The organism is Saccharopolyspora indica, assembly GCF_027853965.1.
Classification (GTDB): Bacteria; Actinomycetota; Actinomycetes; order Mycobacteriales; family Pseudonocardiaceae; genus Saccharopolyspora; species Saccharopolyspora indica.
Map to the genome: position 1 here is coordinate 1 of NZ_JAQGLB010000014.1, position 55404 is coordinate 55404.

Sequence of the window (55404 nt, forward strand, 5' to 3'; positions counted from 1 at the left end):
TGGTCGCGGCGGGGCTGCGGGCGGTGGTCCCGCCGGAGCGCGTGGGTCTGCTGGCGATCCGCAGCCGGGTGGTGGACGTCCTGCTCTACAGCGGTTTCGGGGTGGCGATCCTCGCGGTGGCGCTGACCATCGAGTGGCCGCGATGACGGTCGAGAGCGGCGTCCCCGGCTGAGGTTTCCGTTGGAACCGGCTCGTTTTCACGCTGTGCGGAGCCGGTTCCGGGCGCGCAGTAGGGTTGTGCGTTGTGCGCATCGACCACCGCGCGGATCAGCCGGTTCGCGCCGGTATTCCCGAACACGGCCGGATTCCGCGCTACTACGCGGTGAAGATCGAGCTGCTCGACCTGGTCGAGGAGCTCGGCGAGGGTTCGGCCCTGCCCAGCGAGCGGGAGCTGGCCGAGCGGTTCGAGGTGTCCCGGGTGACGCTGCGGCAGGCGGTCACCGAGCTGATGCTCGAAGGCCGCCTGATGCGCAGGCAGGGGAGCCGCACCGTCGTCGCCCCGCCGAAACTGGTGCAGCCGCTGCAACTGGCGAGCTACACCGAAGGCGTCCGGTCGCAGGGCTTGGAACCCGGCCGGACGGTGATCGACGTCGAAGCCCGGTCGGCCGACGCGCAGCTGGCGGCGGATCTCGACCTGGCCCCGGGCGGCGAGGTGGTGCACGTCGAGCGCGTGCTGCTCGCCGGCGGTGAGCGCGTCGGCCTGGAGTCCAGCTACCTGTCGAAGGACCGCTTCCCGGAGCTGCTGGGCGAGTTCGACCCGACCGCCTCGCTGTACTCGTTCTTGCAGGACGAGCTGGGTGTGCGCTTCGGCGAGGCGGAGGAGCGCATCGAGACGGTGCTGGCGACGCCGCGCGAGGCGCTGCTGATCGGCACCAACCCGGCGACGCCGATGATCCTGCTGCACCGGCGCTCCTGGACGCCGGAGGGCGAACCGATCGAGCGCGTCCGCTCCCTCTTCCGCGGCGACCGCTTCAGCTTCATCACCCACCTCCGCGACTGACCCGGCCGGGGCGGCTGGTCAATTTCGTACGAAATTGACGGTGCCCTGCGCCGTGGCAGGCCGAGAGGGACACGAAAAGTCACGAACAGATAACTGATCTAGTCCTTCGGTCGGTGTTCACCTGGGGTTCGGTCGGTTTCCACTGGGGATTCGCGGGCGGCGGCGAGCGTGTGCGGCGTGCGAGTTCTGATTGTTGGCGGCGGCGTGCTCGGCACCATGCACGCGCTGCGGGCCCTGGAGCGGGGCCACGAAGTGGTGCACCTGGAGCGGGAAGCGGAGGCTCGCGGGGCTTCGGTCCGCAACTTCGGGCTGATCTGGGTCAGCGGCCGGGAACCCGGGCCGGACCTGGAGGTGGCCATGCGCGCCCGCCGGGACTGGGAGCGCATCGCCGCGGACGTGCCGGACCTCGGTTTCCGCGGCAACGGCTCGCTGACAGTGCTCCGCACTCCCGGCGAGATGGCGGTCGCGGAGGAGTTCGTCAGCCGTCCGGACGCCGCTGAGCGCGGCACCAAGCTGCTCGCCGCGGCCGAAGCCCGAGCGGTGAATCCCGCGCTGCGCGGCGAAATGCTCGGCGCGCTCTGGTGCGAGCAGGACGGCGCCGTCGAGTCGCGGACCGCGCAGCCCGCGCTGCGCGCGCACTTGGCGAAGACCGGCCGCTACACCTGGCTGCCCGGCCGCGAGGTCCGCGACGTCGGCGAGGGCTGGGTGCGCGACGACACCGGGCAGCGCCACGAGGGCGATCTGGTGGTCCTCTGCACCGGCGCGGCGCTCGGTGGACTGGTGAAGGAGCTCCGCCCGGAGCTCCCGGTGCGCAAGGTGCGGCTGCAGATGATGCAGACCGACCCGCTCGACGAGCGGCTGACGACGTCGCTGGCCGACGGCGACAGCATGCGCTACTACCGCGGCTACCAGGGCGAGAAGCTCGACGAGCTCAACGCCGCCGAGCCGCAGCCGCCGGTGGCCGCCGACAACGGCATGCAGCTCCTGCTGGTCCAGCGGCTGCACGGCGGGCTGACCATCGGCGACACCCACGAGTACGACGAGCCCTTCTCCTTCGACGTGCACGAGGACCCCTACGAGCACCTGCGGCAGCGCGCCGAGGAACTGCTCGGCCGCCCGCTGCCGCGGATCGTGCGCCGCTGGGCCGGGGTTTACGCGCAGACGGCGGACAAGTCGCTGGTCGTGCACCGCGAGCGGGTGCTGCCCGGCGTCTGGCTGGTGACCGGCCCCGGCGGCCGCGGCATGACCTGCTCGCCCGCCATCGCCGCCGACACCTGGCAGGAGGTCGAGGGATGATCGAGTTGGCAGTGCTGGACATGGCGGGCACCACGGTCGCCGACGACGGTCTCGTGGAGCGGGCCTTCACCCGGGCCATCGCCGACATCGGCGTCGCCGAGCGACCGTCCATGCTGGACCACGTCCGCCGCACCATGGGCGAATCCAAGATCACCGTCTTCCGGCACCTCTTCGACGGCGACGAAACCCTTGCGCAGCAGGCGAACCAGGCCTTCGAGCACGCCTACGCGGAGCTGGTCTCCGACGGCGAGTGCCACCCGGTCGACGGTGCGGAGGCCGCCATCCGGCAGCTCCGCGACAACGGCGTGAAGGTCGCGCTGACCACGGGCTTCTCCGAGACCACGCAGCGCCAGATCCTGGCCGCGCTGGGCTGGGAGGACCTGGCCGATCTCACCCTCACCCCGGCCCAGGCGGGCCGCGGCCGCCCCCACCCGGACATGGTGCTCACCGCGCTGCTGCGGCTGGGCATCGACGACGTGCGCTCCGTCGCCACCGCCGGCGACACCGCCTACGACGTCCGATCAGGACTCCGCGCCGGCGCGTCCGTCGTCGCCGGCGTCCTCACCGGCGCGCACTCGCGCGACGCGCTCACCGGCGCCGGTGCCACCCACGTCCTCGAATCCGTCCGGGATCTCCCGGAACTCCTGCTGGCAAAGGATGAACAGTCGTGAAACGGATCAGTCGAGTCCTCGTCGGGCTGGCCGCGCTCGGCCTGCTCGCGGGGTGCGGCCCGAGCGCCGCGCAGCAGGGCGGTGACTCCGACGAGCTCGTGTTCGCCGCCATCCCGTCGGAGGAATCCGCCAGCCTGCAGCAGGACTACCAGCCGGTGCTGGACCTGCTGGCGAAGGAGACCGGGAAGAAGATCACCTTCCAGAAGGCCACCGACTACGCCGCGATCATCGAGGGCCAGCGCGCGGGCAAGATCGACATCGCCAAGTACGGGCCGTTCTCCTACGTGCTGGCCAAGCAGCAGGGCGTGGCGGCCACCGCGGTCGCCGGTCAGGTCGAGGAGAAGGGCGCCGAGCCCGGCTACACCTCCTACGCCATCACCCGCCCGGACACCGGCATCCGCTCGCTGGCCGACTTCCGCGGCAAGAAGGTCTGCTTCGTCGATCCCACCTCGACCTCCGGCTACCTGTACCCGAAGGCGGGCCTGCTGGCGGCGGGCATCAACCCGGACACCGACGTGCAGGCGATCTTCGCCGGCGGCCACGACGCCTCCGCGATCGCCGTCGCGAAGGGCGACTGCGACGCCGGTTTCGCCTACGACAGCATGGTCGACCGGCAGCTGATCGAGAAGGGCCAGTTGCAGCCCGGACAGCTCAGCACGGTGTGGAAGTCGGCGGTGATCCCCGGCGACCCGGTCGCCATCTCCGACAGCCTCGACCCGGCGGTGAAGGACAAGATCACCGCGGCGCTGCGGGACGAGGCCAACAGCGATGCCCTGCGGGAGAGCGGGTTCTGCACCGGCGAGTGCAAGATCGGCGACATCGGCGGCTACGGCTTCGCCCCGGTCGACGACGCCTTCTACAACGGCATCCGCGAGGTCTGCGCGACGACCAAGGACGAGCAATGCCAGTGATCAGCTTCGACCGGGTCGGCAAGTCCTTCGGCGATGTGCGGGCGCTCGACGAGGTCTCCCTCGACGTGCAGCCCGGTGAGATGGCCGTGCTGCTCGGCCTGTCCGGCTCGGGCAAGTCGACGCTGCTGCGGCACGTGGACGGCCTGCAGCGCGCCACCTCCGGAACCGTGCAGGTGCTCGGCGAGGACGTCGGCGCGCTGCGCGGGTCGGGCCTGCGCGCGCTGCGGCGCCGGGTCGGGTTCGTGTTCCAGCAGTTCCACCTGGTCGGCTCGCTGACCGTGCTGGAGAACGTGTGCACGGGCGCGCTCGGAAGCCTGCGCGGCCCGCGGCTCGGGCTGTTCACCTACCCCAAGCGGGTGCGGTTCGCCGCGATGGAGCAGCTGGAGCGCGTCGGCCTGACCGACCAGGCGCTGCAGCGCGCGGACACGCTCTCGGGCGGTCAGCAGCAGCGCGTCGCGGTGGCCAGGGCGCTGCTGCAGAAGCCGGAGATCCTGCTCGCCGACGAGCCGGTCGCCTCGCTCGACCCCGACTCGGCGGCGCAGGTGATGAACCTGATCGCGGAGATCGGCCGGGAGGACGGGCTGACCGTGCTGTGCAGCCTGCACCAGGTGGACCTGGCGCTGAGCTGGGGGCACCGGATCATCGGGCTGCGGTCCGGGCAGGTCGTGCTGGACACCCCGGTGGAGGGCCTGGACCGCGACGCGGCCATGTCGATCTACGCCAAGGTCGGCTCGGCCGACCTCGCCGCGGTGGGGTGACACCCTTGACCACCACCGCAGAAGCGCCGCGCCGCACGCTGGCCCGCCCGACGCCGACCGGCACCGCGGCGGCCGTGGTCGTGCTGGCGCTGCTGGGCGCGGCGATCTGGGCGTTCAGCTCGCTGCGCCTGAACATCGCGACGTTCGTGGACGGCGCGGCCAACGCGGTCGACTTCGCCGGCCGCACCCTGCCGCTGGACTTCCCGCCGCTCGGCGAACTGCTGGCGCTGTGCGGGCAGACGCTGGCGATCGTGGTCTGCGCGACCCTGCTGGCCTCGCTGATCAGCGTGCCCGTCGCGGTCCTCGCGGCGAGCAACACCGCCCTGGGCGGCACCAGCCGGTTCGGCGCGCGCGTGATCATCGTGGTGGCGCGGGCGATCCCGGACGTCGTGCTGGCCATCGTGTTCTTCCGGATGTTCGGCTTCGGCGGCCTGACCGGCGTGCTGGCGATGGGCCTGCACTCCATCGGCATGATCGGCAAGCTCTACGCCGACGCGATCGAGCAGATCGACGAAGGCCCGCGCACCGCCATCCGCGCGGCGGGCGGAACCAGGCTGCAACAGCTGGTCACCGGAGTCCTGCCGCAGGTGATGCCGTCGTTCGTGGCGACGTCGCTGCACCGCCTGGACATCAACCTGCGGGTCTCGGTGGTGCTCGGGTTCGTCGGCGTCGGCGGTCTGGGCCAGGCGATCTCCGACTCCCTGCGCACCCTCGACTACCAGCGCGGAATGGCGCTGGCATCGGTGGTGTTCGGGCTCTGCGTGCTGGTGGAGGTCGTCTCCGGCGCGATCCGCCGCGGCCTGCCCGGCGTCCAGGAGGAACGCCGCGGCCCGCTCGCCGCGGTCCGGCGCCGGGTGCAGATCCCGGCCCCGCGGCGCGAGGCCGGGAGCGTCGCCACCCGGCCTCCGTCCCCGCCACCGATCAGTCCACCGTGGACGGCCGGACGAGTGCGCCGCACCGGGTACTGGCTGCTGACGGCCCTGGTCGTCGTCGCCTCGATCTGGGGCGCGGACATCTCGCTGGACCAGTTCCAGCGCGCGATCACCGACTTCGGCCCGACCCTGGCCCTGTTCTGGCCACCGGAAACCGGCGGCATCCTCCCGGAGCTGCTCTCCGAACTCCTGGTCACCGTCCAGATCGCCCTGGCGGCCACCTTGATCGGCGCGATCCTCGCGCTGCCGGTGGGAGCCCTGGCGGCGAACAACGTGGCCCCGAACCCGGCGGTGGCGAAGTTCTTCCGCGGCGTGGTGCTGGCGGTCCGAGGCGTCCCGGAACTGGTGCTGGCGATCGTGTTCGTGGTGATCACCGGCCTGGGCGCGGTAGCGGGAGCCCTCGCCCTCGGCGTCGGCTCGGTGGGCCTGCTCGGCAAGCTGGTGGCGGACTCCCTGGAAGAGGTGGACCGGGGCAAGGAACGAGCCCTGCGCGCCACCGGCGCGAGCCGCCTCCAGGTGTTCTTCGCGGCGACGCTCCCCCAAGCGGCCCCGGCCTTCGTGGCCCACGTCCTCTACCAACTGGACACGAACCTCCGCTCGGCAACCCTCCTGGGCCTGGTCGGAGCTGGCGGAATCGGCTACTACCTCCTCAACGCCTCCCGAGTCCTGGAATTCGGAGTGGTGACGACGGTCCTGATCCTCACCTTCGCAGTGGTGATGCTGGTGGAACTCCTCGCCCTCTGGCTCCGAAAACTCGTCAGCTGACGAGGTGAAGGGCACCTTTCACCAAGTAACTGGGCGAAAGGTGCCCTTCGCGCCACCGGGACATGCAGCGATGGGCGGGCAGCTGCCCGAGCTCGCTCATGGCGGCCTGCTCGCGCACACCGACCTCCACGGCGACCAGTTCCGCATCGGGACGCACGGCACAGCACACGTGATCGACTGGGGTTGCCCCGGAGCTGCGGCTCCGTGGATCGACGGCGCATTTCTCGTGCTGCGCTTGCTGGAGGCGGGGCACGAGCCGGGCGCGGCGGAATCCTGGGCGGTCACCAACCTCGCCGGGTTCGGAGACATCACCGATGAGCACCTGACCGCGTTCGCGGCATACCTGGCGGGCATGTGGACGCACTGGGCAGTCACGAAGGACAAGCCTGGGATGCACCACCGCGCACGGCTCGCTCGCGACTACGCGGCATGGCGTCTCACGTTCGCCAAACGCCCGGTCGATGCCCGGTGAAGGGCACCTTTTAGCAAGTATGTTGCTAAAAGGTGCCCTTCACCGGGGTGTTCGCGCGGGTTCAGGTGAGGGTGAGGAGGCTGATGGCTGCGGCTGCTGTGCCTAGGCCGAGGAGTTGGCTGCGGTGGATCTGCTCGGCGAGGAGGCCTCGGGCGAGCAGGACCGTGGTTGCTGGGTAGAGGGCGACGATCACCGCTACTACGGCGAGGTTTCCGCTGCGGGCTGCTAGGAGGAACAGCAGGTTCGCCACCGAGTCCAGGGCTCCTGCGGTCGCCGAGATCGCGTACGCCGGGCGCTCGGGGCCCAGTCTTCGGTGCAGCAGTGCCGCCGCCGTCAAGGTGATGGCGGAGGAGACGGCGCGGCCGATGATCAGCGGGGCCACTCCGCTGTCGGCGGGGGCTTGGTGCAGGAAGATCAGTTGCAGGGCGATGGCGGCGCCCGCGCCGAAGGCCAGCAGCAGGGCCGTGCGCGACGGGCGAGCCGAGCCCGCGCCGGGTCCGGCGCTGACCAGGACCACCGCAGCCAGCGCGAGCGGTAGGCCCACCAGTCCGGCGGCGGACAGGTGTTCGCCCTGCAGCAGTCCCACGCCGACGGGCAGCACCGCGGAGACCAGCGCGGTCACCGGGGACAGGACGTTCATCGGGCCGATCGCCAGCGTGCGGTAGAGCAGGACGAACGCGGCGGCCGATGCGACGCCCGATGCGGCTCCCCAGCCGAGGGCGGCCGTGCTGAAGGAGGCGCCGAGCAGCGGCCACAGCAGCAGTTCGACCACGAGGCTGGCAGGCGCGGCGATCATCACGGTGCGCAGCACGTGGGCCTTGCGCGCGCCGACGCCGCCGAGGAAGTCGGCGCACCCGTAGGCGAGCGAGCTGCCGAGGGCCAGCAGCAGAGCGATCACGGAAAATCCCCTAGTATCAGTGGAACGACCCAACGGTACATCGAATTGACCGAATGGGGCAACCAACCGACCGGGCGGTGCAATCGAATGGTCGGCTGCGGGGAGGGTGATCAGATGGCCGAAACGGCCGAAGCGCTGCGAACGGTCGCGCACAACGTCCGGGCGGCCCGGGTGCGCGCGGGCCTGTCCCTGGAAGAGCTCGGCCGCCGCGCCCAGGTCAGCAAGGGTGCGCTGGTGGGCCTGGAGAAGGCGCAGGGCAACCCCAACCTGGCCACCCTGGTCCGGCTGGCCGACACGCTCGGCATCTCGGTGTCCGCCCTGATGCAGGGGCCGTCCGAAGGGCGGGTCCGCGTCGTGGCCGCCGCCGACGTCGCGCCGCTGTGGACCGGGGAGCGGGGCGGCGAGGGCCGGCTCGTGCTGACGACCTCGGGCCGGGCCCCGGTCGAGGTCTGGCGCTGGCAGCTGGAACCCGGCGAGGAGTACTCCAGCCATCCGCACCAGGCCGGCGTCGTGGAGACCGTCAACGTCACCTCGGGCCGGATGGTCCTGATCGTCGACGGGGTCGAGCACGCCGTCGAAGCCGGGCAGACGGCCACCTTCGACGGCGACACCGAGCACGCCTACCGGGGTTCCGGCACCGGAACCTGCCACCTGATCATGACGGTCCAGCTGCCGCCCGCCGCCACGGCCTGACCGGCGCGCGAAAGAGCCCGCAGGAGCGTCATTCCCACCAGAAGGACCAGGTCCGGCGCCCTCGGATCTCCTGGGCGTAGGCCTCGATCGTGCCCGTTTCCTGGAGGATCCGGTCCGGGCAGAAGGTCCAGTGCTCCGCCGCCACCGCTGCCGCGTGGTCCGGGTCCTGGGGCGGGGCCGCGACGCTGAGGTCGAGGCGGTCCGGCCCGAGGCGGAGGAGGCGGGCGCCGAAGCGCTCCTCCCAGCTCCGCGCCATCGCCGACAGGCCCGCCGTGCGGGACACGTGGTTGGCCGCGCCCGACCAGCCCAGGGCCGTCAGGACGTCGGCTCCTCGGCGCACCGGGATCAGGGCCAGGCGGATGTCCTCGCCGATGAACTTCGGGAGCTGCTGGTTGGCCAGGATGTCCGGGTCCGCCAGCAGGTTCCCGGCCGGGGCCGGGCCCGGGCAGTGGTAGTCGAACGGGGCGAGGACCTCCAGGTCGTAGGCCGGGCCGAGGTCGTCGTCCGCCTGCACCAGGCCGTCCCAGATCCGGGCCATCACGTCGACCACCCGCCAGCGGTCGATGTGGTCCAGCGGTTCCGGCGGCACGACGCCGACCGTGCAGCGCTCGCCGTAGACCTCGTCGTTGTCGCACAGCAGCAGCGGCCACAAGCCGCTCTGCCGGTGCTCGGCGCGCAGCGCGGCGACCAGCTGCGGAGCCGGAGGCTCATCGCTGATCCAGCACAGCGGCGCCGGGTCGCCGCCCATCATCGTCTGCTCGGTGAGGATCTCGCCGGGCGGCAGCGGTACCGACACCCCGGTGCCGAAAACCGCGGACAGATCGGCCGGAGCCCCCGCCTCCCGGTCGTCTCGCAACACTTCACCGCCTCCTAGCGACGCCCTCATCGCGGACCACCTTAGAGCCTGCGGGTGGTTGCGTTGCGTGCGTGGTTGCTTAGCAGAACCCGAGTACTTCCCCGGACCGCGCGCTATTCGGCGGAAAGGCCCGGCACCAGCACGATCCGCCCGGTTTCCCGGCCGGAGATGTGCAGGTCCAGCGCCTGCGCGGCGGATTCCAGCGGGAACCGGCCCGCGATCCGCGGCCGCAACTGTCCACTGGCGACCATTCGGAGCAGCTGCTCCAGGTCCGCGCGGAACCGGTCGTTGGACCTGATGGCGTACAGGCGGCATCGCCGGTCGCCGGTGCTGCCGAGCAGCCGCAGCACTTCCCACTTGGCGATCCGCCCGGCCGTCTTCAGGTAGGGCACCCACCAGGGGCCGGAGTCGTGCAGGGTCCGCGCGCTGCCGTAGGAGACCAGGGTGCCGCCGGGGGCGAGCATCGGCCACGACTCGTCCAGGCTCGTCGGGCCGAACGGGTCGAAGATCGCGTCCACTCCGCCGGGCGCGAGCTCGGCGACCCGGCTGCGGACGTCCGACGTGCGGTGGTCGATCAGCTCGACGCCCAGGTCGGCGAGCGCTTCGTGCCTGCGGGCGGAGGCCGTTCCGATCACCCGCAGCCCGGCGTTCACCGCGAGCTGCGCGAGCAGGATCCCGACCCCGCCGCCGATCCCGTGCACCAGGACCGTCTGTCCACTGCGGACGTTCGCGGCGCGCAGCAGCTGCTGGGCGGTGACCCCGTTGAGCACCACCGCGACCGCGTCCGCGGCCGCCAGCTCGTCGGGAACGGCGACCAGATCCCGGGCGCGGAGCTCGACGTGCTCGGCCCACGCGCCGGTGACCGGCAGCGCCGCCACCCGCTGGCCGACGCGCCACCCGGTCACCTCCGGGCCGACCGCCACGATCTCGCCGACCAGGTCGTAGCCGGGCACGAACGGGTTCGCCGGCTGCGCCGGGTAGCGCCCGTGCAGCATCTGGACCTCGGCGAAGGCGACTCCGGCGGCTTCGGTGCGCACCAGCACCCGGTGCGGGCCGGGCGGGCGGACCGGGCTGGTGCGGGTGCTGACGACCTCCGTGCCGCCCAGTCCCGTGAACACGACCTCGATGCCGCTGGTGGGCACCGCCATGACGACCTCCGCTGGCAGACGCTCGGTGCCCACGAGCGGTCGCGCGGGCATCACGAAGCCCGCACTGTACCGGGAAGATCATCGGCCGGGGTGCGCAATCGGCGGACCCGGCCGGAAGGGACGGCGGCCGGTCCGGGCGGTTCCGGTACCGGCCGCTGCGGGTCAGCGCCCCTGGTGGGGCACGTGGGCTTCGATCTCGCAGTCGCCGCCCGGGTACACCAGGCTTTCGTGCCCGTCCTTGTAGCGCACCAAGTACGGTGGCGCCCCGTCCGGGCCGCGGACCTCCAGGATCTCGGCGAACTGCTCGGCCTCGTCGACGTGCTTGCTGTGCACGTGCAGTTGGTCACCCACGGCTGCTTTCATGCCCATCACCTCCGCGGCCCCAGACTAAGTGACCGGGGCCACACCTCGCAGGGTGCGGAGGGCGCTCAGCCGCCGACCTTCGAGCAGGTCGTGGCGACCTCCTGGTACTTCTCCAGCTGGGCGGTGGCCCAGTCGGCGCTGGCGTCCAGGTCGATCTGGCCCTCGGCGACCTGCTGCACCGACTGCTGCACGTCGAGCAGGTTCTGCCGCAGCGTCTGGTCGGCGGTCTTCTCCGCCAGCTGGCCGAGCTCGTCGACCTTGGCCTGGGCGTCGGCCTTGGCCTGCTCCGGGTCGGCGAAGTTGGGCATGAAGCTCGCGACGTTGAGCGCTTGCAGGCAGGCGCCCGCGGTGTCGAGGCTCTCCTGCGCGTTCTGGAGCTGCTCGTTGGCGTTCTCCAGGCCCTGCTGTGCTTCCTGCACCTGACCGCACGCGGCCAGGCCGACCAGCACCGGCAGCGACAACGCCACTGCCACGAACTTCTTTCGAGCTCGCATCTTCCCTCCGGGGCTCCGAGGGGCACCGGTGAGCGGCGCCTCCCTTGTACCCTATCGGCCCTCGCTCACCTGATGGGCGAAATGTCGTATACAGCGGAGAATTCGCTGATCACAGGTTGATCCACGCCATGATTTCCGGCGGCAGGTCGAGCTGGGCGAGCCAGGGCGCCGCGCCGATCCGGTAGAGCACCACCGAGCTCAGCACCACTGCCGCGATGGTCAGGCCCGGGCCGATCAGGGCCATCTCCACCTTGCCGCCGGTGCGCATCCGCATCGGCTTCGGCGGGGCCACCGGGTACCAGGTCTTGCCGCCCAGCGGCACCGGCCACAGCATCGGGCAGCCCTGCTCGGTGATCGCGTCGCCGATGAAGTGCGCGATGCAGCCGATCATCACCGCGACGCCGAACGCCGCCGGGTTGGTCGGCTGGTCGCCCGCCCACGCCCAGCAGGCCACCGTGAGCAGCAGCGATGCCACCGTGATCAGGATCGCGTCCGAGCTCGACGACCAGGTGTGCATGATGCCGCGGACCGCGAGGCCGGCGAAGAAGAACATCAGGATGGCCACCGCGGCGCTCTCGCTGGTCTGCACGATGGCGGTGGTGATCAGCCCGGCGAGCACCGCGAAGACCACGGTGTGCGTGAAGCCGCGGTGGGTGCCCTCGCGGTCGCTGTCGCGCTTGGTGCGGGTGAGGCGGTAGAGGAATCCGCTGAAGCCGCTGATCCCGGCCGAGGCGCCGCGCGAGATGGCGCCGAAGGTGCTGGCCACGGTCGACTTCGGGTGGTCGATGTCGGGCAGCAGGGCCGCGCCGGAGGCCAGCGTGGCCCCGACCACCCAGGTCTTCGGGGATAATTGCCCGAGCGCGTGCGTATCGGCCAGGGCGGTCACGGCCGCCCATGCGGCCAAGCCGCTCATCGCGTGCGTCGGTCCGGTCGCCACGCCGCCCCCTCCTTGATCGCCTGCGTCGGTGGTCGAGCCTAGAAGAAGATCACGACACGAGGACGACGCGCCGAACAGTGGCGCATCGCGCGCGGGTACGGGTGGTGGTCGGTGCAGGGTGGAGGGCACAATCGAACCCGATAGCAGTACGCTCGTACCGCTTGCATTCTCGCGAGAGGAGCACCCCGCCACATGAGCAAGATCAAGGTTCAGGGCACCGTAGCCGAGCTCGACGGCGACGAGATGACCAGGATCATCTGGTCCTTCATCAAGGACAAGCTGGTCCACCCCTACCTGGACATCAACCTCGACTACTACGACCTCGGCATCGAGCACCGGGACGCCACCGACGACCAGGTCACGGTCGACGCGGCGAACGCGATCGCCAAGCACGGCGTCGGCGTCAAGTGCGCCACCATCACCCCGGACGAGGCCCGGGTTGAGGAGTTCGGCCTGAAGAAGATGTGGCGGAGCCCGAACGGGACGATCCGCAACATCCTCGGCGGCGTCATCTTCCGCGAGCCGATCGTCATCTCCAACATCCCGCGCTACGTGCCGACCTGGACCAAGCCGATCGTCATCGGCCGTCACGCGCACGGTGACCAGTACAAGGCCAGCGACTTCAAGGTCCCCGGCCCGGGCACCGTCACGATGACGTACACGCCGGAGGACGGCAGCGAGCCGATCGAGTTCGAGGTCGCCAAGTTCGGCGAAGACGGCGGCGTCGCGATGGGCATGTACAACTACCGCAAGTCGATCGAGGAGTTCGCGCGCGCGTCGTTCCGCTACGGCCTGGAGCGCAACTTCCCGGTCTACATGTCGACCAAGAACACGATCCTGAAGGCCTACGACGGCATGTTCAAGGACGTGTTCCAGGAGATCTTCGACGCCGAGTACAAGGCCGAGTTCGACGCCAAGGGCATCACCTACGAGCACCGGCTGATCGACGACATGGTCGCCAGCGCCCTGAAGTGGGAGGGCGGCTACGTCTGGGCCTGCAAGAACTACGACGGTGACGTCCAGTCCGACACCGTGGCGCAGGGCTTCGGCTCGCTGGGCCTGATGACCTCGGTGCTGATGACCGCGGACGGCAAGGTGGAGGCCGAGGCCGCGCACGGCACGGTCACCCGCCACTACCGCCAGCACCAGCAGGGCAAGCCGACCTCGACGAACCCGATCGCGTCGATCTTCGCGTGGACCCGGGGCCTGCAGCACCGCGGCAAGCTGGACTCCACCCCCGAGGTCGTCGGCTTCGCCAACACCCTGGAGCAGGTCGTCATCGAGACCGTCGAGAGCGGCAAGATGACCAAGGACCTGGCGCTGCTCGTCGGCGGTGACCAGCAGTTCCAGACCACCGAGGAGTTCCTCGCGACGCTGGACGAGAACCTGCAGAAGAAGATGGCCAACGGCTGACCTTCGGCTGCGAACCGCGAACGCCGCTCCCGCCAGGGGGCGGCGTTCTGGTCTTCCGGGACTACTGCCCGCGCACGGGTGACACCCGGGCTGTTGAACGGGGCGCGCTGATGGGGTGCTCCGGGTTCCGCCGGGCCGGGTCGGCGCTGAAGCTGGGGAGGTAGTGCCCGACCGGGAGGTTCGCCGTGTTCTTCGTGCCCCGCTCACTGCTGCTCGTCGGCGCCGGTGCGATCGGCGCGATCTACCTGATGAGCGCGAACCAGGCCGGCAGCGCCCCCGGCGTCGCCGAGCCCTGCGCCTTCCACGTCGCCGCCGACGTGCTCAACGTGCGCTCCGGGCCCAACGCCGCGGACGGCAAGGTCGGCGCCCTGCGGCACGGCGAGCAGGTGGCCGCGCTGCCGAACGTCGTGGACGGCTTCCGGGACCTCGGCGGCGGCCGCTGGGCCGCGCAGCAGTTCCTGCTGCCGGCGCCGGGAAGCAGCTGCGCACCGTGATTGCCCGGGGTGGTGCGAAGCCGCGATCGGGGCTCCGTTAAGCTCTAGGGCACGCGGTCAACACCGCCCCGCGCGATTAGCTCAGCGGGAGAGCACTACCTTGACACGGTAGGGGTCACTGGTTCAATCCCAGTATCGCGCACCAACCCGAAGTCCCCGTCGATGCTGTTGATCGACGGGGACTTCGTCGTTGCGGCTGGTCCACCGGCGACTTGGTTGTCCACAGTGGAGGAACGTGGTGATCGGCGCCGGATCTTGGCCGGGAAGGTTCGGGGACTTAGAATCCCGGCTCTCGGCATTCTCGGGTTCTAAGGGGGCGGCGGATGGCGGGCAACCGCAGGCGGTCGACCGCAGCGGCGGACGGCGCGGTGCGCCGCCTGGACGTCCTGGGTCGCGACCTCGCCGCGGCCACGGTCGCGTTCCACACCGAGGTCGCCGAGCGGCTCGGGCTGTCGGTCACCGACCACAAGTGCCTCGACCTGATCCAGCGCAGCGAGGGCGAGATGACCGCGGGGCGGCTCGCCGAGCTGTCCGGCCTGTCCACCGGGACGGTCACCGGTGTGATCGACCGGCTCGAACGTGCCGGGTACGTGGTGCGGGTCCGGGACGAGCGCGATCGGCGGAAGGTCCTGGTGGAGCTGGTCGACGGTGACGCCGACGAGCTCACCGAGCTCTTCGCCGGCCTGCACCGGCGGGTGGTCAAGACCGTGCGCAAGCTCGGGCCCGCCGAGCGGGAGGTCGTCGAGTCCTACCTGAGCGAGATGATCGACGCACTGCGCGCCGAGACCGCCGAGCTCCGCGGCTGATCCCCGCCAGGCGTCAGCGCTCGAGCGGAACTCGTAACTCGCTCAAGGACTTTCGCGCTGGGCCTCGAATGTGCCTACCCTGCACGAGGCGGTGCTGGACGTCGAGGTGGTGGGGTGTGTCCGGGAACAGCTCCGGTGCTGCGGACGGATCGCAGGAGATGGCGGCGGTGAGCCGGGACTTCAGCGCGGCGCAGATCCTCTTCCACTCCGCCGTCGCCGACGTGGTCGGTCTCTCGGCGGGGGACTACAAGTGCCTGGACCTGGCGCTGCGGGCCGGACGTCCGCTCACCGCGGGCCAGCTCGCCGAGCTGTCCGGGCTGAGCACCGGGACGGTGACCGGGGTGGTGGACCGGCTGGAGAGCGCCGGTCTGGTGCTGCGGGTCCGGGATTCGGAGGATCGCCGCCGCGTCCTGATCGAAGTGACTCCGGAGGTCGAAACGCGCTTCGGCGGAATCTTCGATTCCTTGCATCGCGCGGTGCAACAGCTGGAATCGGAATTCACGCCGGATGATCTTCGCGTCGTCCACGTGTACATGAAGCGTTCAATCGAGATGTTCCGGCAGCAGATCCTCCGCTTGCGCGATCACGCCGCGAGCGGGCGTCGAGGTACTACCGAAGAGTAAGCGGTGCGCCGCGCTGGAATATTCCACGGCTGGGCCGCTGAGGTGTGCCGTGCTGCTCCGATACCTCGGTTTTGCTGGTGCGACCGCCGGATTCCGGGTTCCGGCAGATGCAGGTCGAGCATCTCTTGAGCGTGATCCGAGCGGATGCAAAGAGTCTCCGCATATCCAGATTCTTTGTCGTAGAGTGAACCAGCCGGATCCGCCTGGGGGACTGACGTGGTCCGGATGAATGGTCGGTCGACCGCGACGTCGCGGATGTGACCGTGAGTGATGGCGCAACGCAACACGATCAGCTCAACGTCTGGGCTGTTCTGGAGGGAGTGTCATACTGATGCAGTTTCGATTACTGGGGCCGTTCGAAGTGGTGGACGAAGGGTGCGTCGTTACTCCGACCGCACCGAAACTGCGTCAGGTCCTGGCCCTTCTCGCGCTCCGCGCCAACTCCGTGGTCCGGGTGGACCAGCTGATCGAGGAACTCTGGGAGGACCGGCCGCCGGCCAGCGCGACGACCACCCTGCAAACCTATGTATACCAGCTCCGCAAGATGCTGGGCCTGGCCGAACCCGCGGCCGGCGCCCAGGAAGTGGTGCTGACCACGCGCTCCGGCGGATATTCGTTGCGCATCCCGGAGAAGTCCGTCGACGTGCACTGCTTCGAAGAGCTCGCCGAGCAGGGCCGCCGCGAGGTTGACAGCGGTGCCGTCGAGAGCGGTGCCGAGCTGCTGCGGTCGGCGCTGCGCTTGTGGCGCGGTCCGGCGTTCAACGACGTGGCGGCCGGGCCGGTGCTGCACGCCGACCTGGTGCGCCTGGAGGAGACCCGGCGCAGCATCGTCGAGCAGCGGTTGGAGGCGGAGCTCTTCCTCGGCCAGCACCACCAGCTGATCGGGGAGCTCAGCGGGCTGTCCGCGCAGATGCCCACGCACGAGGGCTTCCACGCCAAGCTCATGATCGCGCTCTACCGCGCGGGTCGCCGGTCCGAGGCGTTGCAGGCCTACCGCAGGCTGCGCGATGCGCTGGCCGACGAGCTCGGGCTGGAGCCGTCACCGGATCTTCAGAAGCTGCACCGGCAGCTGCTCGCCTCGGACTCGGAGCTGGCCACGCCTGCCGGGAGCCAGCGCAACACGCGGCTGTCGGCTCTGGTGGAGGCGCCCGTGCAGCTCCCGGCGGAGGTCCCGCGCCTCTTCGGTCGCACGGCCGAGGTGGAGAAGGTCAGCTACCTGCTGCGGGAGCCGGTGGGGGCGGTGTCCCCGGTGGTCTCCGTGGTTGGTGCACCGGGTTCGGGGAAGTCGGCGTTCAGCGTCAAGGTGGCGCACCAGCTGCGCAGCGCGTTCCCGGACGGCCCGCTGTACGCCAGCCTGGCGGGGTTGCCGGACGACCCGGCGGCGGTCGGTGACGTGCTGGCCAACTTCCTGCGCGCGGCCGGGATCCGGGCCGAGCAGCTGCCGCCGGGCGTGGCGGAGCGCAGCCAGCTGTTCCGCAGCTGGAGCGCGCAGTCCAAGCTGCTGGTGGTGCTCGACGACGTGGTCAGCGCGAGCCAGGTCGCGCCGCTGCTGCCCAGCGGCCGGGGCTCGGCCGCGCTGATCTCCGCCCGGCGCAGGCTGAGCGGATCCACGGTGGGCAGCGGGGTGGAACTGGGGCCGCTCGGGCACGAGAACTCGTTGAGCCTGCTCGCGTCGGTGCTCGGTGCGCAGCGCGTGGAGCAGGACCTGGACGGGGCCAGCCGGCTGGCCCGGCTCTGCGGTGGCCTGCCCATGGCGCTGCAGGCCGCAGCCGGGCGGCTCGTGCTCCGGCCGCACTGGTCGTTGACGCGGTTGGCGAAGCGGCTCCGCTCCTCGCACCACGTGCTCGACGAGCTCAACGACGGTCAGCACGACATGCGGCGCAGCATCGAGGTCAGCTGGCGGCTGCTCTCCAGCGCGCACCGCGCCGCGTTCGTCCGGATCGGCGCGCACGTGAAGGGCAACGTGTCGGTGCGGTGCACCGCCGAGGTGCTCGGGGTGGACGAGAACGAAGCCGAATCGCTGCTGGAGAACCTCGTCGAGCTCCGCCTGGTGGACGCCGAGCCCAGCGTCGCCGACGACTTCGTCTACAACTTCCCGCCGCTGGTCCGGCTGGCCGCCAGGGCGCTGGCGGAGGCCGAACCGCCCGCGGTCCCCCAGACGGTCGCCGAACTTCCGTTCACCGCCAGGGGCACTGCGCGCTACGTCGCCGGAGCTCCGGCGTGACGGCCTGACGCCGAGCGCGGCGGTCTCGTCGAGTCATTCCCCAACCCTCCCCGAGCCGGTCCTGGAACAGTCCCGAACGGCAAGGGAGATCTCGCCGCACGTCCAGTGTGGAGGGTTCCCGATCGGGCGGTGTCTCCTTCCGGGAGGGTGGGAATGACCTCGACGACTGCCGCGTCGTCCCGCGAGCGCGGGCACGGCCGGTTCCTCTTCGGCCAGCCGCGCTGGTTCACCACGATCTTCGTGGTCGACATGTGGGAGCGGTTCAGCTTCTACGGCATGCTCGCGATCCTGTACCTCTACCTGGTCGCGAGTCCTGCGGACGGCGGTTTCGGGATGGATCCGACCACCGCCGCCGCGGTGTTCGGCATCTACATGTCGATGGTGTTCGTCACCGCGCTGCCCGGGGGCTGGATCGCCGACCGGGTGTGGGGGCCGCGCCGTTCGCTGCTGTTCGGAGGGGTGCTGATCGCCCTCGGGCACATCTCGCTGGCCACCCCGGTGCAGGGCTCGTTGTTCCTGGGGCTGGTGCTCATCGCGATCGGCACCGGGCTGGTCAAGCCCAGCATCGCGGCCATCGTGAGCAGCGCGCACCCCGGGCAGAACGAGAAGCGCGAGGCCGCGTTCTCGGTGTTCTACATGAGCACCCAGATCAGTGCGCTGCTGGCACCGATCGTGACCGGCTACCTCGGGGAGAACGTCAACTGGCACCTCGGTTTCGGCGTGGCGGCGGCGGGCATGATCGTGGCTCTCGTGCACTACGGGTTGGGGTACAAGCAGTTCGAGGCGATCGCCGCCGCACCGCGACCGGCGAGCCGCGCGGAGCTTCGGGTCGTCGCGCGGCGCACCGGGATCGTCATCGGTGCGGTCGCGGCGGTGTTCGCGGTGGACGTGCTGTCCGGGGCCTTCACCCCGCGGCACGTCCTGATGGCGATCGGGCTGACCACCATCGTGGTGCCGGTCCTGTACTTCCGGTACCTCAAGCGGCAGCCGAGCCTGACCACCGGTGACCGGCGGCGGGTTTCGGCGTTCCTGTGGCTGCTGCTGGCGTCTGCGCTGTTCTGGATGCTCTACGCCCAGAGCGGTTCCGTGCTCAGCGGTTTCGCGAAGGACTCGACCGATCGCCAGGTCGCGGCCTTCGAGGTGCCCGCGAGCTGGTTCCAGTCCGCGCACCCGCTCTACATCCTGCTGCTGGCACCGGTGTTCGCGTGGCTGTGGGTGCGGATGGGCCGGCGGGTCGGGGTGCCCGCGAAGTTCTCGGGTGCGCTGCTGTTCGGTGGTGCGGCGTTCGTGCTGATCGCGGTGGCGGCGGTCCAGGCGGCCGACGGCCTGGTCTCGCCGCTGTGGCTGCTCGCCGCGTACCTGCTGCAGGTGTGCGGCGAACTGGCGCTGGCCCCGGTGGGGCTGAGCATGGCCGCGCAGGTCGCGCCGCGGGGGTTCACCAACCAGATGCTCGGCCTGTTCTGGCTTTTCGCCGCGCTCGGGGTGGGAGTGGGCGGTCAGCTGGCGGGCCTGCTCGCCGTGCTGCCGCAGCCGCTCTACTTCGGTTCGCTCGGACTGGTCGCGGTCGTGGCGGGCGTGCTTCTGGGGTTCAGCGCGAAGCGGCTCTTCCGCCGTCTGCTCTGAAACCCCGCGCTCGTCCTGAGCTCGGGTCGAGCGGTCTTCGAGCCGGGATTGCTCTGATGGGCGAACAGATCTCGCCCGAAACGCAAGGAGAACGCCGTGACTGCTGTGGAACCCGCCGAGCCCGCCGCCACCTACCCCTTCGGTCCCGGTACCCAGGTAGATCCCGAACCGGAGTACGGCCGGTTCCGCCGCGAGCAGCCGGTGGCCAAGGTGAAGCTGGCCTTCGGCGGTGAGGCCTGGCTGGTCACCCGCTACGCCGACGTCAAGGCGGTGCTGAACGACTCCAGGTTCAGCCGGGCGGCCACCGTCGAGGCGAAGACCTGGATCAGCCAGTCGGGCCCGGAGGGTGCTTCGCTGGTCATCATGGACCCGCCGGAGCACACCCGGATCCGCACGCTGGTGGCCAAGGCGTTCACCGCCCGCCGGATCGAGGCGCTGCGCCCGCGGATCCAGCAGATCACCGACGAGATGCTGGACGGGATGGAGCGGGCCGGCCAGCCGGCGGACCTGATCGCGCACCTGTCGTTGCCGCTGCCCGTCGCGGTGATCTGCGAGCTGCTCGGCGTGCCCTTCGACGACCACCAGAAGCTGCGGACCTGGTCCGAGACGATCATGTCGAGCACCGCCTTCAGCGCCGAGGAGACCGGCGCCGCCTACGGGCAGCTGGCCGGCTACCTCGCCGGTCTGATCGCGCAGCGGCGGGAGCGGCCGACGGAGGACCTGCTGGGCGCGCTCGTGGTGGCCCGGGACGAGCAGGACAAGCTGAGCGAGCAGGAGATGATCAGCGTTGCGCTGACCATCCTGGTGGCCGGTCACGACACCACCGCGAGCCACATCGGCAACTCCACCTACGCGCTGCTGCGCCGGCCCGACCAGTGGGCGCTGCTGCGCGACGACCCGGCTCTGCTGGAGCGGGGCGTCGAGGAGCTGCTGCGCTACCTCGCGCTCGGCGTGTCCAGCGGGCTGCCCCGGGTGGCGACCGAGGACATCGAGCTCGGCGGTGTGCTGATCAAGGCCGGTGACTCGGTGATCCCGTCGATCACCGCGGCCAACCTCGACGAGGACGTCTTCGACGCCCCGGACCGGATCGACCTCACCCGGGAGCACAACCCGCACATCGCCTTCGGGCACGGCATCCACCACTGCCTGGGCGCGCAGCTGGCGCGGGTCGAGCTCCAGGTCGCCCTCTCGACGCTGGCGCGGCGCTTCCCGGACCTGCGGCTGGCGGTGCCCGAGGAGGAGCTGTCCTGGAAGACCGGTCTGCTCATGCGGGGTTTCCGGGAACTGCCCGTCACCTGGTGAGCGGTTGAGCGCGGAAAGCGGTGAACGCGGGAACGATCCACAGGTCGTTCCCGCGTTCACCGCTTCAGGTCAGCAGCGCTTCGCGGTGATCTCCGCTTCGGCGCTGCCGAGCACGTCGCCGTCGTTGTCGTAGGCAATACCGCCACCTCGGCCCTCGAAGGTGTCGCAGTCGACGACGACGTCCTGGTGCGAGTCGGTGCGCCCGATCCGGTTGCCCTCCTCGTCCCGGATCGGCTGGCTGAAGTCGAAGGCCAGCCCGGTGGGAGAGGTGGCCCGCCAGGTCCCGGTGCAGCGCTCGCCGTCGGTGTTGACCATCTCCATCATCCCGTCCGCGAAGAACCAGAACGGCAGGTCGCGCTCGACCACACCGTCGGAGCGCGTCACGGTCGCGGTCCACTCGCCGACGACGGGGTGCTTCTTCCTCATCTCGTTTCTCCGATCTGCGTGGGTGGTGGGAACGACCGCGCGGCCGGTGCGCACCGGCCGCGCGGGAGCCCTGGTTCAGCTGATCACCACCGCCAGCGCGTTGACGCCCAGCGCCAGCGCGGCCAGGAAGGTGCGCAGCAGGTTCCAGTTGCGCCACACCGGGCGCGGGTCCTGCCAGTCGTCCGGGATCGACGCCGGGTCGAGGCCCTTGACCCGCTTGTTGATCGGGACGTTGGCCAGGTGCGACACCGCGGAGACGCCGAGCAGCAGCACCGCGCCCGCGATGTGCAGGCCGGTGGTCGCCGCGTCCTCGGCGAGCACGGCGAGAGCGACGCCGGCCAGGAAGGAGCCCAGCACGATGATCGGCATCGTCGGATCCCAGCGGCGTCCGAGGAGGCGGTGGGTGTCCACGTACCGCCCGGGTGGCATGGCGGCCATCGCGGGCACCACGCTCAACGCCACCGCGAAGAGCACCCCGGCGGTCACCCCGCTGCCCAGCAGCAGGACGACTCCCAGCACGTCGGTCAGCATGGCCTGTCCTCCCTCGCGTTCGGTGCCCGGTCGCTCACCAGGCCATGACTTGGCCGCCCGCGCGGAAGAACGTTCCGGTCGGGCCGTCGTCGGGCAGCGCGACCAGGTTCGCCACGTCCACCGCCGCCTCCTCGGGGAGCCGCTTGCCCTGCGGGCGCATGCGGCTGCGCAGCTGGCCGGGGTTGATCGCGTTGACCAGCACCCCGGTGCCCTCGGTGTCCTTCGCGAGCAGGACGGTCACCGCGTTCAGCGCGGTCTTCGACGCCGAATAGCCCGGTGCCGAGGGGAACAGCCCGAAGGCGAACGATCCGGTACCGCTGGAGATGTTCACGACGCGGCCCCACCGCCGCGACAGCATGCCGGGCAGGACCGCCTGCGCGACGCGCCAAGCCCCGAGCGCGTTGACCGCGAACTCCTGCGCCACCGCGCCGAGGTCCGCGGTGACCGGGCGGGATCCGGCGTCCAGCAGCACACCTGCGTTGTTGACCAGCACGTCCACCGGCCCGGCCGCGTCGACGGCCCGGCGCACGGAGTCCGGGTCGGTCACGTCCATCGCCACCGCGCGGGCGCCCGCGCCGATGCCGGCGGCCACCTGGTCGGCGACCTCGCGCTCGCGGGCGGCGACCACGACCTGGAGCCCGGCCGCGGCCAGCTGCTCGCTGATCGCCCGGCCGAGCTCGCCGTTCGCCCCGGTGACCAGTGCGGTCCGCGTCGCCATCGCTACCGCACCGCCTCGGCCAGCAGGTCCACCTGCTCGGGGTCCGAGCTGCACGGCATGAAGATGAGCTCGTCGCAGCCAGCCTCCCGGTAGCCCTCGACGGTCTGCCGGATCAGCTGCTCGTCGACGAGCGCGCCCTTCACGACCCGGGTGGCGTACTCCTCGCCGAGGAAGCCGTAGTAGTCGCCGAGGAAGTCCTCGGCGTGCCGGTGCGCGTCCGGGCCGAGCGCGAAGTAGCTCAGGGCGAGCTTGCGCGGTTCCCGGGTCAGGCCGTCGGCGGCCCAGACCGCGCGGGCTCGCTGCAGGTTGGTCCGGTAGCCGTTCGGCGAGCTCCCACCGGCGATCCAGCCCCAGCCGAAGCGGGCCGCGCGTCGCACCGCGCCTTCCGAGTGGCCGCCGAACACCAGTCGCGGCGGGGCGGCCGGGACCGGGCCGACGGGGTGGTCGAACCCGGGCTCCGCGGTTCCCGACCACAGGGCCCGCATCCGCTCGACCATCGCGTCCAGCCGCCGGCCGCGGTTGCGGTGCTCGGTGCCGCCTGCCGCGAAGTCGTCCGCCCGGAAACCGGCGGCCATGCCGAGGATCAACCGGCCGCCCGACAGCCGGTCCACCGTGGCGGCCTGCTTGGCCAGCACCGCGACGTCCGCCCGGTAGGGGGCGATGAGGATCGTGGTGGCCAGCTGGATCCGCTCGGTGACGCCCGCGGCCGCGGCGAGCGCGGTGAGCGGTTCGTAGTTGTCGTAGACCAGGCGGTCCAGCGCACCGAGGGTGCTGAACCCGCCGGTGTCGGCGCGGCGCGCCCACTCCAGCAGGTGCCGGGCCGGCGTACCGGGAATGGTCGCTGGCAGACCGACTCCGATGTCCATGGCGCCCCTCCGCTGCTCGGGTGTGAGCCCGATGCTGGCGGCCTGAGCTCGAAGCCGTCTCGAGGATCGGTGGGGGCGCTGGGAAGTCCGCAGCGGAGAGCCGTGGACCCGGGTTCGAGCCCGGTTCGACCGCGGCTGGCTACGGTCCGGCCGCTGGGAGCAGAACCGGCCGGTGCGCAGGAAGGGATACCGCAGATGCGCGTGCTGATCAACACGTGGGCGTGGCCGACGCACTACTACCAGATGGTTCCGCTGGCCTGGGCCTTGCGCTCGGCCGGGCACGAGGTGCTGGTGGCCAGCCAGCCCGCGCAGCGCCCGGTGGCGGAGGCGACCGGGATGCCGTTCGTCGCGGTCGGCCACGACGTGGACGTCGTCGGCATGATCCGCGCGATCGTGCAGGGCGGTGGTTCGCCGCCCGAGCCGCAGCGGGGATGGGCGCGCAAGGTGCCGCGCTCGACCGCCATGTGGCTCGCGCTGGCCGAGGCCATGGCCGACGACCTCGCAGCCGTGGCCCGCCGCTGGGCCCCGGACCTCGTGCTCCACGAACCGTCGTCCTGGGCAGGGCCGCTGGCCGCGGCCGTGATCGACGTGCCCGCGGTGCGGTTCCCCTGGGGCGCCGACATCATGGCCGCGATGCAGGCCCGGAAGGGCGTGCTGGAGGGGGAGGTCGAGGCGCTCGCGCCGCTGTGCGAGCGGTTCGACCTCGACGGGGTGGACACCCTGGGCTCGGTGACCGTCGACCCGTGCCCGCCGGGCATGCAGGTCCCGGACCTCGCGCACCACCGGACGGGGATCCGGTACGTCCCGTTCAACGGTCCGGGGCAGGTGCCGCCCTGGCTGTTCGAGCGGTCGGACCGGCCGCGGGTGTGCGTGACCTGGGGGACGACGGTGGGCCGGGTGGACGCGGGCAAGGTGCTGGCCGGCGAGGTCGCCCGGGCCATCGCCGACCTCGGCGCGGAGGTGGTGGTGGCGGTGGACCGCGCTCAGCGCGACTCGCTCGGCGCGCTGCCCGACCAGGTGCTGGTGGCCGAGTCGGTGCCGCTGCACCTGCTGCTGCCCGGCTGCGCCGCGGTGGTCGGCCACGGTGGTGCGGGCACCATCATGACCGGGCTGGTCAGCGGCCTCCCGCAGGTGGCGGTGCCGCTGCTGCCGGACCACCGGTTCAACGCCACCCGGCTGGCCGCTTCGGGCGCCGGGATCCTGCTGTCCCGCGAGGAAGCCGGTCCGGACCGGATCCGGGAATCGGTCCGGCAGGTGCTGGAGGAGCCCGGCCACCGCAAGGCGGCCGGGGAGCTGCGCGCGCAGATCGAAGCGCAGCCCCACCCGCGGGACCTGGTGCCCCGCTTGGAAGAACTGGCCGGCGGGAGCTGACCGCCGAACGCAGGAGAACCCCCTCCGGAGAGGGGGTTCTCCCTTGTTTCGCCGATTCAGCCCTCGACCGGCTCCGGCTGCTCGTGGAGTTCCATGAGCACCGCCGCGTCCTGGTCGCCTCGACCGGTCGCGACCACATCGGCGAAGCGTTCCGCCGTCCGGCTGATCACCGGCAGCTCGATGCCGAGCTCGGCGGCTTCCTGCAGCGCCAGCCGCAGGTCCTTCTCCATCAGCCGCGCCCGGAAGGCCGCGGGTTCGTAGTCGCGCCGTTCGATGAACCCGGCGCGGAAGCGCATCACCTCGGAGGCGAACCCGGTGGTGGCGGTGATGACGTCGAGCACGACCTGCCGCTCCAGACCGGCGTTCTCGCCGTAGGAGATCGCCTCGACGAAGGAGGCCAGCTGGGCGCCGAGCAGGAGGTTCAGCACCAGTTTGAGCACGGATGCGGTGCCCGGGCCGCCCAGGTGGACCACCTCGCGACCGGCGGACTCCAGCACCGGTCGCACCGCTGCCACATCGGCGGCCGCCCCGCCGGTGAGGATCCGCAGCTCACCCGCCCTGGCCTGCAACGGGTTCCCGATCAGGCAGGCCTCCACCCGGCGCATCCCCGCCGCGGTCAGCCGCTCGGCGGCGGACCGGGCGAAGGACGGCGACACCGTAGAAGTGTCCACAATGGGCGTTCCGGGGCGCAGCACCGGCAGCAGGCCGCCGAACAGCACCTCCTCCACCGCTCTCTCGTCGCTGAGGCTCAGCAGCACGATGTCGGCGTCCGCGGCGGCCCGGGCCGGTGTCGGTGCCTGCTGGGCGCCTGCCGCGACCAGCGGTGCCGTCTTCGCCGCCGTCCGGTTGTGGACGGTGAGCGGGTAGCCGGCGTCCAGCAGGCGGTGCGCGACGCCGCCGCCCATGTTCCCCAGGCCGATGAGGGCCAGCTTCTGCTTGTCCACTGCTCCTCCGGATCAGCTGGCGGTGGCGCCGGGGCGGAAGGTGTCGATGGACAGCTGCGAGATGCACCGCATGGTGCTCTTGCGGAAGTAGGCCCGGAACCGCTCCGGGGTCGCGGTGTCGCGAGGTTCGGACAGGTAGGGCTTGAGGCGCTCCTCGATCTCGTGCACGCCGCCCTGGGTCGACATGTGCCTGCCGATGTCCTCGATGGTGGCGGCCCCCTCGTAGTGGATGAACCGCACCATCACGCCGTCCTGGATGAACACGCCGGTGCCGAGCAGCTTTCCGACCTCCGCGCCCGACTCGTCGCGCAGGACCGGTGAGCTGGCGCGCTTGAAACCGGCGAAGATCTCCGCGATCTCGTCCTCGAAGCCCGGCTTGACCTTGTAGGTGATGGCTGCGTAGGGCATGTCAACTCCTCGTGTTGTGCGGAATCGGCCTCAGATGCCGCCGTCGGCGGTGATGCTGACCCCGGTCAGGTAGCCGGCCGGCGCGCTGGCGAGGAACAGCACCACGTCGGCGATGTCGCCGGGGGTGCCGAGGCGGCCGAGCGCGGTGAGCCCGGCCAGCTGCTCGCGCAGGCCGGGCGGCATCCCGCCGCCCGGTGCGGGCTCGATGACGCCGGGGGCGACCGCGTTGACCCGGATCGCCCGCGGTCCCAGCTCGCGGGCGAGGGAGCGGGTGAGGCCGAGGACACCGGCCTTGGCGGCGTTGTGGTGGACCATCCCGGGGCGGCCCCGGGTCGCGACCGCACCGCCGATCGTGACCACCGAGCCACCGGGGCGGAGGATCGCCGCCGCGGCGCTGGTGACCAGGAACGCGGAGGTGAGGTTGGCGTCGACCACGCGGTGCCATTGCGCGGGGGTGAGCTGCGCGGCCGGCGACCGCCCGTCCGCGCCCGCGTTGTTCACCACGACGTCGAGCCCGCCGAACGCTCGCCGGCACTCGTCGACCAGGTCGGCCACCGCGGCCGGATCGGTGACGTCGGCGCGAACCACCCGGTGCCCGAAGCCGACCGCGTCGAGCTCCCGGGCGAGCGCTTCGGCCGCCGCGTCGTCGCTGCGGTAGCAGGCGAGGACCGTCGCTCCGGCTCCGGCGAAGGCCAGGCTGGTCGCCCGGCCGATCCCCCGGGTCCCGCCGGTGACGAGGACGCACTTGCCTTGGAGTTCGTAGTCCATCGATTCCCTTTCGCCGTGCGGAGTCGTGGTCACCACCGGTGTCGGGCGGCCGATGCCGACGGCGAGATTGGCAGCGCGGGCTAGAGGTCGCCTAGAACTTGGTTCGGCGTCGTCTCGAGAACCGCTGGGCCGCACTTGTGCCGGTGGATCCGGGTTCGCTACGCAGGTTGCGGCGGCCCGCGAAACCGCTCGGCCAGAAAGTATTTTGGCAAATAAAAATCTTGGTTCCCGAGATATTCGTTGCTAGGTTCTCGCTGACCGGGCCACGAAGCGGAAAGGGGCGTCCCATGGGAACTTCGGCGCCGACCGGAATCAGACCACCGACCGATCCGGCTGTTCCCCGGCGTCGGGGTCTGGTGCTCGCCGTCGTGCTGGTGGCGGGGTTCATGGACTTCCTCGACGCGGGCATCGTCGCGCTGGTCACCCCGGCGATCCAGGCCGACCTCGACGCCTCGCCCGCTGTGCTCGAGTGGGTCATCGCCGGCTACGTGCTGGCGTTCGCGCTCGGCCTGATCACCGGCGGCAGGTTGGGAGATCTCTTCGGCCGCAAGCGGGTTTTCCTGATCGGCGTCGCCGGGTTCACCGTCGCCTCGGTGCTGTGCGGTGCCGCGGTCAACGCCGAGATGCTGCTGCTGGCCCGCGTGCTGCAGGGAGCGATGGCGTCGATCATGGTGCCGCAGGTGCTGTCGATCATCCAGGTCAGCTTCCCGGCGGAGAACCGGGGCGGCCCGCTGGCCGCCTACGGGGCGATGGCCGGGGTGGCCAACGTCAGCGGCCCGGTGGTGGCGGGACTGCTGGTCGAGAGCGATCCCGGAGGCCTCGGCTGGCGCACGATCTTCCTGATCAACGTGCCGGTGGGCCTGGCGGTCCTGGTGCTCGGCGCGGTTCTCATCCGGGAGACCCGCTCGGAGCACCCGGCCGGGCTGGACGTCCTCGGCACGCTGCTGGTCACCTCGGCGATGCTGCTGCTGATGTTCCCGCTGGTGGAGGGCGAGCAGCTGGGCTGGCCGAGCTGGGTGCTGGTGATGCTGGCCTGCTCGGTGCCGGTGTTCTGGATCTTCGGCAGGCACCAGGCGGCCAAGCAGCGGCGCGGCGGTTTCCCGCTGGCCGCGGTCGGCCTGTTCCGGCGCCGCGCGTTCGTCGCCGGGCTCGTGCTGCACATCGCGCTGTTCGCCGGCGTCGCCGGGTTCTGGGTGGTGTTCGCGATGTACACCCAGCTCGGCCTCGGGTTCTCCACCCTGCAGACCGGGCTCACCTCGCTGCCCTGGCCGGTGGCGATCCTGATCTTCTCCGGCATCGGGGTGGCCCTGGTGAACAAGCTCGGGCGCCACCTGCTGAGCCTGGGCGTGCTGCTGATGGGAATCGGCATGGTCGCTCTGCTGTGGGCGGTCACCGGAAGCGCAGCGGTGACGAGCCTGGGCCTCGCGCCCGGCCTGGCCCTGTGCGGGATCGGCATGGCGCTGGTCGCACCGTCCCTGATGGACCTGGTGCTGTCCGGCACGCCGACCGGGGACGCGGGGTCGGCATCCGGGCTGATGAGCACGGCGCTGCAGGTCGGCAGCGCGCTGGGCGTCGCGCTCATCGGCGTCGTCTACTTCGGATCGCTGCCCGACCACGCGCGGGAGCAGGCCGCGATCGAGGCACCGCGGGTCCGCGCCGAGCTGGTGCTCGCGGGTACCCCGGGGCCGCAGGCCGATGAGGTCGTCGACCGCTTCCGCGGCTGCTTCGTCGCGCGCGTCGCCGGTTCCGGTGCCCAGCCGGCGGAATGCGTCCCCGCTGCGGACGAGCCGCCGCAGGCGACGCGGATCGTCGAGGACGCCGCGCAACGAGCCCGCCCGGCCACCTACAACGCGGCCTTCGCCGCAGGTCTGCGCTACGAGATCGCGATGTTCGCGATCAGCTTCCTGCTGATGTTCCTGCTGCCGCGGCGATTGCGGCAGCAGCGCACCACCCGCCCGGAGACCGCGCCCGCGGATTGACCGGGCGGCACCACCGGCGCCGCGCCGCATTGGAGGAGAAGCATGTCCGTCGACGTCCCCGCCGCACCGGCAGCCGAACCCGACGAGCACACCGAAGTGCTGGTCGTGGGCGGCAGCCTCATCGGCCTGACCACCGCGCTGTTCCTGGCCTGGCACGGGATTCCCGCCGTCTTGGTGGAGCGGCGCCCCGACATGTGGGTGCACCCCAGGGCTTGGGGCTACAACCCGCGCACCATGGAGATGCTCACCGAGGTCGGCCTGCTCGACGCGATCGACGCGGCGGGCCCCGACACCGCGTCCTACCGCGACGTGCTGAAGGTCGACGCGCTGGCGGGCGAGGAGCTCGGCCGCTACGCCCCGGAGCACCTGCAGGTCTCGCACCGCGCGTTCAGCGACATCAGCCCGGCTCCCTACAGCCTGTGCGCGCAGCACCGGCTGGAACCGATCCTGCGGGCGCGCGCCGAAGAGCTCGGCGCGGACATCCGCTTCGGCGTCCGGATGGAGGACTTCACCGACGACGGCGACGGCGTGACCGCGACGCTGCACGACGGCGAGCGGACCCGGACGGTGCGGGCCCGCTACCTGATCGGCGCGGACGGCGCCAAGGGCACCGTCCGGGACGCGCTGGGGATCAAGCGCACCGGGGTGCGCGCCATGGCGCACATCATGAACGTGCTGTTCCGGGCCGATCTCTCGCCCGCGCTGCGGGACCGGACGTTCTTCCTGTGCCACGTCGCCAAGCCCGATGGCGCGGTGCTCAACCCGGTGGACGGGATCAACTACGACGCCGACGACCGCTGGCAGCTGCACATCCCCTTCGACCCCAACCTGGGCCAGCGGGCCGGTGACTTCACCGACGAGCGGTGCATCGCGGCCATCCGGACGGCCACCGGGCTGCCCGAGCTGGAGGTGGAGATCATCCAGTCGCTGCCGTGGGAGGTGGCCGGGCTCAACGCCGAGAAGTACTCCTCGGGCCGGGTGTTCCTCGTCGGCGACGCCGCGCACACGATGCCGCCCGCGGGCGCTTTCGGCGCCAACACCGGGATGCACGACGCGCACAACCTGGTGTGGAAGCTCGCCGAGGTCATCAGGGGCGCGGCGGCTCCGGCGCTGCTGGACACCTACGACGTCGAGCGCCGTCCGGTCGCCGGGTTCACCGTGGAGCAGGCGCTGCTGCGCGCGGTGCACCAGTTCCTGGGCGACCCGAGCGTGGCCGAGCAGATCCTGGACGACCGCGTGATCATCTTCGGCTACCGGTACCGCTCGGCGGCGGTGCCCGGAGCGCTGGACGGGGAGCTGCCCTACGAGGACGTGCGGCCGGTGGGCACGCCCGGCACCCGCATCCCGCACCTGGTGCTGGAGCGCAAGGGCGAGCGGTTGTCGAGCACCGAACTGGTGGGCAGGCACTTCCTGCTGCTGGCCGGCCCGGACGGGCAGGGCTGGTGCGAGGCGGCCGGGGCCGCCGCCGGCGAGCTGGGGGTCTCGCTGGTCGCGCACCAGGTCGATGAGGCCGCGGGCGAGTCGGCGTTGCGCGACATCAGCGGTTCGTTCGCCGAGGCGACCGGGGCCGGGCGGGCGGGGGCGCTGCTCGTCCGCCCGGACGGCGTGGTGGCCTGGCGGACGGCTGCGGCCGCGGGCGAGGGCGCGACCGGCGACGTGACCCGGGCGCTGCGGCAGGTCCTGGGGCACGACGCGGGTTGACCGGCACCGGCGTGTCCGGGGGGTGGCGCGTCGCGCCGCCCCCCGGATCCGCTTCGCGGCCAGGCCATTGTGGACGAACACGTGGAGCGGGTCTGGACACCGGTTCGAGGTGGCTTCGAGCGGCGGATGTGACGGTGTGACGGGAAAACACCGCAGCAGTCCGGCGCAGGAGGCCGACCGTGCACCGAACCCTGATCGTCGCCCGCATGGACGCGGGCGATGCCGAGGCCGTCGCGAAGATCTTCGCCGACTCGGACTCCACCGACCTGCCGCGCATGATCGGCGTGACGCGGCGAACCCTGTTCCGCTTCCACGACCTGTACTTCCACCTCGTCGAGGCGGACCAGGACATCGCCGACCCGCTGTACAAGGCACGCGGCAGCGAGCTCTACAAGGACATCAACACCAGGCTGGGCGAGCACATCTCGCCCTACGACCCCGGTTGGAAGGAGCCCAAGGACGCCATGGCCGTCCCGTTCTACGCGTGGACGCCTGCGGAGGGCCCGCAGATCCAGGTGGACGGAGGGGACAAGTGACCGCGACCGGCAGCACGAAGGTCAACGCCGCGGACGTGGAGCACAACACCCGGCGGGGCGGTGACATCCGCACCACGCTGAGCCCCAGGACGGTGGGCTGCAGCTCCGGTTTCGGGGGCGTCCTGCACCTGCGGCCGGGCGAGTTCGTGACCGAGCACTACCACCCGTACTCCGAGGAGTTCCTGCACGTCGTGGCGGGCGAGCTGGAGATGCGGCTGGACGGCGAGCCGGTCCGCCTCACCGCGGGCGACTCGCTGCTGGTCCCGATCCGGGTCCGGCACCGGTTGGTCAACACCGGCCGGGAACCGGCGCACCTGGTGTTCCACCTGTCGCCGCTGGCGCCGCGCCCGGAGCTCGGCCACGTCGACACCGAGGAAGTGGCGAACCCGGCGCAGCGCAACCCGCGGGTGGGGGGATAGCGATGCGCAGCGCAGTCGTCACCGGGATCGGGGTGGTCGCCCCCGGCGGTGCCAGCCGGGAGGCGTTCTGGGAGCTGCTCACCGCGGGCCGGACCGCGACCAGGACGATCAGCCTGTTCGACGCGGCGGAGTTCCGCTCCCGGATCGCCGCCGAGTGCGACTTCGACCCGGCCGCGGCGGGGCTGTCCCCGCAGGAGATCCGGCGGATGGACCGGGCTGCGCAGTTCGCGGTGGTCAGCGCCAGGGAAGCCGTGGCCGACAGCGGGCTGGACCTGGCCTCGCCCGCCCCGGAGCGGATCGGGGTCAGCATCGGCAGCGCGGTCGGGTGCACGACCGGGCTGGAGGAGGAGTACGTGGTGCTCTCCGACGGCGGCCGGTCCTGGCTGGTCGACCACAGCTACGGCGTCCCGCACCTGTACGGGTACATGGTGCCCAGCACCCTGGCCGTCGAGGTGGCCAGGGGCGCCGGTGCGGAGGGGCCGGTCTCGGTCATCTCGACCGGCTGCACCTCGGGCCTGGACGCGGTGGCCAACGGTGTCCAGCTCATCGAGGACGGCGCCGCCGACGTGGTGCTCGCCGGCGCCACCGACGCCCCGCTGTCGCCGATCACCTCGGCGTGCTTCGACGCCATCAAGGCCACCTCGCCGAACAACGACGACCCGGCGCACGCTTCGCGGCCCTTCGACGCCCGGCGCGACGGGTTCGTGCTGGGCGAGGGAGCGGCGGTGCTGGTCCTGGAGGAGCGCGCGGCGGCCCGGCGGCGCGGCGCCCGGATCTACGCCGAGATCGCCGGATTCGCCAACCGCAGCAACGCCTTCCACATGACCGGGCTCAAACCGGACGGCCGGGAGATGGCCGCGGCCATCGGGGTGGCGCTCGACCGGGCGAAGCTCGGCCCGGATGCGGTCGACTACATCAACGCGCACGGTTCGGGGACCAAGCAGAACGACCGGCACGAGACCGCGGCGTTCAAGCGCAGCCTCGGCGAGCGCGCCTACGCCGTGCCGGTGAGCTCGATCAAGTCGATGATCGGCCACTCGCTGGGGGCCATCGGTTCCCTCGAAGTGGCGGCGTGCGCGCTCGCGCTGGACCGGCAGGTGGTGCCGCCGACCGCGAACCTGGCCAACGGCGACCCGGAGTGCGACCTGGACTACGTCCCGGTCACCGCGCGCGAGCACGCGATGGACGTGGTGCTCAGCGTGGGCAGCGGCTTCGGCGGTTTCCAGAGCGCCATGGTCCTGGCGCGATCCGACTGAGGTGCCGCCGCCCGCGCGGCGGTGCAGGTGGGCGGGGCGCAGCGCGACCCCGACGTTCTCCGATCGCGTCCGCGGTGTTGCGGCGCGACCCTTCTCGCCGGCTTCGAGGAGTGAAGTCCATGGGCGCCACCGGCGCAGTGAGCCCGAGCACGACAGCAGTCATCACCGGGATGGGCATCGTCGCCCCCACCGGCATCAGCATCGACGAGCACTGGCAGAGCGTGCTCGCGGGCAAGAGCGCGATCAGCCGGATCACCCGCTTCGACCCGGCGGGCTACCCGGTTCGCCTGGCGGGGGAGGTGCACGGTTTCGAAGCCAGGGAACAGGTGCCCCGCAAGCTCGTCCCGCAGACCGACCGGTGGACGCACCTGGCGCTGTTCGGCGCCGAGGCCGCGCTGGCCGACGCCGGGATCGACCCCGCCGAGGTCGGCGAGTACGAGATGGCGGTGGTGACGTCGAGCTCGTCCGGCGGCACCGAGTTCGGGCAGCGGGAGATCTCGGCGCTGTGGGACGAGCACCCGTCGCACGTGGGCGCCTACCAGTCCATCGCCTGGTTCTACGCGGCCACCACCGGGCAGGTCTCCATCCGGCACGGCATGCGGGGCCCGTGCGGGGTGGTGTGCGCCGAGCAGGCGGGCGGGCTGGACGCGCTCGCGCAGGCCAGGCGACTGCTGCGCACCGGATCGCGGGTGGTCGTCAGCGGCGGCACCGACGCCTCGCTGTGCCCTTACGGCCTGGTGGCGCAGCTGTCGACCGGCCTGCTGTCGGCAGCGGCCGACCCGGCTCGGGCGTACCTGCCGTTCGACTCGGAGGCCACCGGGTTCGTGCCCGGTGAGGGCGGCGCGATCCTGGTCGTCGAGGACGCCGGTTCGGCGCGGGCCAGGGGCGCGGGAGCCGGGTACGGCCGGATTCTCGGGCACGCCGCGGGTTTCGATCCGCCGCCCGGTTCCGGCCGGGAACCCGCGCTGCGCCGGGTGATCGCGGCGGCGCTCGCCGACGCCCGCGTCGAACCGTCCGCTGTGGACGTCGTATTCGCGGACGCGATGGGCGTGCCCGAGCACGACCTCGCCGAGGCGGCGGCGCTGGCCGCGGTCTTCGGCCCGAACGCGGTTCCCGTCACGGCCGCGCCGAAGACGATGACCGGCCGGCTCTACGGCGGTGGTGCAGCGCTGGACGTCGCCACCGCGCTGCTGGCCCTGCGGGACGGGATCGTCCCGCACACCGGCGGCGTCGGCCGGACGGCGCCGCAGTACCAGATCGACCTGGTCCGCGACCAGCCCAGGGAGCGAGCGATGCGGATCGCGCTGGTCCTCGCCCGCGGCTACGGCGGATTCGCCTCCGCCCTGGTCCTGGGTGCGCCGGCGGCGTGAGCGCCGCGCCGGAGATCACGAGCACGAGAGGAAGGCACATGGCCGAATTCACCCTGGACGACCTGAAGCGCGCCCTGGACGCCGATGACGAGGCGGCCGAGCTCACCGACGGCGAGCTGGACACGTCGTTCGACGACCTCGGGTACGACTCGCTGGCCCTGCTGGAACTCGCCGGCCGGGTGCAGCGGGACCACGGGACGTCCATGCCCGACGACGCGCCGGACCACATGCGGACCCCGCGCGCCGCACTGGAGTTCATCAACGCCCGGCTGACCAAGACCGTCGACAGTGGAGTGTGAGATGTCCGCGCACACCGAGAACGAGATCGTCATCAACGCCCCGATGGACCTGGTCTGGAAGATGACCAACGACGTCGCGACCTGGCCGCGGTTGTTCAGCGAGTACGCCGAGGCCGAGATCCTCGAGCAGCGCGGCGAGACCGTCCGGTTCCGGCTCGCGCTGCACCCCGACGAGCAGGGCCGGGTGTGGAGCTGGGTGTCCGAGCGCACGCCCGACGAGCAGACCCGCACGGTGCGCGCGCACCGGGTGGAGACCGGCCCGTTCAAGTACATGTGGATCTTCTGGGAGTACCAGGAGGTCGACGGCGGCGTCCGGATGCGCTGGGTGCAGGACTTCGAGATGAAGCCGCAGGCCCCGGTCGACGACGCGGGCATGGCCGAGCGCATCGACACCAACTCGCCGGTGCAGATGCGGCTCATCCGGGACAAGGTCGAGGCCGCCGCCGCGGCCCGCGGTTGAGGAGCGGCGGCGTGCACGAAGTCCTCGTACCGCTGGTCCTGCTGCTCAACGGCCTGTCCGCCGGAGTGCTGACCGGCACGTTGCTCGGCGGAGTCCCGCTGCTCCTGGCGCTGCCGGACGACCGCTACGTGCACGCGCACGCCTTCTTCGCGACCCGCTACGACCCGTTCATGCCGGCCTGCTTCATCGGCACGGTGCTCGGCGACGTGGTGCTCGTGGTGGTCGCGCCGACCGCCGCGACCGCGGTGCTGTTCGCGGTGGCGGCGGTGCTGGCCGCCGGGGCGGTGGTCATCTCGCTGCTCAAGAACGTGCCGATCAACAAGTGGGTGTGCGGTCTGGACCCGGACCACCTGCCCGCGGACTTCGCCGAACGCGATCCGCGCCGCGCGTGGCAGACGTGGAACCGCGCGCGCTCGGCGCTCGCGATCGCCGCGCTGCTGGTCAACGCCGCCGCGGTCGCCCTGCTGCTGTGAGCAACCCGCCCGATCCCAGGAGGAGAACATGACCATCGATCTGAAGAACGCGAAGGCACTGGTCACCGGTGGCACGCGCGGCATCGGCCGCGGCATCGTGCTCGGGCTGGCCGCGGCCGGCGCCGACGTGATCACCTGCTACCGGCAGGAGAGCGAGGCGGTCGTCTCGCTGCGCAACGAGCTCAAGGAGATCGGCGGCGAGCACCACGTGCTGCGCGCCGACGTCGAACAGCCCGAGGAGATCGCCCGGCTGCTCACCGAGGCCGAGCAGCGGTTCGGCGCGCTGGACGTGGTCGTCAACAACGCGGGCGTGATCTCCCACATCCCGTTCGGCGAGCTCGCGCTGGAGGAGTGGCGCCGGGTGCTGGACACCAACCTGACCGCCAGCTTCCAGGTGATCCAGCGCGCCCTGCCGCTGCTCGGGGACGGCGCGTCGATCATCAACATCGGATCGCGCGGCGCGGCCGCGGGCATCCCGCTGCGCGCCCACTACACCGCGGCGAAGGCCGCGCTCATCGGCATGACCCGTTCGCTGGCCAAGGAGCTCGGTCCGCAGGGGATCCGCGTCAACGTGCTGGCGCTCGGCGTGATCGAGACCGAGGCGCTGGAGGCGATGCCCGCCGAGCAGCGGGAGGCGCTGCGCGCTCGCTACTCCGAGAAGACCTCGCTGGGCAGGCTGGGCACGCCCGCCGAGGTCGCCGGCGCGGTGCAGTTCCTGGCCAGCGATCTCTCCCGGTACGTCACCGGCGAGACCATCAACGTCGACGGAGGTATCTGATGACCGCCAGCGAGCAGGTCTTCCGCGTGATGCTGCGGATGGAGATCAAGCCCGGCGTGGAGGCGGAGTTCGAGCGCGTCTGGCAGGAGGTGGGGGACTCGGTCACCGGGCACCCGGCGAACCTCGGGCAGTGGCTGTCGCGCTCGATCGACGAGGAGGGCGTCTACTACATCGTCAGCGACTGGATCGACGAGCCGCGGTTCCGCGAGTTCGAGACGAGCGAGGGCCACCTGGTGCACCGGCGGAAGCTGCACCCGTACCGCTCCGGCGGCTCGATGGTGACGATGCACGTCGTGGCGCACCTGCCGGGCCGGGTGGCCGCGTGATGCCCGAGGTCCGGGTGCTGATCTACCACCAGGCCGACGACGCCGGGACGGTCGAGGGCGCCTACCGCGAGGTGAGCCGCCGGCTCGCCGAGGTGCCGGGGATGCTGGGCAACGAGCTCCTGCACTCGGCGTTCGACCGGACCGGGTTCGTCGTCCTCAGCCGCTGGGCGGACTTGGCCGCCTTCCAGGAGTGGGAGCGGGGTGCGGAGCACCGGGACAGCACCGCCCCGCTGCGCCCCTTCCGGGACACCAGGCTCGAAGTGCCCTTCGGCGTGTACGAGGTGCGCGCCACCTACTGAGCGCGCGGTCGCGGTTCGCGCGCCGGAGCGCGCGCGAACCCGGCCTTCGATGTCCACAGAGGACGGAACAATGCTTGGGCCGCCGAGCGCCACCGCGAAGGAGTTCTGATGACCAGCACGCTGGGGCGCGTGGCCCCACCGGGCCCCGCGCGGCCCGACGTCGCCGGATGGCTGGTGTGCGAGCACTGCCGCACGCTGATCTACGGCAAGCGCTTCGCCCGGAACCTGCGGGTGTGCCCCGACTGCGGCGCGCACGCGAGGCTGGACGCGCGGGAGCGCGTGGAACAGCTCTTCGACCCCGGCAGGTGCGCGGACCTGCCGGTCGCGGCGACCGCGGACGACCCGCTCGGCTTCGTCGACTCCCGGCCCTACCCGGAGCGCCTGGCCGCCGCCCGCCGTGCCGTCGGGGCCACCGATGCGGTGCGGGTGGTGCGAGCCGAGCTCGCGGGCCACCCGGTGGTCGCGGCGGTGATGGACTTCCGCTTCCTCGGCGGCAGCCTGGGCGTGGCGGCAGGCGAAGCGGTGACCACCGCCGCGGAAGCCGCGCTGGCCGCCCGCGTGCCGCTGCTGCTGGTCACCGCCTCCGGCGGCGCGCGCATGCAGGAGGGCGTGCTGTCGCTGGTGCAGATGGCCAAGACCAGCAATGCGATGGCGGAACTGGACGAGGCGGGACTGCTCACCGTCACCCTGGTCACCGACCCGACCTACGGAGGCGTGGCCGCCTCCTTCGCCACGCTGTCCGACGTGGTCCTCGCCGAACCCGGAGCCCGGATGGGCTTCGCCGGCCGGCGCGTCATCGAGCAGACCATCAAGCAGCAACTGCCCGCGGACTTCCAGACCGCCGAGTTCCTGCTGGCCCACGGACTGGTCGACGACGTGCGCCCGCGCGGCGACCTGCGCGCGGCGCTGGGCAACCTGCTCGCGCTGACCGGCCCGGTGGAACCGGACTGGGGCGCGGGCGAGGAGAACCCGGTGATCAGCGATCCCGGCCGGTTGCCGCAGCGCTCGCCGTGGGAGGTCGTCCAGCTCGCCCGGCACCTCGACCGGCCGACCGCGCTGGACCACGTGGGGCACTGGCTCGACGGCTTCGTCGAGCTGCACGGCGACCGCGCGGGCACCGACTGCCCCGCCATCGTCGGCGGGATCGGCCGGCTGGACGGGCTCCCCGTCGTCGTGATCGGGCACCAGAAGGGGCACACCACCGCCGAACTGGTCGCCCGCAACTTCGGCATGGCCTCGCCCGCGGGCTACCGGAAGGCGATGCGGCTGATGCGGCTGGCCGACAAGCTCGGCCTGCCGGTGATCACGCTGATCGACACGCCAGGCGCGCACCCGGGCCTCGACGCCGAGCGCACCGGGCAGCCCGCGGCGATCGCGGAGAGCATCCGGCTGCTGGGCGGCTTGCGCGTTCCGGTGGTCGGCGTGGTCACCGGGGAGGGCGGCAGCGGCGGTGCACTGGCGCTGGGCGTCGCCGACCGGGTGCTGATGTGCGCGAACTCCAGCTACTCGGTGATCAGCCCGGAAGGCTGCGCCGCGATCCTCTGGAAGTCGGCGGAAGCGGCGCCTGCCGCGGCCGAGGCGCTGCGGGTCGACGCGCGTTCACTGCTGCGCAGCGGGGTGACCGACGGCGTGATCCCCGAACCCGGGGACGGTGCGCACACCGATCCGGCCGTGGCCTGCGACCTGGTGCGCCGCGCCGTCGTGGCCGCGCTGCGAGAACTGCGCCAGCGGACCGGGCCGGACCTGGTCCGGCAGCGGCGGAACCGGTTCCGCCGCTTGGGACTCGGGGAGGACTTCTCATGACCGAGGTGCAGGACAGGCCCGAATCCGAGCTGGCCGCGGTGCGCAGCAGCGTCGCGGAGGTGCTGGCGCTGTCCCCGCGCGCACCGCAGCGCATCCGCGTCCAGCTCGGCGCGGCCAGCGTGGAGATGGAGTGGCCGGAGACCGCGGCGAGCCCGGCGGCGAGCCCGGTGCCGGAATCCGGGCCCAGCGCACCCGAGCTGCCCGCCGTGCGCTCGCCGCTGGTGGGCACGTTCTACCGCGCCCCCGAGCCGAACTCCCGGCCGTTCGTGGCGGTCGGCGACCTGGTCCAGGCCGGCCAGCAGGTCGCCATCGTGGAGGCGATGAAGCTGATGAACCCGGTCGAGGCGGACCGGGCCGGGCGGGTCGCCGAGATCCTGGTCGGCGACGCCGAGCCGGTCGAGTTCGGCCAGCCGCTGCTGCTGATCGACCCGGTGGACGAGGAGCGGGGGCGGTGACGCGCCCGTTCGACACCGTCCTGGTGGCCAACCGCGGCGAGATCGCGCTGCGGGTGATCCGCACCTGCCGCGAGATGGGCATCCGCACCGTCGCGGTGCACTCGACCGCCGACCGCGACTCCGCCGCGGTGCGCGCCGCGGACACCGCGGTGCAGATCGGCCCGGGCCCGTCGAAGCGGAGCTACTCGTTCGCGCCCGCGATCGTGGAGGCCGCCCTGGCGACGGGGGCGCAGGCCGTGCACCCCGGCTACGGGTTCCTGTCCGAGGACCCCGACTTCGCCGAGATCTGCGCGGCGGGCGGCCTGGTGTTCATCGGGCCGCGACCGGAGGTGATGGCGCCGCTCGGGGACAAGGCGACCGCGCGGCGGATGATGTCCGACGCCGGGCTGCCGGTGCTGCCGGGCAGCAGGCGGACCGCGGACAGCGCCGCGGAGGTCCAGGAGGTCGCCGCGAACATCGGCTACCCGCTGATCATCAAGGCCGCCGCCGGGGGAGGTGGTCGCGGGATGGCGGTGGTGCGGCAGCCGCGCGACCTGATGCCGACCTACCGCGCGACGAGGTCGGCGGCGCAGGCGGTGTTCGGCGACGGCCGGGTGTACCTGGAGCGCTTCTGCGATCGGGCCAGGCACGTCGAGGTGCAGATCCTCGCCGACGAGCACGGCAACGTCGTGCACCTGGGCGAGCGGGACTGCTCGGTGCAGCGCCGCCACCAGAAGCTGGTCGAGGAGAGCCCCGCGCCGAACCTGCCTGCCGGACTGGCCGACGAGATGGCCGCGGCGGCGGTCCTGGGCGCGCGGGCGGTCGGCTACACCGGCGCGGGAACCTTCGAATTCCTGGTCCACGAGGGTGGTTTCGCCTTCATGGAGATCAACTGCCGGATCCAGGTGGAGCACCCGGTCACCGAGATGGTCACCGGGATCGACCTGGTGCGCGAGCAGATCCGGGTGGCGGCGGGACTGCCGCTGTCGGTGCGGCAGGAGGACGTGCGGCCGAGCGGTGTCGCGGTCGAGTGCCGGGTCAACGCGGAGGACCCGGCCCGCGGCTTCGCCCCGTGCCCCGGGGTGCTGGCGGAGTTCGAACCGCCGGGCGGTCCGTTCGTCCGCGTCGACACCCACGCCTTCACCGGCTGGCGGATCCCCGCGGAGTACGACTCGCTGCTGGCCAAGGTCATCGCCTGGGGCGCGGACCGGGACCAGGCGCTCGACCGGATGGACCGGGCGCTGCACGAGATCCGCGTCCGCGGGGTGCGCACCACGACCGGCGTGCTGCGCGACGTCCTGGCCGACGAGGTGTTCCGGGCGGCCGAGCACACGACCACCCTGCTCGACGAGCTGTCCGGGACCGACCGCCGCGCGGGCTGAGGCGGCGCGGCCCCGGTGGCGTTTCGGGGGATGCCACCGGGGTTCCGGCCCGACCGGTTCTCCAGCAGGTCTCTAGCGCACCGCGCGAGCCTGCCACCGCTGGTCCGGAAACCAGCCGGGACCACGGCTTGTTTGGAGGTCACTGTGGGCGAGGCCGTCGATCGACGAGATCTGCTGCGCACCGCGTCGTTGGGCGCGGTGGGCGTGGGCGCGGGTGCGCTGCTGACCGCGGGTGCCGCGGAAGCCGGCCCGGATTCCGCCCGCACCGGGTTGCGCGGTACCTGGACCGGCACGATCACCCGGGAGGACGGCGAGACCAACCGGGTGCTGTTCGCCTTCGGCGCCGACGGGTTGCTGAGCTTCCACAACACCGCGGGCGACAGCGGAACCGGGCAGTGGCGGCTCACCGGCGCCCGCACGTTCACCTGCGGATTCCGGCACTTCGTCCGGGAGGCCGACGCCTTCCGGGGCGAGGTCCGGGTGGCCTACACCGGTGTCCTGGCGGCCGACGGCGCGTCCTTCACCGCGGAGGGCACCGGGACCTTCATCGCCCCGGACGGCTCGACCGCCCCGCCGGTCGGGGTCCGCACCACGGCCACCAGGTACGGCATCGACCCGAGCTGAGGTTTCGCCAACTCCGAGAACGAGGAGAACGTCCATGAGCTTGCGCAAGAGCGTGACCGCGGTCGCGCTGACGGTCGCCGCGACCGTGACCGGTGGGCCGGTGGCCGCGGGCACGACCGGGACCGCCGCTCCGCCGGCCGGTGCCGAGCCGCGTCCGGTCGTCGGCGACTTCGACGTGCTGTGGGGCGTCGCGGTTCTGCCGGACCGGAGCACCCTGGTCACCGAGCGGGACAGCGGCCGGGTCCTGCGGGTGGTGGGCAAGACCGTCACCGAGGTGGCGCGGATCCCGCTCGGCCCGCCGATCGTCGAGGATCCCGAGCTGCCCTACGAGGGCGGCCTGCTCGGCATCGCGGTGTCGCCGCGGTACGACCAGGACGAGACCGTCTACGTCTACTACTCCGGCGAGACCGACAACCGGATCGCGAAGCTGAAACCGGGCGAGCAGCCGCAGCCGATCGTCACCGGCATCCCGCGCGGCCAGTTCCACAACGGCGGACGTCTGGAGATCGGCCCCGACGGCATGCTCTACGCCGGTACCGGGGACGGCACGGTCCCGGAGAACGCGCAGGACCCGGCCTCGCTGGGCGGCAAGATCCTGCGCATGGACCTGGACGGCCGCCCGGCCCCGGGCAACCCCGTCGCCGATTCGCTGGTCTACTCGTCCGGCCACCGCAACGTGCAGGGCTTCGCCTGGGACGACTCGGGGCGCATGTTCGCCTCGGAGCTGGGTGACGTCGTCGACGAGCTCAACGGCATCGCGCCCGGTGCCGACTACGGGTGGCCCACCTGCGAGGGGGCCTGCCAGGACGACCGGTACACCAACCCGCTGATCGCCTGGGACCACCTCGAAGCCTCCCCGAGCGGCGTCGCGTTCCACGACGGCCACCTCTACGTGGCGGCGCTGCGCGGCGAGCGCATGTGGAAGATCCCGGTCGACGACAACGGAAACGTGGGCCAGGGCGAGGCCCTGTTCGCCGGGACCTACGGCCGCCTGCGGACCGTCCTGCGCTCGCCGGACGGCGGCCTGTGGTTCACCACGTCGAACAAGGACAACCCGTGGGGCGAACCTCGTCCCGGCGACGACCAGATCCTGAGCTTCCGCGGCTGAAATACCCTTCACCAGCGGTGAAAGCGAAGCGCTCCCGACCGGCAGGACCGGTCGGGAGCGCTTCGCGCCGGGTCAGACCGGCCACTTCCGCAGCTGCCAGGCCGCTTCCGCGAAGAGCCACTCGTACCGGGCGCCGAGGGTGAAGTTCTCGACGAGCTTCTCCCGCTCGGCCGGGGAGCAGCGCTCGGCGACCTCGTCCACGACGTTGAGGAACGAGTCCAGGACCTGGCGGTACTCGTCACCCGGGTGGTAGCCCTTGACCCACATCGCGTACTTCGAGGCCGGGTCGTGGCGCTGCTGGAGGTCGTCGGCGACCTGGATGTGGAACCAGGAGCACGGCAGCAGCGCGCCGAGGCCGGCGGCCAGCGATTCCGCGCTCGCCGCGTTGAAGAACGACGCGTAGGCGTGCGTGGCCGGGTCGATCGGGGGGATCGTGCCGTCGGCCTGGAGGCCCAACCTGGGGGCCAGCATGCCGAAGGCCATCATCATGCCGTTGCGCGCTTGGAGGGCGCCCATCGAGAACTTCGACAGCAGCATCGAGTGCGAGTCGTCGGTCGCGATCGCGGCGCACCGGGCGGACCCGCGAGCGAGCGCGGGCAGCAGGTGGTGGGCGTCCTGCAGGATGAAGTGCCCGAGCGCCGGGCCGGGCAGCGAGCCGTCGCCCAGGCCCTCCCAGTACGGGTGCTCCTTGATCTGCTTCAGCACCGGTTCGGCGGCGCTTCGCAGCTCGTCGCGGATCATCGCGTTTCCTCCTCGGGGTCGTGGTCGGCAGCGGGCCGCGGGTGATCGGTCACCCGCGGCCCGCGGGGTCACAGCGCGAGCCGCACGCGGTAGTGCCGCAGCCAGGAATCCAGTTGCAGCACCATGTCGACGTTGTTGCGGTCGCGCCAGCCGTCGATCGGGATCGGTGCGTCGCCGGCCAGCAGCTCGTCGACCGCGCCGGTGTCCACCAGTTCCCGCACCGGGCTCGCCGGATCGTCGAGCACCGCGGTGAACTGCTCCCGCAGCGCCTGGCCGTAGGCCGGGTCCTGGGTGGTGGGGAACGGGCTCTTCTTCCGGGTGAGCACCTGCTCGGGCAGCAGGTCCCGCACCGCGTCCCGCAGCAGGGCCTTCTCGGTCCCGTCCACGGTCTTCATCGACCACGGCACGTTGAACGCGTACTCGACGAGCTCGTGGTCGGCGAACGGCACCCGCAGTTCCAGCCCGACGGCCGCGCTCAACCGGTCGTCGCGGCTCAGCAGGATCTGCATCCACCGGGTCAGGTGCACGTAGGCGACCTCGCGCATGGTGCGCTCGGTCGCGGATTCCCCGTCCAGCACCGGAATTTCGGCGATGGCCTCGCGGTAGCGGTCGGCGCAGTAGCCCGGCACGTCCAGCTGCTTGAGCAGCGCCGGGTCGAGCAGGCCGGTGCCCAGGCCCTGCGGGGAGGCGTAGCGCTGGCCGACCGCGATCCACGGGAACGTCCCGGAGCCGACGATCGACGGGTCGTGGTACCAGTTGTAGCCGCCGAATACCTCGTCGGCCACCTCCCCGCAGAGGGCCACTGTGGACTTCTCCCGGACCGCCCTGCTGAGCAGGTACAGCGAGCGGTCCATGTCCCCGAGCGGCCGCGGGACGTCCTGCGCCCGCAGCGCCGCGGCCCTGGTCACCGGGTCGACCACGTCGTGCGTGCTCAGCACGACCGGTTCGTGGTCGGTGCCGACGTGCTCGGCCACTTGCGCGGCGAAGGGCGCGTCGGCGCTGCGGTGCCACTTGTCGGCTTCGAAGCGCTCGGCGTGGCCGGCGAAGTCGACGGAGAAGCTCCGGGGCCGGTCGTCCCGCATCGCGCGCGCCGCGATGGCCACGATCGCGCTCGAGTCGACGCCCCCGGACAGCAGGGTGCACAGCGGCACGTCCGAGACCAGGTGCGAGACAACGGAATCGGTGAGCAGCTCGCGGACGGTGCGCAGGGTGCTCTCCCGGTCCTCGGTGTGCTCCCGCACCGGCAACGACCAGTAGCGGCGCTCGGTGATCCCGCTCGCCCGCACCCGCACCACGTGACCCGGGGCCACCTCGCGCATCCCGCGGTAGATCGCGTGCCCCGGCGTGCCGACGAAGCCCAGCAGCTCGGCCAGTCCCTCCGCGTCGACGACCGCTTCCACCTCGGGGTGGGCCAGGACGGCCTTGGCCTCCGAGCCGAACAGCACCCCGCTGCCCAGCGGCGCGTAGAACAGCGGCTTGATGCCCATCCGGTCCCGGCCGAGGACGAGCTCGCGGTTGCGCTCGTCCCACACCGCGAAGGCGAACATGCCCTCCAGGCGCTCGACGCAGCCCGCGCCCCACTCCAGGTAGGCGTTGAGCAGCACCTCGGTGTCCGAGGCGGTCCGGAAGGAGTGGCCGCGCCGGTCCAGTTCCGCCCGGAGCTCCCGGAAGTTGTAGATCTCTCCGTTGTAGACGAGCACGGCCAGCGTCCGGTCGTCGTGCTCGGCAAGCATCGGCTGCTTGCCGCCCGGCACGTCGATCACCGCGAGCCGCCGGTGGCCGAGGACGGCCGACGTGCTCGCCCAGACGTCCTCGCCGTCCGGCCCGCGGTTGGCCAAGGTGGCGACCATCGAGCGCACCGTGCTGCGCTCGAAGCCCAGATTCCGTTCGAAGTCAACCCATCCCGCTATACCACACACGCGAGCATCGTCGGCGCGGCTGCTCGAATCCGGTTGGTGGGCGGCTCGAAGCTGTTCGCGAGCCGCCCACCGCCGGTCACAGGTCCACGACGAGCCGTTGGCTGCGGGCCCGCGAGACGCACGGGTAGAAGACGTCGGTCCGGTCCCGCTCGGTGGAGGCCAGGATGCTGTCGCGGTGCTCCGGGACCCCGGAGAGCACGGACAGGACGCACGTTCCGCACACCCCGTCCTCGCACGAGGCGTCGAGTTCGGGTCTGACCTCGCGCAGGACCTCCAGCGTGCTCCGGTCGGCGGGGACGTGCAGCTGCTGCTCGCTGCGGGCCAGCTCCAGCTCGAACGGGACCTTCTCGCCGTGGTCGACGTCGGCCGCCGCGAACCGCTCCACGTGCAGCTGACCGCTCGGGCAGGCGGTCGGCACGAGCTGCTCGACGGCGTTGATCAGCCCTTCCGGCCCGCAGCAGTAGACCGCGCAGCCCTCCGGTGCGCCGCGCAGCGCGCCTTCGAGGTCGGGCAGCCCGGCGGTGTCCTGCGGAACCAGCTGGATCTGCTGCGGGACGAACTGCCGCAGCTCGTCGAGGTAGGCCATCGTCATGAACGACCGGCCGCCGTAGACCAGCCGCCACGGCTTCCCGGCGGCGGCCACCTGGTGCAGCATCGGGATCAGCGGCGTGATCCCGATGCCGCCGGCGATGAACAGGTACGCCGGGGCGTCGGCGAGCGGGAAGTTGTTGCGCGGCCCGCGGATCGCCAGGGCCTGGCCCGGACGCAGGGCGTGCGCCTCGACGGAGCCGCCCCGCCCCTCGGGCTCGCGCAGGATGCCCACCCGGTACGTGCCGGTGTCGCCCGGGTCGCTGCACAGCGAGTACTGGCGCACCTTGCCCGAGGGCAGCACCAGGTCGACGTGCGCGCCGGGAACCCACTGCGGCAGCGGGCGGCCCTGCGGGTCGGCGAGTTCCAGGCTCACCACGCCCTCGGCCTCCTGGCGCACCTCGCGCAGCACCACCGGGGTCTCGGCCGGCTTGGCCGCAGGCGTCCGGTTCGAGCGGCGGATCCGGCCCCACGGCTTGTAGAACGAGATGACCGCGGCGGTCGTCAGCATCAGCAGCATCACCGGTGAGCCCGCGGTGATCATCTCCTGCGGCTCGGTGATGAGGCGCGATCCGGATTCCAGCGAGGCCCTGGCGTCGTCGATGGAGGCGAGCACCCACGGGTGGGTCAGGGTGAAGGCCGACGTGAAGATCGCGAGGGTGATGACCAGCTTGGTGAGGATCCACCAGTGCCGGAACAGGCCCCACGGGGTGAGCAGCGCGAGCAGGATCCCGGTGAGCGTCGCGCCGACGCTCGTGATGGTGATGATCGTTTCGTCGAACATGGCCATCGCCTCGTAGACGCCGACCACGACCGCGAGGTCGTCGGTGATCAGCGCCATGGTGCCGAGGGCGACCATGCCCGCGGAAACGCCGATCCAGGCCACCGCGACGATGACGTGGGTGGCCAGCAGCAGCCGCCGCCAGCGCTGCGGCAACCGGCGTGGTGCGCGCGAGCCGCTGGGCGGGGAGGTCCGCGCAACAGGGGTGGACATCCGTCCTCCTTAGTAGGCAGGCTTGTCTACTAAGACCTTGGTGCAGACCGGATAGAGACCGCTTCAGGTCCTTACCCTGGAATGTCCCCTAGGGGGAGGGCGTGTGCGAGCCTGATGGCGTGACCGACCACGACCCGAACCGGCAAACCCGCCGCCGCGGCCCCGAACTCCTGGCGGCGATCTACGCGGCCGTGCTGGAGGAGCTCGCCGCCGTGGGGTACGACCGGTTCAGCATCGTCGGCGTCGCCCAGCGCGCCCGCACCGGCAAAGCGTCGATCTACCGCAGGTGGGACAGCAAGGCGACGCTCATCGTCGAAGCGGTGCACCACGCGCTGCCCAGCGGCGTGGACCTCCCGGACACCGGGGACGTCCGGGAGGACCTGCTGTTCCTGCTCCGGCGGATGGCCAAGGCGCTGGCCGGACCGATCGGCGCGGCGATGCGCGAGCTGCTGGTGGCGATGCACCGCGCTCCGGGGCTCGGCGAGCTGCTGGACGCGCAGGTGTTCGCGCCGCGCAGCCAGCACCTGCGCGAAGTGCTCGCCCGCGGGGTGGAACGCGGTTCGGTGCGGCCGGAGGCGCTGGACGGCGAGATCGGCGACATCGGTCACGAGCTGCTGGTGTTCCGGTTCCTCACCGACGGCCCGTCGGTGCCCGACCAGGTCGTGGTGAGCATCGTCGACGACGTGGTGCTGCCGGTCCTGCGCCCCGGCGCCGACGAGGTGCGGGAGCTGCGCGCCGCGGTGGCGGACCTGAAGGAAGCGCTCGCCGACGCTCACCTCGAACTGCACCGCCTCCGCAGCCGGGCCTGACCGGTCAGCGCGGCAGCCGCACGCGCGCCTGTGCCAGCTCGGCCGCGCAGTCTTCGGCGAACGCCAGCGCGCGCAGGTGGTAGGCGCGGGCCGCCCAGCCGAGGCTGATGTTGTGGCCGGCGTTCGCCTGGCGCGCGATGACCACCTCCGGCGCGTGCGCGAACAGCGCGGCGAGCTCTTCGACCGCCGCGGCGTCGTGCCGCCACCACCGCTCGTACTCGGCGAAGGTGAACCGGACCGGAACGCGGACCCGCGGAGCGAGCTCGGCGATGCGCCCGGGCCAGCTCGCGGCGTCCAGCACCTCCCGCACCGGCATGGGGGCGACGGGGGACTGGTCGCTGCGGAACGTGCCCGGCGGGTACAGCCGCCCCGGCCCCCAGTGCAGCCGCCACGTGCTCCGGCCGGTCAGGTGCTCGCGCGGGTCGACGGCGTACTCCCGGCCGCAGCCGGAGATGTCCAGGCCCAGCAGCTCGGTGCCACCGCTCTCGGCGGCCACCGCCAGCGCGAGCTTGCCGCCGTAGGAGTGGGCGACGACGAAGAACCCGGCACCGATCTCGTGCGCGGCGGCGAAGCCGGCGAGCGCGGTGAGCACCGTGGAAGCCTGGTCCGCGAGCGTCATCCCCTGCGGGGCGGTCGCCGCGGAGCTCCCGTACCCGGGCCGGTCCAGCGCCAGCACGGCGTATCCCAGCGATGCGCCGAGGTCGAGCAGCGAGAGATCGCGATGGGCCGGGCCGTGGAAGTAGCCCGCCCGCATGCCACCGCCGGGCAGCGCGAGAACGACGGCCTTGGGCGGTACCTCCGAGGGGCGGGCGAGCAGCCCGGAGAGCACCGCAGCACCGGCGTTGAGTCGCACCTCGCGCACTTCCGCCGTGCTGCCCAGCGTTTCGGTCATGCCCGCCAGTGCACTGGAAGCCGGTCGAGATCGGCTAGAGCGGTGATGTGGCCCCGGTGGGCGAGCCCGCTCAGGTGCGCGACGGTGGTGGACCCGCGTGCGGCCTGGCGGTGTTCGGCGGCCCCGGCCGGAAGGCCGGTTGCTGCACCCGCGGCGCGACGATCCGGACCGTGCGCTGGTTCCAGGGGCCGAGGTCGGGCCGCAGCAGCTGAGTCTGCTCCGCGGCGTTCAGGGGCTGGAGCGGGATCTCGGGCTCCTCCGGCGCTTTGGAGAGCAGCCGGCCGGCGGGCAGGTTCCAGTTGCGGAGCACGGCGAGCATGCGCACCGCGACGATGATGACGGCGACCGTCGGGACCAGGAACTCCTGCGGGAGCTCCAGCTGCATCCCGGCGGCGAGGAGCGCGGCGCCGCCCAACGCGGGCAGGGCGTAGATCTCCTGGCGCAGGACCATCGGGATCCGGACGAGCAGCACGTCGCGGATGATCCCGCCGCCGACGCCGTTGATCATGCCGATGAGCGCCGCGGTGTAGATCGGCGTGCCGTGCTCCATCGCCCTGGTGGCGCCCGTGATCGCGAACAGCGCCAGCCCGATGGCGTCGGCGAACTGCACGGACAGCTTCAGCCGCGCCGCTCTCGGGTACCAGAGGAACACGATCAGCGCGGTCGCGGCGCAGGCCAGCAGGTAGCGCGCGGTGTGGATGCCGACCGGTGGGTGCACGCCCAGCAGCACGTCGCGGATGATCCCGCCGCCGATGGCGGTCAGCGCGGCGACCACGACGGTGCCGAAGAAGTCCAGCCGGGCGCGCACGGCGTCGACCGCACCGGCCAGCGCGAACGCGACGATCCCCACCATGTCCAGGACAACGAGCAGCATCGGACCCACGAATCGATAGATTGGCGGCAACTCCTCCGCGCACCGCGGTCCGGTGGGAGGCTGCCCGTCGACGACTGTGCACACCGAACACGACACCGCGGCGGCGGAGCAACAACAGCACCGGTCGTCTTCCCCTCGGTGCACGTGCGTCTGCCCGATGGACTCCTCGCCGCACCGGTGCCGGAGGGGCAAGCCGGGCGGATGTTCGGGCAGAACCGGTCCCGGTGAACCGCTTTCGGCCGGGCCCGCGTGGCACCGTCGTGGTGGCAGAACGGCGGCGCGGAACGTCCGCAATGCCGCAATTCGGCTGTTGTGCGAGGGCACGTCCACACCGGAGGGGTTCGTCGATGAGGGGGTTCGCGATGGGCGCTGTTGCGCTGGCGGATGATTCGGCGAGGCGGCCCCCGGCGGTGAGCGGAACCTCGCCGGACGCAGTCCAGTTCGGCCCGTCCGAGGGCGGTCGATGCTGACTTCGCGGACACCGCACCGCTTTTCGGCGTAAGCTGTCCACCGTCCCGATCTTCCGGCATCGGGGCGCGGGCGGATTGCGACCGCGAGAACGGTCGGTGAACTTCTCCCGTTCCTCCGGATCACCAGAATGAGGCAGTGGCGTGCCGTCGAACCCGCACGACCGCGGTCAGCGCGGCAACGGTCTGCTGGCCGTGCTGGCCGGGCTGACGCTCCTGCTCGGAGTGCTCGCCGTGCTGGCGCCGGTGAAGGCCGACGCGCCGCTGGTCACCTGGCCGCGCGCCGGTGACGCGACACCGTCGACGGTGCTGCCGCTCTCGCCGTACCGGCCGCTGGACTTCACCGCCGCGATCCCGTGCGAATCGCTGCGCACCAGCACCGGAGCGGCGCTGCGCACGCACGCCCCCGGCAACCCGGGCCTGGAGGTGACCGCCGGGGCGGGACAGGCGCGCTTCCTGGTCGACGGCAGCGAGATCCTCGCCGACCCGCTGCGCGCGACGTGCGAGTACCAGGTGGTGGCCGATGCGGGCGGAATCCGCGTCTCCCGGGACGGCGCTCTCCTGGTGTCCCGGCCGGACCTGCTGCCGCCGCAGGTCTCCGAGCTGTCCACCACCGGCTCGGTCGACGGGCTCCAGGTCGCGCTGCACACCGATGCGCGCTACGAATCCTCGCCCACCGCGCTGAAGATCGCGCTCCTGATCGCCCACGCCGCGTGCCTGGTCGCGCTGCTGGTGCTGGCCTGGCGCCGCTGGCGGGGCCGGCAGTCCATGCGCGGCCTGACGATCCCCCGCTTCGCCGCCGCCGATGCGGTGCTGGTGCTGGTCGCCGCGGCGTGGGTGCTGCTCGGGCCGGTGAACATGGACGACGGCTGGTACCTGATGATGGCTCGCAACGCGAGCGAATCCGGCTACCTCGGCAACTTCGTCTACATGTTCAACGCGACGGAGAACCCGTTCGTCTCCAGCCAGTACCTGCTGCAGTGGTGGGGCGAGCTCGGCGGCTGGTCGCTCTGGTGGATGCGCCTGGTCCCGATGTTCTGCGGGATCGTGACCTGGGTGCTGCTGCGCATCGTCCTGGCCACGCTGCTCGGCCGCGCCGCCCACCTCCGCGCGGTGCCCTGGGCGCTGCTGGTCGCGCACCTGGTCTGGTTCCTGTCCTACGGGATGTCGCTGCGCCCGGAACCGCTGATCGTGGTCTTCGCGGCGGCGGCGCTGCTCTTCGCCGAGGCCGCGCAACTGCGGCACTCGATCGGCGCGCTGGCGGTGGCGACGATGTTCGCGGCGCTGGCCATGACGGTCTCGCCCTCCGGCCTGGTCGCGGCCGCGCCGCTGGTGCTGTGCCTGCCGTGGCTGCTGCGCTGGCTGCGCCGCCAGCCCTGGTCGGGGCGCATCGCCGCGGTGCTGCTGGCGGCTGCGTCGGCGACCGTCGTGGTGCCGGTGGGCTTCGCCGACGCGACGCTGGGCGACGTCCTCGAAGCGACCGACGTGCACCGCTGGTACTACCTGTCGTTCTCCTGGTACGAGGAGTTCGAGCACTACCGGACGATGCTCGACACGGCGGGCTGGGCGCGCCGGCTGCCGGTGCTGCTGACGCTGGCCGTCGTCGCCGTCGTCGCGCTGGCCAGCGGTCGCGGCGGGATGGGCCGGGACCCGATCCGCCGCCTGCTGCTCACCAGCGCGATCACCACCGCGATCGCGCTGGTGCTGATCGCGTTCAGCCCGACCAAGTGGGTCAGCCACTTCCACGCGGTGGCCGCCGCGCCGACGGTCCTGCTGGCCGCAGCGCTGCTGCGCTCGCCGCTGCCGCGCCGCGCCGGGCCGGTGGTCGTGGGCGCGAGCCTGGTGCTGATCATCGGCGCGGTGTCGCTGAGCTTCGCCGGGGACAACTGGTGGATCCCGTTCTCCGACGCCGGGCAGCGCTTCGGCGAACACCTCAACCGGGATTCGCAGACCAACAACCTCGAACCGCACGTCGGCCCGCTCTACCTGCGAAATCCGCTGCTGTGGATCGGAGTCGCGGTGGTGGCGTTCGGCTGGGCGAAGTGGCGTCGCCGCCGTGGTCAGCCGGTGCGCCTGGGCCCGGACCGCGCGGTGCTGGGCGCGGCCTCGGTCGGCTCGGTGCTGCTGATGATCGCGCTGTTCGGCTACGCGCCGTTCGGCCAGGCACCGGGGTGGACGATCGCGCGATCCGGGGTGCAAACCCTCTTCGGCGACGGTTGCGGGCTGGCCAGCGACGTCCGCGTGCAGCTGCCGTCCGGGCGGCTCGGCGCGCCGGGCGAACCGGAGCTCGCCGGTGACTTCCAGGTCGGCGACGTGCTGCCGTCCGGCCCGTGGCCGGAACCGACGACGATCTGGAACACCGATCGCCCGGACGGCACGACACCGGGCGTCGGCAAGCTGGTCACCGGCTGGTACCCGCTGTCCGGCCAGGGCACGCACGTGACGGTGCCGGTGGCGGGGCTGCTCGCGGGCCAGGGCCTGCAGGTCGAGTTCACCCGTCCCGGCGGCGTCGTCGCGCAGCAGCTGCACCCGGAGCTGCGCCGCTCCGCGCTGCGCGAGTGGCAGCAGCTCGCGACCCCGATCCCGGCCGGAGCGCAGTCGGTGCGGGTCGTCGCGACCGACCAGGTGACCGGAGCGCGGTCGTGGCTGGCCGTCGCGGAGCCGAAGACGACCGAATCCCGCCCGATCACCGAGCTCACCAGCGGCCGGGCGGTGCTGGCCAACCACATCAACGCGCCGCTGTGGCCCTGCGTCGACCAGGTCGGCATCCGCCACGGCATCACCGACACCCCGTCGGTGCGGCTGACCGCCGACGAGCTCCTGCCGCCGGAGTGGCTGGACAACATCAGCTACCTGGAGTGGGGCGGCGCCTGGACGCAGCCGACCAGGGAGTGGACGCAGACCCGGCTGGCAGCGGAACTGCCCGGCGGCCCGCCCCGGCTGCCGTGGGGCAACGTGTTCGAGGTCCGCTACCAGCACCCGGTGGGCCGCTACGACCTGACCGTCTCGCAGGAGACCAGGTGGGGCTGGACGCGCCTGCCGACGCTGGCCGACAACGACTACCCGGACATCGCGCGCAACGCCGGGGTGCAGAAGCCCGACCGGTGAGTCCTTTCGGGCAGTCGTCCTACCCCGCAGCTCTCCGAAGCGATCGCGGGTGCCGGAGTTCGACCGGCACCGGGATATAAATCGGGGCGTACTCCCGACTCCCCGTCCGCTTCCGGAAAAGAGCCCCGCCGACGTGCCGATGCCGCGATGCACTGCTCCTGCCGGTGGCCGAAGTGCGGTTCGCCGCCCGCGCTTCGCCGCCGCCGGGAGCGCGCGTCCGGCCGCCCCGCCACCCCGCGTGCCCGACCGGATACTGTGGCGGGAAGTCGACCGGGAGAAGCGGGTTCGAAGGATGACGCAGGCTGATCGAGGCCCGGACCACCGCGCCGACGGGCAGTCCGGCGCACCGCGGATCCTGGTCGTGGAGGACGATCCGACGGTCGCCCAGGTGGTCACGAGCTACCTGAGCCGGGCCGGTTGCACACCGGTGCACGCTTCGGACGGTTCGATGGGCCTGGAACTGGCGCGCCGGATGGCGCCGGACCTGGTCGTGCTCGACGTGATGCTGCCCGGTCTCGGCGGCATCGAGGTCCTGCGCGAGCTGCGCGCCGCCAGCCAGGTCCCGGTCATCCTGCTGACCTCGCTGGGCGAGGAGGAGCACCGGCTGCGCGGCCTGGAATCCGGCGCCGACGACTACCTGACCAAACCGTTCAGCCCGCGCGAGCTGGTGCTGCGGGTCCAGTCCGTGCTGCGCCGCACCGCCGCCATGCCGCCGGCCCCCGTCGACGACGTGCTCCGCGCCGGGGACCTGGTGGTGGACCGCACGTCGCGGGTGGTCAGCAAGGCCGGTCGCGAGCTGAGCATGACCGTGAAGGAATTCGAGCTGCTGGCGTTCATGATCCGCAACGCGGGCCGCGTGGTGCGCCGCGACGAGCTGATGCGCGAGGTCTGGTCGCACGACTTCGGCGACGCCTCCACCGTCACGGTGCACGTCCGGCGGCTGCGGGAGAAGATCGAGGACGACCCGTCCCGCCCCGCGCTGCTGAAGACCGTGTGGGGCGTCGGCTACCGGTTCGACCTCCCCGTCACCGGGCCCGGCGGACGATGAACCTGGCGCTGATCGCTCTGATCACGGTGTGCGAGTCGCTCGGCGTCGGGCTCATCGGGCTGGTCATCCTGCGGTTGCTCCGCAACTACCCGGTGGGTTACTCGCTGGTGGCGGTCATCATCATCACCGTCGGTGCGATCAACACCAGCACCGTCACCGCGGTGCTCCTGGAACGTTCGGCGCAGCTGCCCGCCGGGGTGGTCCTCGCGGTCGTGCTGATCGCCGGTGTGGTGGCCATCGGCATCGGGCTGCTGCTCGGCCGGTCGGTGATGAACGGCAGCCGCCAGCTGGCCGACGCCACCCGCTCGCTCGGCCTGCAGCAGCGGTTCCGGCAGCCGGAGGACCTGCCGAGCGCCGAGTTCGCCGAACTGGCGCGCGAGCTCTGGATCACCAGCGACAAGCTCGCCGAGTCCCGGCGGCGCGAGGCCGAGTCGCGCCGCCGCGAGCAGGCGCTCGACGCGTCCCGGCGGCGGCTGGTCGCGTGGATCTCGCACGACCTGCGCAGCCCGCTGGCCCGGCTGCGAGCCGTCACCGAGTCCATTGAGGACGGTGTGGTCGACGATCTCCAGGACTACTGCGGCAAGATCCGCGCCGACACCGAGATCCTCTCCGGGATGGTGGACGACCTCTTCGAGCTGTCCCGGATCCAGTCCGGCGTGCTGAACCTGAACCCGCGGCAGGTGGCGCTGGACGACCTGCTCAGCGACGAGGTGGCCTCGCTCGAAGTGGTGGCCGGTGAGCGCGGGATCGGGCTGCGGGCCAGGACGATCGAACCGGTCGTGGTCGACGTCGACGACCGGGCCATCACCCGGGTGTTCAACAACCTGCTGAGCAACGCGATCCGGTACGCGCCGGAGGGCTCGGCGGTGACGGTCGACATCCGCGCGACCGCGGGCTGGGCCGCGGTCGCGGTCAGCGACGAGTGCGGCGGGATCCCGGAAGCCGACCTGGGGTCGGTGTTCGACATGGGCTGGCGGGGCGAGGACAAGCGGACGTTCGGCAGCAGCGGCGGTGGTCTCGGCCTGGCCATCGTGCAGGGCCTCGTGCACGCGCACGGCGGAACGGTGTCGGTCCGCAACGTGCCGGGCGGCTGCTGCTTCGAGGTCCGCCTCCCGATGCCGGCCCGGTAGCCCTGGACCTGAATTGCGCTGAACGGTGCTGCTGCGCCATCCGGGGTTGGTACTGTCGCGCCATGCCCGTCCCCGAGGCCGCGCGCAGGCGGATCCGGACGTTCCTCGACGAGGACGACGAGATCCGGTACGTGCTGCCCGCCGACGTCCTGATGAGCGTGCAGCCGAGCGTGCTGGTCGTGGTGAGCCGCAAGGCGATCACCGTGCTCTCGACGGGCTTCTGGTCCAGGAAGCGGCCGAAGTCCGTCCTCGCGCGGCTGCCGCGCAGCACCGTGCTCGGGCCGGTGGAGATGCAGCCCTCGCCCTGCTTCCGGGTCGACGGCATCGACTACGAGATCGACGAGGAGTACGTCGCCGTGGTCAACGCCGCGGATTCGGAGATCACCTCGCCCCGCGACTTCCCGCCGGATCCGCTGCCCGACCTCTGAGCCGCGCGCGGGCGATTTCTGCGAATGAGAGTCACATTCTCGTTGTCCGGTAACACGATTGGGAAAGTCCACTGGGGACTTACATCCGATTCGATCACTGCATCGTTACCGATAAGGCCTGGCGACCACTCGTTGTGATGACTCGAAGCGAGATTTCCGGACTGCGCTGGTAGAGATCTAACCGGACGTCCGAAATCGCCGTCCACATCCGAAATTTCCTTGCATGGAGGTTATGATGCGCGCTCGCTGGATGCTGGGTGCTCTTGGTGCCATGGCTACGCTCGCGATGGCTCCGGCAATGCCCGCCTCGGCGCAAGCCGAGTGGGGTCACTCCACGGAAATCACGAACATCGCCACCGACGCACGCTGGGCCCAGGACTGGGAACGGGGCGTCGTGAGCACGAACCAGCCGCTCCACGAGCTGGGCCAGCGCGCCCAGTGGGACATC

At 71.8% G+C, this 55404-nt stretch carries 58 protein-coding genes and 1 tRNA gene (1 of these 59 only partly in view); 41 read left to right on the plus strand and 18 right to left on the minus strand.

Annotation, left to right across the window (positions count from 1 at the left end):
• The first annotated feature begins 14 nt into the window (after positions 1-14).
• The 8 genes from OU416_RS26480 to OU416_RS26515 all read left to right on the plus strand — a co-directional run bounded on the left by OU416_RS26480 (position 15) and on the right by OU416_RS26515 (position 6805).
• A complete protein-coding gene (locus tag OU416_RS26480) occupies positions 15-146 on the plus strand; it encodes a DUF3017 domain-containing protein (RefSeq protein WP_408642287.1) in 132 nt (43 codons plus the stop codon).
• Positions 147-244: 98 nt separating this feature from the next.
• A complete protein-coding gene (locus OU416_RS26485) occupies positions 245-1000 on the plus strand; it encodes a GntR family transcriptional regulator (RefSeq protein WP_270929734.1) in 756 nt (251 codons plus the stop codon).
• A 177-nt stretch (positions 1001-1177) separates the two neighbouring features.
• Complete coding sequence (locus tag OU416_RS26490; protein WP_270929735.1) at positions 1178-2296, plus strand: TIGR03364 family FAD-dependent oxidoreductase; 1119 nt, start codon at positions 1178-1180, stop codon at positions 2294-2296.
• Entirely contained in the window at positions 2293-2967 is a 675-nt protein-coding gene (locus tag OU416_RS26495; protein WP_270929736.1) for a phosphonatase-like hydrolase, read from the plus strand. Before OU416_RS26490 ends, OU416_RS26495 begins: the two co-directional genes overlap by 4 nt.
• Positions 2964-3878, plus strand: a complete 915-nt coding sequence (locus OU416_RS26500) for a phosphate/phosphite/phosphonate ABC transporter substrate-binding protein (protein ID WP_270929737.1) — start codon at positions 2964-2966, stop codon at positions 3876-3878. Before OU416_RS26495 ends, OU416_RS26500 begins: the two co-directional genes overlap by 4 nt.
• The gene (gene phnC / locus OU416_RS26505; protein ID WP_270929738.1) at positions 3869-4636 is read left to right on the plus strand and encodes a phosphonate ABC transporter ATP-binding protein; all 768 of its coding nucleotides are present in this window, start codon (positions 3869-3871) and stop codon (positions 4634-4636) included. Before OU416_RS26500 ends, phnC begins: the two co-directional genes overlap by 10 nt.
• A 5-nt stretch (positions 4637-4641) precedes the next feature.
• Positions 4642-6333 carry a phosphonate ABC transporter, permease protein PhnE gene (gene phnE, locus OU416_RS26510; protein ID WP_270929739.1) on the plus strand — a complete coding sequence of 564 codons (1692 nt, stop codon included), beginning with the start codon at positions 4642-4644 and terminating at the stop codon, positions 6331-6333.
• Between the two features lie 70 nt (positions 6334-6403).
• Positions 6404-6805, plus strand: a complete 402-nt coding sequence (locus OU416_RS26515; protein ID WP_270929740.1) for a hypothetical protein — start codon at positions 6404-6406, stop codon at positions 6803-6805.
• A gap of 61 nt (positions 6806-6866) precedes the next feature.
• On the opposite strand, the gene OU416_RS26520 is transcribed toward OU416_RS26515, so the two are convergent.
• Positions 6867-7703: a DMT family transporter gene (locus OU416_RS26520; protein WP_270929741.1), complete on the minus strand. Its 837-nt coding sequence runs from the start codon at positions 7701-7703 to the stop codon at positions 6867-6869.
• Positions 7704-7817: 114 nt separating this feature from the next.
• Here OU416_RS26520 and OU416_RS26525 point away from each other — a divergent pair, with 114 nt between their 5' ends.
• Positions 7818-8396, plus strand: a complete 579-nt coding sequence (locus tag OU416_RS26525; RefSeq protein WP_270929742.1) for a helix-turn-helix domain-containing protein — start codon at positions 7818-7820, stop codon at positions 8394-8396.
• Positions 8397-8424: 28 nt separating this feature from the next.
• Here the strand turns inward: OU416_RS26525 and OU416_RS26530 are convergent, their stop codons facing one another.
• The 5 genes from OU416_RS26530 to OU416_RS26550 form a co-directional block, all read right to left on the minus strand.
• Positions 8425-9255, minus strand: a complete 831-nt coding sequence (locus tag OU416_RS26530; RefSeq protein WP_270929743.1) for a DUF4253 domain-containing protein — start codon at positions 9253-9255, stop codon at positions 8425-8427.
• A gap of 110 nt (positions 9256-9365) precedes the next feature.
• Entirely contained in the window at positions 9366-10400 is a 1035-nt protein-coding gene (locus OU416_RS26535; RefSeq protein ID WP_270929744.1) for a zinc-binding dehydrogenase, read from the minus strand.
• Between the two features lie 162 nt (positions 10401-10562).
• Positions 10563-10763 (minus strand): DUF1918 domain-containing protein, encoded by a 201-nt coding sequence (locus OU416_RS26540; protein WP_270929745.1) that lies wholly within the window; start codon positions 10761-10763, stop codon positions 10563-10565.
• Positions 10764-10828: 65 nt separating this feature from the next.
• On the minus strand, positions 10829-11257 hold the full coding sequence (locus OU416_RS26545; protein WP_270929746.1) for a hypothetical protein: 429 nt from the start codon (positions 11255-11257) through the stop codon (positions 10829-10831).
• A gap of 109 nt (positions 11258-11366) precedes the next feature.
• A complete protein-coding gene (locus OU416_RS26550) occupies positions 11367-12194 on the minus strand; it encodes a metal-dependent hydrolase (protein WP_270929747.1) in 828 nt (275 codons plus the stop codon).
• Between the two features lie 192 nt (positions 12195-12386).
• Between OU416_RS26550 and OU416_RS26555 the strand changes: the two genes are divergently transcribed.
• From OU416_RS26555 to OU416_RS26590, 8 genes are all read left to right on the plus strand, one after another.
• Positions 12387-13607 (plus strand): NADP-dependent isocitrate dehydrogenase, encoded by a 1221-nt coding sequence (locus tag OU416_RS26555; RefSeq protein ID WP_270929748.1) that lies wholly within the window; start codon positions 12387-12389, stop codon positions 13605-13607.
• Between the two features lie 185 nt (positions 13608-13792).
• A complete protein-coding gene (locus OU416_RS26560) occupies positions 13793-14101 on the plus strand; it encodes an SH3 domain-containing protein (RefSeq protein WP_270929749.1) in 309 nt (102 codons plus the stop codon).
• A gap of 70 nt (positions 14102-14171) precedes the next feature.
• Positions 14172-14246 (plus strand) — tRNA-Val (locus OU416_RS26565).
• A gap of 178 nt (positions 14247-14424) precedes the next feature.
• Positions 14425-14907: a MarR family winged helix-turn-helix transcriptional regulator gene (locus OU416_RS26570; protein WP_270929750.1), complete on the plus strand. Its 483-nt coding sequence runs from the start codon at positions 14425-14427 to the stop codon at positions 14905-14907.
• 116 nt (positions 14908-15023) lie between these two features.
• Positions 15024-15530, plus strand: a complete 507-nt coding sequence (locus OU416_RS26575) for a MarR family winged helix-turn-helix transcriptional regulator (protein ID WP_270929751.1) — start codon at positions 15024-15026, stop codon at positions 15528-15530.
• 331 nt (positions 15531-15861) lie between these two features.
• Positions 15862-17754, plus strand: a complete 1893-nt coding sequence (locus tag OU416_RS26580; RefSeq protein ID WP_270929752.1) for an AfsR/SARP family transcriptional regulator — start codon at positions 15862-15864, stop codon at positions 17752-17754.
• 153 nt (positions 17755-17907) lie between these two features.
• Positions 17908-19377 carry a peptide MFS transporter gene (locus tag OU416_RS26585; protein ID WP_270929753.1) on the plus strand — a complete coding sequence of 490 codons (1470 nt, stop codon included), beginning with the start codon at positions 17908-17910 and terminating at the stop codon, positions 19375-19377.
• Positions 19378-19473: 96 nt separating this feature from the next.
• On the plus strand, positions 19474-20679 hold the full coding sequence (locus OU416_RS26590) for a cytochrome P450 (protein ID WP_333779659.1): 1206 nt from the start codon (positions 19474-19476) through the stop codon (positions 20677-20679).
• A 69-nt stretch (positions 20680-20748) separates the two neighbouring features.
• Here OU416_RS26590 and OU416_RS26595 read toward each other — a convergent pair whose 3' ends face one another.
• The 4 genes from OU416_RS26595 to OU416_RS26610 all read right to left on the minus strand — a co-directional run bounded on the left by OU416_RS26595 (position 20749) and on the right by OU416_RS26610 (position 23220).
• Complete coding sequence (locus OU416_RS26595) at positions 20749-21105, minus strand: hypothetical protein (RefSeq protein WP_270929754.1); 357 nt, start codon at positions 21103-21105, stop codon at positions 20749-20751.
• A 75-nt stretch (positions 21106-21180) separates the two neighbouring features.
• Positions 21181-21636 (minus strand): anthrone oxygenase family protein, encoded by a 456-nt coding sequence (locus OU416_RS26600; RefSeq protein ID WP_270929755.1) that lies wholly within the window; start codon positions 21634-21636, stop codon positions 21181-21183.
• A gap of 34 nt (positions 21637-21670) precedes the next feature.
• Positions 21671-22354, minus strand: coding sequence for an SDR family NAD(P)-dependent oxidoreductase (locus OU416_RS26605; protein WP_270929756.1), 684 nt, complete (start codon positions 22352-22354; stop codon positions 21671-21673).
• Positions 22355-22356: 2 nt separating this feature from the next.
• Positions 22357-23220 carry an LLM class flavin-dependent oxidoreductase gene (locus OU416_RS26610; RefSeq protein ID WP_270929757.1) on the minus strand — a complete coding sequence of 288 codons (864 nt, stop codon included), beginning with the start codon at positions 23218-23220 and terminating at the stop codon, positions 22357-22359.
• Between the two features lie 195 nt (positions 23221-23415).
• Here OU416_RS26610 and OU416_RS26615 point away from each other — a divergent pair, with 195 nt between their 5' ends.
• Positions 23416-24591: a nucleotide disphospho-sugar-binding domain-containing protein gene (locus tag OU416_RS26615; protein WP_270929758.1), complete on the plus strand. Its 1176-nt coding sequence runs from the start codon at positions 23416-23418 to the stop codon at positions 24589-24591.
• Between the two features lie 56 nt (positions 24592-24647).
• On the opposite strand, the gene OU416_RS26620 is transcribed toward OU416_RS26615, so the two are convergent.
• Genes OU416_RS26620 through OU416_RS26630 form a run of 3 tightly spaced genes read right to left on the minus strand, consistent with a single transcriptional unit; the run spans position 24648 to position 26711 of the window.
• A complete protein-coding gene (locus tag OU416_RS26620) occupies positions 24648-25535 on the minus strand; it encodes an NAD(P)-dependent oxidoreductase (RefSeq protein ID WP_270929759.1) in 888 nt (295 codons plus the stop codon).
• Between the two features lie 12 nt (positions 25536-25547).
• Positions 25548-25943: a SchA/CurD-like domain-containing protein gene (locus OU416_RS26625; protein WP_270929760.1), complete on the minus strand. Its 396-nt coding sequence runs from the start codon at positions 25941-25943 to the stop codon at positions 25548-25550.
• 30 nt (positions 25944-25973) lie between these two features.
• Positions 25974-26711, minus strand: coding sequence for an SDR family NAD(P)-dependent oxidoreductase (locus OU416_RS26630; RefSeq protein ID WP_270929761.1), 738 nt, complete (start codon positions 26709-26711; stop codon positions 25974-25976).
• Between the two features lie 287 nt (positions 26712-26998).
• On the opposite strand from OU416_RS26630, the gene OU416_RS26635 reads away from it, so the two are divergent.
• The 17 genes from OU416_RS26635 (at position 26999) to OU416_RS26715 (ending at position 41958) form a co-directional block, all read left to right on the plus strand.
• Positions 26999-28690 (plus strand): MFS transporter, encoded by a 1692-nt coding sequence (locus tag OU416_RS26635; RefSeq protein WP_270929762.1) that lies wholly within the window; start codon positions 26999-27001, stop codon positions 28688-28690.
• Positions 28691-28732: 42 nt separating this feature from the next.
• The gene (locus OU416_RS26640) at positions 28733-30391 is read left to right on the plus strand and encodes an FAD-dependent monooxygenase (protein ID WP_270929763.1); all 1659 of its coding nucleotides are present in this window, start codon (positions 28733-28735) and stop codon (positions 30389-30391) included.
• Positions 30392-30570: 179 nt separating this feature from the next.
• Positions 30571-30927: a TcmI family type II polyketide cyclase gene (locus OU416_RS26645; protein WP_270929764.1), complete on the plus strand. Its 357-nt coding sequence runs from the start codon at positions 30571-30573 to the stop codon at positions 30925-30927.
• Positions 30924-31346, plus strand: a complete 423-nt coding sequence (locus OU416_RS26650) for a cupin domain-containing protein (RefSeq protein WP_270929765.1) — start codon at positions 30924-30926, stop codon at positions 31344-31346. Before OU416_RS26645 ends, OU416_RS26650 begins: the two co-directional genes overlap by 4 nt.
• Before the next feature lie 2 nt (positions 31347-31348).
• Positions 31349-32602: a beta-ketoacyl-[acyl-carrier-protein] synthase family protein gene (locus tag OU416_RS26655; protein ID WP_270929766.1), complete on the plus strand. Its 1254-nt coding sequence runs from the start codon at positions 31349-31351 to the stop codon at positions 32600-32602.
• A gap of 119 nt (positions 32603-32721) precedes the next feature.
• Positions 32722-33972 carry a ketosynthase chain-length factor gene (locus OU416_RS26660; protein ID WP_270929767.1) on the plus strand — a complete coding sequence of 417 codons (1251 nt, stop codon included), beginning with the start codon at positions 32722-32724 and terminating at the stop codon, positions 33970-33972.
• Between the two features lie 38 nt (positions 33973-34010).
• Positions 34011-34271, plus strand: coding sequence for an acyl carrier protein (locus tag OU416_RS26665; protein ID WP_270929768.1), 261 nt, complete (start codon positions 34011-34013; stop codon positions 34269-34271).
• Between the two features lies 1 nt (position 34272).
• On the plus strand, positions 34273-34731 hold the full coding sequence (locus OU416_RS26670; RefSeq protein WP_270929769.1) for an SRPBCC family protein: 459 nt from the start codon (positions 34273-34275) through the stop codon (positions 34729-34731).
• 11 nt (positions 34732-34742) lie between these two features.
• Complete coding sequence (locus OU416_RS26675) at positions 34743-35204, plus strand: anthrone oxygenase family protein (protein WP_270929770.1); 462 nt, start codon at positions 34743-34745, stop codon at positions 35202-35204.
• A gap of 28 nt (positions 35205-35232) precedes the next feature.
• Positions 35233-35982 (plus strand): SDR family NAD(P)-dependent oxidoreductase, encoded by a 750-nt coding sequence (locus OU416_RS26680; RefSeq protein ID WP_270929771.1) that lies wholly within the window; start codon positions 35233-35235, stop codon positions 35980-35982.
• Positions 35982-36308, plus strand: coding sequence for an antibiotic biosynthesis monooxygenase family protein (locus tag OU416_RS26685; RefSeq protein ID WP_270929772.1), 327 nt, complete (start codon positions 35982-35984; stop codon positions 36306-36308). Before OU416_RS26680 ends, OU416_RS26685 begins: the two co-directional genes overlap by 1 nt.
• Positions 36308-36607, plus strand: a complete 300-nt coding sequence (locus tag OU416_RS26690; protein ID WP_270929773.1) for an antibiotic biosynthesis monooxygenase family protein — start codon at positions 36308-36310, stop codon at positions 36605-36607. Before OU416_RS26685 ends, OU416_RS26690 begins: the two co-directional genes overlap by 1 nt.
• 108 nt (positions 36608-36715) lie before the next feature.
• Positions 36716-38410 (plus strand): acetyl-CoA carboxylase carboxyl transferase subunit alpha, encoded by a 1695-nt coding sequence (gene accA / locus OU416_RS26695; protein ID WP_270929774.1) that lies wholly within the window; start codon positions 36716-36718, stop codon positions 38408-38410.
• A complete protein-coding gene (gene accB / locus OU416_RS26700) occupies positions 38407-38865 on the plus strand; it encodes an acetyl-CoA carboxylase biotin carboxyl carrier protein (RefSeq protein ID WP_270929775.1) in 459 nt (152 codons plus the stop codon). Before accA ends, accB begins: the two co-directional genes overlap by 4 nt.
• Positions 38862-40226: an acetyl-CoA carboxylase biotin carboxylase subunit gene (locus OU416_RS26705; protein WP_270929776.1), complete on the plus strand. Its 1365-nt coding sequence runs from the start codon at positions 38862-38864 to the stop codon at positions 40224-40226. Before accB ends, OU416_RS26705 begins: the two co-directional genes overlap by 4 nt.
• Positions 40227-40370: 144 nt before the next feature.
• Positions 40371-40850 carry a hypothetical protein gene (locus tag OU416_RS26710; RefSeq protein WP_270929777.1) on the plus strand — a complete coding sequence of 160 codons (480 nt, stop codon included), beginning with the start codon at positions 40371-40373 and terminating at the stop codon, positions 40848-40850.
• Between the two features lie 34 nt (positions 40851-40884).
• A complete protein-coding gene (locus tag OU416_RS26715; protein WP_270929778.1) occupies positions 40885-41958 on the plus strand; it encodes a PQQ-dependent sugar dehydrogenase in 1074 nt (357 codons plus the stop codon).
• Between the two features lie 72 nt (positions 41959-42030).
• Here the strand turns inward: OU416_RS26715 and OU416_RS26720 are convergent, their stop codons facing one another.
• The 3 genes from OU416_RS26720 to OU416_RS26730 form a co-directional block, all read right to left on the minus strand.
• Positions 42031-42699 carry a TenA family protein gene (locus tag OU416_RS26720; protein ID WP_270929779.1) on the minus strand — a complete coding sequence of 223 codons (669 nt, stop codon included), beginning with the start codon at positions 42697-42699 and terminating at the stop codon, positions 42031-42033.
• 68 nt (positions 42700-42767) lie between these two features.
• Complete coding sequence (asnB, locus tag OU416_RS26725; RefSeq protein WP_270929780.1) at positions 42768-44618, minus strand: asparagine synthase (glutamine-hydrolyzing); 1851 nt, start codon at positions 44616-44618, stop codon at positions 42768-42770.
• A 76-nt stretch (positions 44619-44694) separates the two neighbouring features.
• Positions 44695-46200, minus strand: coding sequence for a PDR/VanB family oxidoreductase (locus OU416_RS26730; RefSeq protein ID WP_333779660.1), 1506 nt, complete (start codon positions 46198-46200; stop codon positions 44695-44697).
• A 119-nt stretch (positions 46201-46319) separates the two neighbouring features.
• On the opposite strand from OU416_RS26730, the gene OU416_RS26735 reads away from it, so the two are divergent.
• Entirely contained in the window at positions 46320-47009 is a 690-nt protein-coding gene (locus OU416_RS26735) for a TetR/AcrR family transcriptional regulator (RefSeq protein WP_270929781.1), read from the plus strand.
• A 4-nt stretch (positions 47010-47013) separates the two neighbouring features.
• Here the strand turns inward: OU416_RS26735 and OU416_RS26740 are convergent, their stop codons facing one another.
• A complete protein-coding gene (locus OU416_RS26740; RefSeq protein ID WP_270929782.1) occupies positions 47014-47901 on the minus strand; it encodes an alpha/beta hydrolase in 888 nt (295 codons plus the stop codon).
• 70 nt (positions 47902-47971) lie between these two features.
• Positions 47972-48775, minus strand: coding sequence for a trimeric intracellular cation channel family protein (locus tag OU416_RS26745; RefSeq protein WP_333779661.1), 804 nt, complete (start codon positions 48773-48775; stop codon positions 47972-47974).
• Positions 48776-49386: 611 nt separating this feature from the next.
• On the opposite strand from OU416_RS26745, the gene OU416_RS26750 reads away from it, so the two are divergent.
• From OU416_RS26750 to OU416_RS26770, 5 genes are all read left to right on the plus strand, one after another.
• Complete coding sequence (locus tag OU416_RS26750; protein WP_270929783.1) at positions 49387-52350, plus strand: arabinosyltransferase domain-containing protein; 2964 nt, start codon at positions 49387-49389, stop codon at positions 52348-52350.
• Between the two features lie 292 nt (positions 52351-52642).
• Complete coding sequence (locus tag OU416_RS26755; RefSeq protein ID WP_270929784.1) at positions 52643-53398, plus strand: response regulator transcription factor; 756 nt, start codon at positions 52643-52645, stop codon at positions 53396-53398.
• Positions 53395-54528 (plus strand): sensor histidine kinase, encoded by a 1134-nt coding sequence (locus OU416_RS26760; protein ID WP_270929785.1) that lies wholly within the window; start codon positions 53395-53397, stop codon positions 54526-54528. The genes OU416_RS26755 and OU416_RS26760 overlap by 4 nt, the downstream gene beginning before the upstream one ends.
• 62 nt (positions 54529-54590) lie before the next feature.
• On the plus strand, positions 54591-54956 hold the full coding sequence (locus tag OU416_RS26765; RefSeq protein ID WP_270929786.1) for a hypothetical protein: 366 nt from the start codon (positions 54591-54593) through the stop codon (positions 54954-54956).
• 394 nt (positions 54957-55350) lie between these two features.
• A protein-coding gene (locus OU416_RS26770) for an RICIN domain-containing protein (RefSeq protein ID WP_270929787.1) crosses the window boundary here: on the plus strand, positions 55351-55404 show its 5' portion. The gene runs 294 nt beyond the window's last position; the window shows 54 of its 348 coding nt (coding positions 1-54); it begins with the start codon at positions 55351-55353; its stop codon lies beyond the right edge, outside the window.

What these genes read in the sequence shown, in the direction of transcription:
- OU416_RS26495 (WP_270929736.1), top strand. Translation starts at nt 2,293, where the DNA reads ATGATCGAGTTGGCAGTGCTGGACATGGCGGGCACCACGGTCGCCGAC.
- phnC (WP_270929738.1), top strand. Translation starts at nt 3,869, where the DNA reads ATGCCAGTGATCAGCTTCGACCGGGTCGGCAAGTCCTTCGGCGATGTG.
- OU416_RS26515 (WP_270929740.1), top strand. Translation starts at nt 6,404, where the DNA reads ATGGGCGGGCAGCTGCCCGAGCTCGCTCATGGCGGCCTGCTCGCGCAC.
- OU416_RS26525 (WP_270929742.1), top strand. Translation starts at nt 7,818, where the DNA reads ATGGCCGAAACGGCCGAAGCGCTGCGAACGGTCGCGCACAACGTCCGG.
- OU416_RS26535 (WP_270929744.1), bottom strand. Translation starts at nt 10,400, where the DNA reads ATGGCGGTGCCCACCAGCGGCATCGAGGTCGTGTTCACGGGACTGGGC.
- OU416_RS26540 (WP_270929745.1), bottom strand. Translation starts at nt 10,763, where the DNA reads ATGAAAGCAGCCGTGGGTGACCAACTGCACGTGCACAGCAAGCACGTC.
- OU416_RS26545 (WP_270929746.1), bottom strand. Translation starts at nt 11,257, where the DNA reads ATGCGAGCTCGAAAGAAGTTCGTGGCAGTGGCGTTGTCGCTGCCGGTG.
- OU416_RS26555 (WP_270929748.1), top strand. Translation starts at nt 12,387, where the DNA reads ATGAGCAAGATCAAGGTTCAGGGCACCGTAGCCGAGCTCGACGGCGAC.
- OU416_RS26570 (WP_270929750.1), top strand. Translation starts at nt 14,425, where the DNA reads ATGGCGGGCAACCGCAGGCGGTCGACCGCAGCGGCGGACGGCGCGGTG.
- OU416_RS26580 (WP_270929752.1), top strand. Translation starts at nt 15,862, where the DNA reads ATGCAGTTTCGATTACTGGGGCCGTTCGAAGTGGTGGACGAAGGGTGC.
- OU416_RS26585 (WP_270929753.1), top strand. Translation starts at nt 17,908, where the DNA reads ATGACCTCGACGACTGCCGCGTCGTCCCGCGAGCGCGGGCACGGCCGG.
- OU416_RS26595 (WP_270929754.1), bottom strand. Translation starts at nt 21,105, where the DNA reads ATGAGGAAGAAGCACCCCGTCGTCGGCGAGTGGACCGCGACCGTGACG.
- OU416_RS26600 (WP_270929755.1), bottom strand. Translation starts at nt 21,636, where the DNA reads ATGCTGACCGACGTGCTGGGAGTCGTCCTGCTGCTGGGCAGCGGGGTG.
- OU416_RS26605 (WP_270929756.1), bottom strand. Translation starts at nt 22,354, where the DNA reads ATGGCGACGCGGACCGCACTGGTCACCGGGGCGAACGGCGAGCTCGGC.
- OU416_RS26610 (WP_270929757.1), bottom strand. Translation starts at nt 23,220, where the DNA reads ATGGACATCGGAGTCGGTCTGCCAGCGACCATTCCCGGTACGCCGGCC.
- OU416_RS26615 (WP_270929758.1), top strand. Translation starts at nt 23,416, where the DNA reads ATGCGCGTGCTGATCAACACGTGGGCGTGGCCGACGCACTACTACCAG.
- OU416_RS26625 (WP_270929760.1), bottom strand. Translation starts at nt 25,943, where the DNA reads ATGCCCTACGCAGCCATCACCTACAAGGTCAAGCCGGGCTTCGAGGAC.
- OU416_RS26630 (WP_270929761.1), bottom strand. Translation starts at nt 26,711, where the DNA reads ATGGACTACGAACTCCAAGGCAAGTGCGTCCTCGTCACCGGCGGGACC.
- OU416_RS26635 (WP_270929762.1), top strand. Translation starts at nt 26,999, where the DNA reads ATGGGAACTTCGGCGCCGACCGGAATCAGACCACCGACCGATCCGGCT.
- OU416_RS26640 (WP_270929763.1), top strand. Translation starts at nt 28,733, where the DNA reads ATGTCCGTCGACGTCCCCGCCGCACCGGCAGCCGAACCCGACGAGCAC.
- OU416_RS26655 (WP_270929766.1), top strand. Translation starts at nt 31,349, where the DNA reads ATGCGCAGCGCAGTCGTCACCGGGATCGGGGTGGTCGCCCCCGGCGGT.
- OU416_RS26660 (WP_270929767.1), top strand. Translation starts at nt 32,722, where the DNA reads ATGGGCGCCACCGGCGCAGTGAGCCCGAGCACGACAGCAGTCATCACC.
- OU416_RS26665 (WP_270929768.1), top strand. Translation starts at nt 34,011, where the DNA reads ATGGCCGAATTCACCCTGGACGACCTGAAGCGCGCCCTGGACGCCGAT.
- OU416_RS26670 (WP_270929769.1), top strand. Translation starts at nt 34,273, where the DNA reads ATGTCCGCGCACACCGAGAACGAGATCGTCATCAACGCCCCGATGGAC.
- OU416_RS26680 (WP_270929771.1), top strand. Translation starts at nt 35,233, where the DNA reads ATGACCATCGATCTGAAGAACGCGAAGGCACTGGTCACCGGTGGCACG.
- OU416_RS26685 (WP_270929772.1), top strand. Translation starts at nt 35,982, where the DNA reads ATGACCGCCAGCGAGCAGGTCTTCCGCGTGATGCTGCGGATGGAGATC.
- OU416_RS26690 (WP_270929773.1), top strand. Translation starts at nt 36,308, where the DNA reads ATGCCCGAGGTCCGGGTGCTGATCTACCACCAGGCCGACGACGCCGGG.
- accA (WP_270929774.1), top strand. Translation starts at nt 36,716, where the DNA reads ATGACCAGCACGCTGGGGCGCGTGGCCCCACCGGGCCCCGCGCGGCCC.
- accB (WP_270929775.1), top strand. Translation starts at nt 38,407, where the DNA reads ATGACCGAGGTGCAGGACAGGCCCGAATCCGAGCTGGCCGCGGTGCGC.
- OU416_RS26715 (WP_270929778.1), top strand. Translation starts at nt 40,885, where the DNA reads ATGAGCTTGCGCAAGAGCGTGACCGCGGTCGCGCTGACGGTCGCCGCG.
- OU416_RS26720 (WP_270929779.1), bottom strand. Translation starts at nt 42,699, where the DNA reads ATGATCCGCGACGAGCTGCGAAGCGCCGCCGAACCGGTGCTGAAGCAG.
- OU416_RS26730 (WP_333779660.1), bottom strand. Translation starts at nt 46,200, where the DNA reads ATGTCCACCCCTGTTGCGCGGACCTCCCCGCCCAGCGGCTCGCGCGCA.
- OU416_RS26740 (WP_270929782.1), bottom strand. Translation starts at nt 47,901, where the DNA reads ATGACCGAAACGCTGGGCAGCACGGCGGAAGTGCGCGAGGTGCGACTC.
- OU416_RS26745 (WP_333779661.1), bottom strand. Translation starts at nt 48,775, where the DNA reads ATGCTGCTCGTTGTCCTGGACATGGTGGGGATCGTCGCGTTCGCGCTG.
- OU416_RS26755 (WP_270929784.1), top strand. Translation starts at nt 52,643, where the DNA reads ATGACGCAGGCTGATCGAGGCCCGGACCACCGCGCCGACGGGCAGTCC.
- OU416_RS26760 (WP_270929785.1), top strand. Translation starts at nt 53,395, where the DNA reads ATGAACCTGGCGCTGATCGCTCTGATCACGGTGTGCGAGTCGCTCGGC.
- OU416_RS26765 (WP_270929786.1), top strand. Translation starts at nt 54,591, where the DNA reads ATGCCCGTCCCCGAGGCCGCGCGCAGGCGGATCCGGACGTTCCTCGAC.